Origin of the sequence: Streptomyces violaceus, from assembly GCF_036014075.1 — a bacterium.
Lineage (GTDB): Bacteria > Actinomycetota > Actinomycetes > Streptomycetales > Streptomycetaceae > Streptomyces > Streptomyces violaceus.
In genome coordinates, this window is record NZ_CP107911.1 from 1,307,272 (window position 1) to 1,363,944 (window position 56,673).

At 71.6% G+C, this 56,673-nt stretch carries 51 protein-coding genes and 2 pseudogenes (2 of these 53 cut by a window edge); 30 read left to right on the top strand and 23 right to left on the bottom strand.

Annotation, left to right across the window (positions count from 1 at the left end):
• Positions 1-625, bottom strand: partial view of a zinc-dependent alcohol dehydrogenase gene (locus tag OG542_RS05890; RefSeq protein ID WP_328408825.1) — the 5' portion only. Its footprint begins 566 nt before the window's first position; 625 of the gene's 1,191 nt are visible here — the first part of the coding sequence; its start codon is at positions 623-625; its stop codon lies off the left edge, out of view.
• A gap of 203 nt (positions 626-828) precedes the next feature.
• On the opposite strand from OG542_RS05890, the gene OG542_RS05895 reads away from it, so the two are divergent.
• The gene (locus OG542_RS05895; protein WP_328408827.1) at positions 829-1,809 is read left to right on the top strand and encodes a DUF3048 domain-containing protein; all 981 of its coding nucleotides are present in this window, start codon (positions 829-831) and stop codon (positions 1,807-1,809) included.
• A 23-nt stretch (positions 1,810-1,832) separates the two neighbouring features.
• Here the strand turns inward: OG542_RS05895 and OG542_RS05900 are convergent, their stop codons facing one another.
• A complete protein-coding gene (locus tag OG542_RS05900) occupies positions 1,833-2,297 on the bottom strand; it encodes a MarR family winged helix-turn-helix transcriptional regulator (RefSeq protein ID WP_184588178.1) in 465 nt (154 codons plus the stop codon).
• 207 nt (positions 2,298-2,504) lie between these two features.
• On the opposite strand from OG542_RS05900, the gene OG542_RS05905 reads away from it, so the two are divergent.
• The 8 genes from OG542_RS05905 to OG542_RS05940 all read left to right on the top strand — a co-directional run bounded on the left by OG542_RS05905 (position 2,505) and on the right by OG542_RS05940 (position 9,846).
• Positions 2,505-3,260: a CoA transferase subunit A gene (locus OG542_RS05905; RefSeq protein ID WP_328408831.1), complete on the top strand. Its 756-nt coding sequence runs from the start codon at positions 2,505-2,507 to the stop codon at positions 3,258-3,260.
• Positions 3,260-3,904 (top strand): CoA transferase subunit B, encoded by a 645-nt coding sequence (locus tag OG542_RS05910; RefSeq protein WP_311128774.1) that lies wholly within the window; start codon positions 3,260-3,262, stop codon positions 3,902-3,904. The genes OG542_RS05905 and OG542_RS05910 overlap by 1 nt, the downstream gene beginning before the upstream one ends.
• The gene (locus tag OG542_RS05915) at positions 3,901-5,103 is read left to right on the top strand and encodes a thiolase family protein (protein ID WP_328408833.1); all 1,203 of its coding nucleotides are present in this window, start codon (positions 3,901-3,903) and stop codon (positions 5,101-5,103) included. Before OG542_RS05910 ends, OG542_RS05915 begins: the two co-directional genes overlap by 4 nt.
• An 86-nt stretch (positions 5,104-5,189) precedes the next feature.
• Entirely contained in the window at positions 5,190-5,963 is a 774-nt protein-coding gene (gene pcaH / locus OG542_RS05920; protein ID WP_328408835.1) for a protocatechuate 3,4-dioxygenase subunit beta, read from the top strand.
• A 6-nt stretch (positions 5,964-5,969) separates the two neighbouring features.
• The gene (gene pcaG / locus OG542_RS05925) at positions 5,970-6,575 is read left to right on the top strand and encodes a protocatechuate 3,4-dioxygenase subunit alpha (RefSeq protein WP_328408837.1); all 606 of its coding nucleotides are present in this window, start codon (positions 5,970-5,972) and stop codon (positions 6,573-6,575) included.
• Positions 6,572-7,864 carry a 3-carboxy-cis,cis-muconate cycloisomerase gene (gene pcaB / locus OG542_RS05930; RefSeq protein ID WP_328408839.1) on the top strand — a complete coding sequence of 431 codons (1,293 nt, stop codon included), beginning with the start codon at positions 6,572-6,574 and terminating at the stop codon, positions 7,862-7,864. The genes pcaG and pcaB overlap by 4 nt, the downstream gene beginning before the upstream one ends.
• Positions 7,861-8,976, top strand: coding sequence for a bifunctional 3-oxoadipate enol-lactonase/4-carboxymuconolactone decarboxylase PcaDC (gene pcaDC, locus OG542_RS05935; protein WP_328408841.1), 1,116 nt, complete (start codon positions 7,861-7,863; stop codon positions 8,974-8,976). The genes pcaB and pcaDC overlap by 4 nt, the downstream gene beginning before the upstream one ends.
• Before the next feature lie 78 nt (positions 8,977-9,054).
• Positions 9,055-9,846, top strand: coding sequence for an SDR family NAD(P)-dependent oxidoreductase (locus OG542_RS05940; RefSeq protein WP_328408843.1), 792 nt, complete (start codon positions 9,055-9,057; stop codon positions 9,844-9,846).
• A 1-nt stretch (position 9,847) separates the two neighbouring features.
• Here OG542_RS05940 and OG542_RS05945 read toward each other — a convergent pair whose 3' ends face one another.
• Positions 9,848-12,532: an ATP-binding protein gene (locus OG542_RS05945; protein WP_328408845.1), complete on the bottom strand. Its 2,685-nt coding sequence runs from the start codon at positions 12,530-12,532 to the stop codon at positions 9,848-9,850.
• Positions 12,533-12,712: 180 nt separating this feature from the next.
• Between OG542_RS05945 and OG542_RS05950 the strand changes: the two genes are divergently transcribed.
• From OG542_RS05950 to OG542_RS05965, 4 genes and pseudogenes are all read left to right on the top strand, one after another.
• Complete coding sequence (locus OG542_RS05950) at positions 12,713-14,014, top strand: MFS transporter (RefSeq protein ID WP_328408847.1); 1,302 nt, start codon at positions 12,713-12,715, stop codon at positions 14,012-14,014.
• Positions 14,015-14,018: 4 nt separating this feature from the next.
• Entirely contained in the window at positions 14,019-15,173 is a 1,155-nt protein-coding gene (locus tag OG542_RS05955) for an anhydro-N-acetylmuramic acid kinase (RefSeq protein WP_328408849.1), read from the top strand.
• 58 nt (positions 15,174-15,231) lie between these two features.
• Positions 15,232-15,315: pseudogene (locus OG542_RS40670) on the top strand (DUF2510 domain-containing protein); the annotation flags it as partial.
• Positions 15,316-15,594: 279 nt separating this feature from the next.
• Positions 15,595-16,752 (top strand): hypothetical protein, encoded by a 1,158-nt coding sequence (locus tag OG542_RS05965; protein ID WP_408057853.1) that lies wholly within the window; start codon positions 15,595-15,597, stop codon positions 16,750-16,752.
• A 160-nt stretch (positions 16,753-16,912) separates the two neighbouring features.
• On the opposite strand, the gene OG542_RS05970 is transcribed toward OG542_RS05965, so the two are convergent.
• Complete coding sequence (locus tag OG542_RS05970) at positions 16,913-17,521, bottom strand: TetR/AcrR family transcriptional regulator (RefSeq protein ID WP_193477114.1); 609 nt, start codon at positions 17,519-17,521, stop codon at positions 16,913-16,915.
• 165 nt (positions 17,522-17,686) lie between these two features.
• Here OG542_RS05970 and OG542_RS05975 point away from each other — a divergent pair, with 165 nt between their 5' ends.
• Together OG542_RS05975 and OG542_RS05980 are read left to right on the top strand one after the other, a co-directional pair.
• Positions 17,687-18,556: a phosphatase PAP2 family protein gene (locus OG542_RS05975; RefSeq protein ID WP_328408851.1), complete on the top strand. Its 870-nt coding sequence runs from the start codon at positions 17,687-17,689 to the stop codon at positions 18,554-18,556.
• Positions 18,553-19,506 (top strand): DMT family protein, encoded by a 954-nt coding sequence (locus tag OG542_RS05980; RefSeq protein WP_328408853.1) that lies wholly within the window; start codon positions 18,553-18,555, stop codon positions 19,504-19,506. The genes OG542_RS05975 and OG542_RS05980 overlap by 4 nt, the downstream gene beginning before the upstream one ends.
• On the opposite strand, the gene OG542_RS05985 is transcribed toward OG542_RS05980, so the two are convergent.
• Complete coding sequence (locus tag OG542_RS05985) at positions 19,496-21,547, bottom strand: phosphocholine-specific phospholipase C (protein ID WP_328408855.1); 2,052 nt, start codon at positions 21,545-21,547, stop codon at positions 19,496-19,498. The two genes, OG542_RS05980 and OG542_RS05985, sit on opposite strands and share 11 nt — an antisense overlap.
• A 163-nt stretch (positions 21,548-21,710) precedes the next feature.
• On the opposite strand from OG542_RS05985, the gene OG542_RS05990 reads away from it, so the two are divergent.
• Positions 21,711-23,000: an MFS transporter gene (locus OG542_RS05990; protein ID WP_328408857.1), complete on the top strand. Its 1,290-nt coding sequence runs from the start codon at positions 21,711-21,713 to the stop codon at positions 22,998-23,000.
• 20 nt (positions 23,001-23,020) lie between these two features.
• Here OG542_RS05990 and OG542_RS05995 read toward each other — a convergent pair whose 3' ends face one another.
• The 4 genes from OG542_RS05995 to OG542_RS06015 all read right to left on the bottom strand — a co-directional run bounded on the left by OG542_RS05995 (position 23,021) and on the right by OG542_RS06015 (position 25,835).
• Positions 23,021-24,088, bottom strand: a complete 1,068-nt coding sequence (locus OG542_RS05995; RefSeq protein ID WP_328408859.1) for a hypothetical protein — start codon at positions 24,086-24,088, stop codon at positions 23,021-23,023.
• 137 nt (positions 24,089-24,225) lie between these two features.
• A complete protein-coding gene (locus OG542_RS40675) occupies positions 24,226-24,654 on the bottom strand; it encodes a peptidoglycan-binding protein (protein ID WP_408057723.1) in 429 nt (142 codons plus the stop codon).
• A gap of 205 nt (positions 24,655-24,859) precedes the next feature.
• Complete coding sequence (locus OG542_RS06010) at positions 24,860-25,060, bottom strand: PAS domain-containing protein (protein WP_328408861.1); 201 nt, start codon at positions 25,058-25,060, stop codon at positions 24,860-24,862.
• Positions 25,061-25,628: 568 nt separating this feature from the next.
• On the bottom strand, positions 25,629-25,835 hold the full coding sequence (locus tag OG542_RS06015; RefSeq protein ID WP_328408863.1) for a LysM peptidoglycan-binding domain-containing protein: 207 nt from the start codon (positions 25,833-25,835) through the stop codon (positions 25,629-25,631).
• 177 nt (positions 25,836-26,012) lie between these two features.
• Between OG542_RS06015 and OG542_RS06020 the strand changes: the two genes are divergently transcribed.
• Genes OG542_RS06020 through OG542_RS06030 form a run of 3 tightly spaced genes read left to right on the top strand, consistent with a single transcriptional unit; the run spans position 26,013 to position 28,203 of the window.
• Positions 26,013-27,083, top strand: a complete 1,071-nt coding sequence (locus OG542_RS06020; protein ID WP_328408865.1) for an aromatic ring-hydroxylating dioxygenase subunit alpha — start codon at positions 26,013-26,015, stop codon at positions 27,081-27,083.
• Positions 27,080-27,271: a hypothetical protein gene (locus OG542_RS06025; protein WP_311128754.1), complete on the top strand. Its 192-nt coding sequence runs from the start codon at positions 27,080-27,082 to the stop codon at positions 27,269-27,271. Before OG542_RS06020 ends, OG542_RS06025 begins: the two co-directional genes overlap by 4 nt.
• Complete coding sequence (locus OG542_RS06030) at positions 27,268-28,203, top strand: PDR/VanB family oxidoreductase (RefSeq protein ID WP_328408868.1); 936 nt, start codon at positions 27,268-27,270, stop codon at positions 28,201-28,203. The genes OG542_RS06025 and OG542_RS06030 overlap by 4 nt, the downstream gene beginning before the upstream one ends.
• A gap of 9 nt (positions 28,204-28,212) precedes the next feature.
• Here the strand turns inward: OG542_RS06030 and OG542_RS06035 are convergent, their stop codons facing one another.
• From OG542_RS06035 to OG542_RS06065, 7 genes are all read right to left on the bottom strand, one after another.
• Positions 28,213-28,887, bottom strand: coding sequence for a GntR family transcriptional regulator (locus OG542_RS06035; protein WP_328408870.1), 675 nt, complete (start codon positions 28,885-28,887; stop codon positions 28,213-28,215).
• Between the two features lie 31 nt (positions 28,888-28,918).
• Positions 28,919-29,920, bottom strand: coding sequence for a proline racemase family protein (locus OG542_RS06040; protein ID WP_328408872.1), 1,002 nt, complete (start codon positions 29,918-29,920; stop codon positions 28,919-28,921).
• Between the two features lie 5 nt (positions 29,921-29,925).
• Positions 29,926-30,816 (bottom strand): dihydrodipicolinate synthase family protein, encoded by an 891-nt coding sequence (locus tag OG542_RS06045; protein WP_328408874.1) that lies wholly within the window; start codon positions 30,814-30,816, stop codon positions 29,926-29,928.
• Positions 30,813-32,177 carry an FAD-dependent oxidoreductase gene (locus OG542_RS06050; protein ID WP_328408876.1) on the bottom strand — a complete coding sequence of 455 codons (1,365 nt, stop codon included), beginning with the start codon at positions 32,175-32,177 and terminating at the stop codon, positions 30,813-30,815. Before OG542_RS06050 ends, OG542_RS06045 begins: the two co-directional genes overlap by 4 nt.
• Complete coding sequence (locus OG542_RS06055; protein ID WP_328408878.1) at positions 32,167-32,481, bottom strand: (2Fe-2S)-binding protein; 315 nt, start codon at positions 32,479-32,481, stop codon at positions 32,167-32,169. The genes OG542_RS06050 and OG542_RS06055 overlap by 11 nt, the downstream gene beginning before the upstream one ends.
• Positions 32,478-33,632, bottom strand: a complete 1,155-nt coding sequence (locus OG542_RS06060) for an NAD(P)/FAD-dependent oxidoreductase (protein WP_328408880.1) — start codon at positions 33,630-33,632, stop codon at positions 32,478-32,480. The genes OG542_RS06055 and OG542_RS06060 overlap by 4 nt, the downstream gene beginning before the upstream one ends.
• Positions 33,633-33,702: 70 nt before the next feature.
• Positions 33,703-34,362, bottom strand: coding sequence for an MmyB family transcriptional regulator (locus OG542_RS06065; RefSeq protein WP_328408882.1), 660 nt, complete (start codon positions 34,360-34,362; stop codon positions 33,703-33,705).
• Positions 34,363-34,600: 238 nt separating this feature from the next.
• Here OG542_RS06065 and OG542_RS06070 point away from each other — a divergent pair, with 238 nt between their 5' ends.
• The 3 genes from OG542_RS06070 to OG542_RS06080 all read left to right on the top strand — a co-directional run bounded on the left by OG542_RS06070 (position 34,601) and on the right by OG542_RS06080 (position 36,209).
• The gene (locus tag OG542_RS06070) at positions 34,601-35,260 is read left to right on the top strand and encodes a helix-turn-helix domain-containing protein (RefSeq protein ID WP_189726086.1); all 660 of its coding nucleotides are present in this window, start codon (positions 34,601-34,603) and stop codon (positions 35,258-35,260) included.
• Between the two features lie 32 nt (positions 35,261-35,292).
• Positions 35,293-35,823, top strand: a complete 531-nt coding sequence (locus OG542_RS06075; RefSeq protein WP_184590150.1) for a toxin-antitoxin system, toxin component — start codon at positions 35,293-35,295, stop codon at positions 35,821-35,823.
• A 161-nt stretch (positions 35,824-35,984) separates the two neighbouring features.
• Positions 35,985-36,209, top strand: coding sequence for a hypothetical protein (locus OG542_RS06080; RefSeq protein ID WP_184588240.1), 225 nt, complete (start codon positions 35,985-35,987; stop codon positions 36,207-36,209).
• A 109-nt stretch (positions 36,210-36,318) separates the two neighbouring features.
• Here the strand turns inward: OG542_RS06080 and OG542_RS06085 are convergent, their stop codons facing one another.
• The gene (locus OG542_RS06085) at positions 36,319-36,978 is read right to left on the bottom strand and encodes a 4'-phosphopantetheinyl transferase family protein (protein ID WP_328408884.1); all 660 of its coding nucleotides are present in this window, start codon (positions 36,976-36,978) and stop codon (positions 36,319-36,321) included.
• Positions 36,975-37,835, bottom strand: a complete 861-nt coding sequence (locus OG542_RS06090) for a metallophosphoesterase family protein (RefSeq protein WP_328408886.1) — start codon at positions 37,833-37,835, stop codon at positions 36,975-36,977. Before OG542_RS06090 ends, OG542_RS06085 begins: the two co-directional genes overlap by 4 nt.
• 257 nt (positions 37,836-38,092) lie before the next feature.
• Here OG542_RS06090 and OG542_RS06095 point away from each other — a divergent pair, with 257 nt between their 5' ends.
• Positions 38,093-39,220, top strand: a complete 1,128-nt coding sequence (locus tag OG542_RS06095) for an ATP-grasp domain-containing protein (protein WP_328408888.1) — start codon at positions 38,093-38,095, stop codon at positions 39,218-39,220.
• A gap of 16 nt (positions 39,221-39,236) precedes the next feature.
• Here OG542_RS06095 and OG542_RS06100 read toward each other — a convergent pair whose 3' ends face one another.
• The 5 genes from OG542_RS06100 to OG542_RS06120 form a co-directional block, all read right to left on the bottom strand.
• Positions 39,237-40,106, bottom strand: coding sequence for a sulfotransferase family protein (locus OG542_RS06100; protein WP_311128743.1), 870 nt, complete (start codon positions 40,104-40,106; stop codon positions 39,237-39,239).
• A 140-nt stretch (positions 40,107-40,246) separates the two neighbouring features.
• Positions 40,247-41,497: an alpha-L-fucosidase gene (locus OG542_RS06105; RefSeq protein ID WP_311128742.1), complete on the bottom strand. Its 1,251-nt coding sequence runs from the start codon at positions 41,495-41,497 to the stop codon at positions 40,247-40,249.
• Positions 41,498-41,500: 3 nt separating this feature from the next.
• Positions 41,501-44,542, bottom strand: coding sequence for an alpha-mannosidase (locus OG542_RS06110; protein WP_328408891.1), 3,042 nt, complete (start codon positions 44,540-44,542; stop codon positions 41,501-41,503).
• Between the two features lie 55 nt (positions 44,543-44,597).
• Positions 44,598-45,935 carry a 6-phospho-beta-glucosidase gene (locus tag OG542_RS06115; RefSeq protein WP_328408893.1) on the bottom strand — a complete coding sequence of 446 codons (1,338 nt, stop codon included), beginning with the start codon at positions 45,933-45,935 and terminating at the stop codon, positions 44,598-44,600.
• A gap of 190 nt (positions 45,936-46,125) precedes the next feature.
• On the bottom strand, positions 46,126-46,890 hold the full coding sequence (locus OG542_RS06120) for a DeoR/GlpR family DNA-binding transcription regulator (protein ID WP_328348367.1): 765 nt from the start codon (positions 46,888-46,890) through the stop codon (positions 46,126-46,128).
• 147 nt (positions 46,891-47,037) lie between these two features.
• Here OG542_RS06120 and OG542_RS06125 point away from each other — a divergent pair, with 147 nt between their 5' ends.
• The 7 genes and pseudogenes from OG542_RS06125 to OG542_RS06155 form a co-directional block, all read left to right on the top strand.
• Positions 47,038-48,090 (top strand): carbohydrate kinase family protein, encoded by a 1,053-nt coding sequence (locus tag OG542_RS06125; protein WP_328408895.1) that lies wholly within the window; start codon positions 47,038-47,040, stop codon positions 48,088-48,090.
• Between the two features lie 46 nt (positions 48,091-48,136).
• Positions 48,137-49,414 (top strand): ABC transporter substrate-binding protein, encoded by a 1,278-nt coding sequence (locus OG542_RS06130; RefSeq protein WP_328408897.1) that lies wholly within the window; start codon positions 48,137-48,139, stop codon positions 49,412-49,414.
• A 126-nt stretch (positions 49,415-49,540) separates the two neighbouring features.
• The gene (locus tag OG542_RS06135) at positions 49,541-50,425 is read left to right on the top strand and encodes a carbohydrate ABC transporter permease (RefSeq protein WP_311130451.1); all 885 of its coding nucleotides are present in this window, start codon (positions 49,541-49,543) and stop codon (positions 50,423-50,425) included.
• Positions 50,422-51,270 (top strand): carbohydrate ABC transporter permease, encoded by an 849-nt coding sequence (locus tag OG542_RS06140; protein ID WP_311128737.1) that lies wholly within the window; start codon positions 50,422-50,424, stop codon positions 51,268-51,270. Before OG542_RS06135 ends, OG542_RS06140 begins: the two co-directional genes overlap by 4 nt.
• 195 nt (positions 51,271-51,465) lie before the next feature.
• A pseudogene (locus tag OG542_RS06145) lies at positions 51,466-52,335 on the top strand (alkaline phosphatase family protein); the annotation flags it as partial.
• Between the two features lie 9 nt (positions 52,336-52,344).
• Complete coding sequence (locus tag OG542_RS06150) at positions 52,345-55,281, top strand: glycoside hydrolase family 2 TIM barrel-domain containing protein (RefSeq protein ID WP_328417788.1); 2,937 nt, start codon at positions 52,345-52,347, stop codon at positions 55,279-55,281.
• Positions 55,282-55,315: 34 nt separating this feature from the next.
• Positions 55,316-56,673: the 5' portion of a LamG-like jellyroll fold domain-containing protein gene (locus OG542_RS06155; RefSeq protein WP_328408900.1), read on the top strand. It continues 487 nt past the right edge of the window; 1,358 of the gene's 1,845 nt are visible here — the first part of the coding sequence; its start codon is at positions 55,316-55,318; the stop codon falls past the right edge of the window.

Consider the following 56,673-nt stretch of genomic DNA (forward strand, 5'->3'; position numbering starts at 1 on the left):
CGCCGAACACCCGCCCGGCGCCGCGGAGTTGGGCGACGCGGCAGGCCATGTCGCCGATGGGTCCGAGGCCGAGCACGGCGACGCTGCCGCCCTGCGGGACGTCGGCGTAGGCGACGGCCTGCCAGGCGGTGGGCAGGACGTCGGAGAGGTAGACGAAGCGGTCGTCGGGCGGGCCTTCCGGGACCTTGATCGGGCCGAACTGCGCCTGCGGGACCCGCAGGTACTCGGCCTGGGCACCCGGCACGGCCCCGTACAGGCGGGTGTAGCCGAACAGGGCGGCGCCCATGCCCTCGCCGCTGACCTGGGTGGTCTCGCACTGTGTGGGCAGGCCGGTGAGGCACATCCAGCAGCTGCCGCAGGCGATCTGGAACGGCACCACGACCCGGTCCCCGGCCTGGAGGTCCGGTACGCCGGCGCCGACCTCCTCGACGATGCCCATGGGTTCATGGCCGAGGATGTCCCCCGGTGTCATGAACGGCGTGAGCACTTCGTACAGATGCAGGTCGGACCCGCACAATCCGGTGGAGGTGATGCGGATGACCGCGTCCGTCGGCTCCTGGATCGTCGGATCGGGCACGTCCTCCACCCGCACGTCACGCTTGCCCTGCCACGTCACTGCCCTCATCGCCTCGCGCTCCCTCCGTCAGCGTGCGCGTCGGTCGGTCGGCGAGGCCCGGGTACCCGGGCGCCCCGCACTGAACCTTGAGCCGATCGACGGACGCGACAGGACACCGTCCCGTCCTAAACAACCAGACGTGGCCATCAATGCTCAGATAAGCGCACAATCAGAACAAACACATGACATGAGGCGCGGTGGCGACGGTGGGCATGGGACGAGAGGCGCGCGGGCGGCGAGCCACGACGACGGCGGCGCTGCTGGCCGCGACGGTGACGGCGGCCCTGGCGGCGGGTTGCACGAGCGGGGGCGGGCCGCCCGACGACGGGCGGGGATCGGCCGCCGCGTCGGAGCGCGGCGCGTCACCCGAGGCGACCGACGGCTCCGTACTCGCCGTCAAGATCGACAACGCCGACGCGGCCCGGCCGCCCACGGGTGTCGATGCCGCGGACGTGGTGTACGTGGAGCAGGTCGAGGGCGGACTGAGCCGCCTGATGGCGGTGTACGCGACGAAGCTGCCGGAGGCGGTCGGCCCGGTGCGCAGCGCCCGTGAGTCGGATCTGGAGCTGCTGCGCCAGTTCGACCGGCCCACACTCGCCTTCTCCGGCGCCCAGACGAAGCTCCTGCCGCTGATCGACAAGGCACCGCTGCGGGCGGCGACGCCGGGCAGCGCCTCCGACGCCTTCTTCCGCGACCCCGACAGGTCAGCCCCGCACAACCTCTATGTGCGGCCCGAGCGGATCATGCCGGAAACCCCGGGCCGGGACGCCCTGACCACCGGCTTCCGCTACGGCTCCGCCCCCGCGGGCGGCACCGAGGCGAACTCGCAGACGGTGCGCTATCCGGCGGCCCGTTTCACCTTCACCTGGTCGGACTCCCGGGACCGCTGGCTGGTCGGCATGGACGGCACGCCGGCCACGACGGCGGACGGCAAGCGGATGGCGGCCGCGACGGTCGTCGTGCAGTACGTGAAGGTGCGCGAGTCCGCCTTCCGCGACTTCCTCGGCAACAACACGCCGTACACCGAGATGGTGGGCTCGGGGAAGGCGAAGGTACTGCGCGACGGGCGAACCCACGACGTGAGCTGGGAGCGCGAGGACGCCACGGACGGCACGGCGTTCACCACCCGCGACGGCACACCCGTGAACTTCGCGAAGGGCCAGGTGTGGGTGGTGTACGCCAAGGCGCCCTGACCGGCCCACGCGGGCCGCACCGGTCAGCGGGGCGCCACGAGGGGCTCTCCCGGATTGCGCAGGCCTTCGGCCGCGTCCGACACGCGCCGGATGAGGTCGAAGAACACCGTCTGCTCCTCGGCGGTCAGCGGCGCGAGGAAGATCTGGTTCATCCGGGCGGTGCGCACGGTCAGCTTGCGGTGGGTGCGTACGCCCTCGTCCGTGAGACGCAGCAGGAAGCGGCGGCCGTCCTGCGGGTCACGGACCTTGTCGAGCAGTCCGCGCCGGGTGAGCCGGCTGATCACCTCGGCGATGGTGGACCGGTCGAGCCCCACCCGCTCCCCCACCGTGCGCTGGTCCAGGCCGGGCTCGGCGACGAGCGCGTTGAGGACCGCGTACTGGGGCGAGGTGATCTCCTCGGAGACCATCGTGTTCCACAGCAGGTAGTGCGCCTGCTGAAGCCGCCGGGCCAGGTGCCCGGGGTGGGTGGTGAGGTCGGCCGCCGCCATGTGCACCCCTCGGTCGTTTTCGTTGGTGCACTGAATAATACCGACCCGCTCCCGGGCTGTCTGCCGACCACACAAGGGATCAGGGGCGCATATGCCGAGGCCTTGACGCCCTGCTGCGGCGATGGCAGCGTGAGAGGAGCTTCACGGAAATACTCAGTGCACTGACTAAATAACGTCGGGGCGCTCGGAAGAGATGGGGCTTCTCGGATGGACAAGGTGGTCGCCACAGCCCTGGAGGCGGTGGCCGACGTTCCGGACGGTGCGTCGCTCGCGGTGGGCGGTTTCGGGCTGAGCGGTGTGCCGAACGTGCTGATCCAGGCGCTGTACGAGCGCGGGGTGGCCGGGGTGTCGGTGGTCTCCAACAACTGTGGGGCGATGGAGTCGGGCCTGGCGGTCCTGCTCGCCGCCGGCCGGATCGCCCGGGTGACGGGCTCCTACATCGGTGCGAACAAGGAGTTCGCGCGGCAGTACCTGGCCGGGGAGCTGGAGGTCGAGCTGATCCCGCAGGGGACGCTGGCCGAGCGGCTGCGGGCCGGCGGCGCCGGGATCCCCGCCTTCTACACCCCGGCCGGGGTGGGCACCCAGGTCGCCGACGGTGGCCTGCCGTGGCGCTACGACGGGCAGGGCGGTGTCGCGCTGGCCTCGCCACCGAAGGAGGTCCGGGAGTTCGACGGCACCGAGTTCGTGCTGGAGCGGGGCATCCGTACCGACTTCGCCCTGGTCCGGGCGGCGAAGGGCGACCGGCACGGCAACCTGGTCTTCAACAAGTCCTCCCGCAACTTCAACCCGCTGGCCGCGATGGCCGGGCGGGTGACGATCGCCGAGGTGGAGGAGTTGGTGGAGCCCGGCGAGATCGATCCGGACGCGGTGCATCTGCCCGGCATCTTCGTGCAGCGGGTGCTCGCGCTCACTCCTCAGCAGGCGGCGGACAAGAAGATCGAGCAGCGGACGGTGAGGTCCTGATGGCCTGGACGCGTGAACAGATGGCTGCGCGGGCCGCGCGCGAGCTGAGAGACGGCCAGTACGTCAACCTCGGCATCGGCCTGCCCACCCTCATCCCCAACTACCTGCCCGAGGGCGTCGAGGTCGTCCTCGAATCGGAGAACGGCATCCTGGGCACCGGCCCCTACCCCACCGAGGACACCGTCGACCCGGACCTGATCAATGCCGGCAAGGAGACCGTGACGGTCCTGCCGGGCGCGTCCTTCTTCGACTCGGCGCTGTCCTTCTCGATGATCCGGGGCGGGCACATCGACGTGGCCGTACTCGGCGCCATGCAGGTGTCCGAGCGAGGCGACCTGGCCAACTGGGCGATCCCCGGCAAGCTGATCACCGGCATCGGCGGGGCGATGGACCTGGTGCACGGCGCCCGTACGGTCGTCGTCGTCATGACCCACACCGCCAAGGACGGCTCCCCGAAGATCCTCACCGAGTGCGCCCTGCCGCTGACCGGCAAGGAGTGTGTGAACCGGATCATCACCGACCTCGGCGTCCTCGACGTCACCGAGGACGGGCTCGTCCTGGTCGAGACCGCGCCGGGCGTGACCGCCGGCGAGATCGTCGCCAGGACCGACGCCGAACTGAACGTGCCGGAGGGTGTGAAGTGAAGGACGTCTACATCGTCGACGCGGTCCGCACCCCGATCGGACGCTACAACGGCGGCCTGGCCTCGGTCCGCCCGGACGACCTGGGCGCACACGCGATCCGCGAACTGCTCGCCCGCACCCCGGCCTTGGATCCGGCGCGGATCGAGGACGTGTACTTCGGCAACGCCAACGGCGCCGGTGAGGAGAACCGCAACGTCGGCCGGATGGCCGCTCTGCTGGCGGGCCTGCCCACCTCGGTGCCGGGCGTGACCGTCAACCGGCTGTGCGCCTCCGGTCTGGAGGCCGTGATCCAGGCGGCCCGCGCCATCGCGCTCGGCGACGCCTCGATCGCGCTGGCGGGTGGTGTGGAGTCGATGACCCGGGCGCCCTATGTGCTGCCCAAGTCCGACAAGCCCTTCCCGGCCGGGCACACCGAGCTGTACTCCACGACTCTGGGCTGGCGGATGGTCAACCCGCGTATGGAGCCGCAGTGGACGATCCCGCTGGGCGAGTCGGCCGAACTCATCGCCGACAAGCACAAGATCGGCCGCGAGCAGCAGGACGAGTTCGCGCTCCGCAGCCATGAGAAGGCCACACGGGCACAGGAACAGGGCCTGTTCGACGTCGAGTCGGCGTCTGTGGCGGTCCCGCAGCGCAAGGGCGATCCCGTGGTCTTCGCCGCCGACGAGTGTGTCCGTCCGGATGCCTCCCTGGCGTCGATGGCCAAGCTGAAGCCGTCGTTCCGTAAGGAGGGAGGCACCGTGACGGCGGGCAACGCGTCACCGCTCAACGACGGGGCCGCCGCGTTGCTCCTCGTCGACGAGGAGGGCCTGAAGGCCACGGGCCGTGAACCGCTGGCGCGGGTGTCCGCCACCGGCGTCTCGGCGACCGACCCGCACTACTTCGGGCTGGCACCCGTCGAGGCCGTCAACCGGGCGCTGGCCAAGGCGGGCAAGGAGTTCGACGACCTGTCCGTGCTGGAGTTGAACGAGGCGTTCGCGGCGCAGGTGCTGGGGTGTGTGGCCGAGTGGCCCGAGTTCGATTCCGCGATCCTCAATCCGCAGGGTGGTGCGATCGCCCTCGGGCATCCGCTCGGTGCGTCCGGGGCCCGGCTCGCCGGGACGGTTGCGCATCAGCTTGTCCGGCGCGGGAGTGGCGTCGGTGTCGCCACGCTCTGCATCGGGGTCGGCCAGGGCCTTGCGCTTGTTCTGGAACGTTAGGCGTTCGGCTGCGGGCCGTCCGTGGCTGGTCGCGCAGTTCCCCGCGCCCCTTTGGGGCGAGACCCTCAAGCACCTCAGGGAACCCCATGACTCTCACACAGCACGACATCGATCAGGAGATCGCGGCCGAGCACGCCGCGTACGAGAAGCGGCTCGCCGACGGCGGGCCCGTCGAGCACCAGCCGCGGCGGGACTACGCGCCGTACCGCTCCTCGGTGCTCCGGCACCCCAAGCAGCCGCCGGTCACCATCGACGTCAGCAAGGACCCGGAGCTGGTGGAGCTGTCCTCCCCGGCCTTCGGGGAGCGGGACATCACCGAGATCGACAACGACCTCACCCGGCAGCACGACGGCGAGCCGATCGGCGAGCGCATCACCGTCTCCGGCCGGCTGCTGGATCGCGACGGCCGCCCGGTGCGCGGCCAGCTCGTGGAGATCTGGCAGGCCAACTCGGCGGGCCGCTACGCCCATCAGCGCGAGCAGCACGACGCCGCGCTGGACCCGAACTTCACCGGTGTGGGCCGCACGCTCACCGACGCCGAGGGCCACTACCGCTTCACCACCGTCCAGCCGGGCCCGTACCCGTGGCGCCAGCACGTCAACGCCTGGCGGCCGGCCCATATCCACTTCTCGCTCTTCGGCTCGGCGTTCACGCAGCGGCTCGTGACGCAGATGTACTTCCCGAGCGATCCGCTGTTCCCCTACGACCCGATCATCCAGTCGGTGACGGATGACGCGGCCCGGCAGCGACTGGTCGCCACATACGACCACAGTCTCTCGGTGCCGGAGTTCTCGATGGGCTACCACTGGGACATCGTGCTGGACGGGCCGCAGGCCACCTGGATCGAAGAAGGGCGCTGACCTGCCATGACGAGGATCGACACCAGCAGCCCTGAGAGCGTGCTGCCCACCCCCTCGCACACCGTCGGCCCGTTCTACGGCCACGCCCTGCCGTTCCGCGGCGGCGAGGACATCGCGCCCGTCGGGCATCCGGACACGGTCACCGTGCACGGGTACGTCACCGACGGCGAGGGCAAGCCGCTGCCGGACGCCCTGATCGAACTGTGGGGCCCGGACCCGGAGGGCACCCTGCCGACGGCCGACGGTTCGATGCGTCGCGACCCGGCCTCGGGCGGCTTCCTGGGGCGCAACGGCGTGGAGTTCACGGGCTGGGGACGCATCCAGACCGACGCGAACGGCCACTGGTACGCACGCACGCTGCGGCCCGGCGCACGCGGGCGGAACGCCCCGTACCTCAGCGTGTGCGTCTTCGCGCGCGGACTGCTCCTGCACCTGTACACCCGGATCTACCTGCCGGGTGACGCGGCGGTGCTCGCCGCCGACCCACTGCTGTCCCGGCTGGAGGACGGGCGCCGCGACACGCTGATCGCCGTGGAGGAGGCGCGCGGCACGTACCGTTTCGACATCCGCCTTCAGGGCGAAGGCGAGACGGTCTTCCTGGAGTTCCAGTGACAGCTGCGCACGGTGACACCGGCCTGCTCGCCCCCGGGTGGGCCGACTCGGCGGCCGCGTCCGCGACGAGCGACCACGCGTACCTGCGGGCGCTGCTCGACGCGGAGGCCGCGCTGACCCGGGTCCAGGCCACTTTGGGGCTCGCCCCCGTTGAGGCGGCGACGGCGGTGACCGAGGCGGCCTCCGGCGCCTTCGACGTACGCTCCCTCGCCGAGCGGGCCCGCGCGGGCGGCAACCCCGTCATCCCTCTGGTCGCGGAGCTGACGAAGGCCGTCGGCGACGAGTACGGCCCTTACGTCCACCGGGGCGCGACCAGCCAGGACATCATGGACACGGCGACGATGCTGGTCGCCGCGCGGACCCTGGACCTGGTCCTCGCCGACCTCGGCCGCACCGAGCAGGCCCTCGCCCGGCTGGCCGCCGAGCACCGTGACACGGCGATGCCGGGGCGGACGCTCACCCAGCACGCCGTACCGACGACCTTCGGGCTGAAGGCGGCCGGATGGCGGGCGCTGGTCCTCGACGCGCGGGACCGGACGACGGCCGTACGGGACGCGCTGCCCGCACAACTCGGCGGCGCGGCGGGCACGTTGGCGGCTTTCGGTGCGTACGGCTCGAGCGATCCGACCGGCCTGCCGAGGGCGTACGCCCGTGAACTCGGCCTCAGGGCACCCGATCTGCCCTGGCATACCCTGCGGACGCCCGTCGCCGATCTCGCCGGGTGCCTCGCCTTCACGGCGGGCGCGCTCGGCAAACTCGCCGTGGACGTCCTCACCCTGTCGCGCACCGAGATCGCCGAGGTCGCGGAGGGCAGCGGCGGGGGCTCGTCCGCCATGCCGCACAAGTCCAACCCCGTACGGTCCACCCTCATCGCCTCCGCGGCGCGACGGGCCCCGCAGCTCGCGGCCACGCTGTACGGCTCGCTGGCGGCTGAGGACGAGCGGCCGGCCGGGTCGTGGCACGCCGAGTGGGAGCCGCTGCGGGACCTGCTGCGGCTGGTCGGCGGGGCCGCCCGGGACGCCGTGGAGCTGGCGGAGGGACTGCGGGTCAGTCCCGGCGCCATGCGCGAACACCTGGACCTCACCCACGGGTTGATCGTCTCCGAGCGGCTGTCCGCCGAACTGGCCCCGGTGCTGGGGCGCGCCCGCGCCAAGGAACTCCTCACCCGGCTGGCCGCCGAGGGACGCCCGCTCGCCGAGGCACCGGAGCTGGCGGACGTCGACCTCGATCCCGCCCACTACACCGGCTCCGCCGGAGCCCTCACCGACCACGCTCTGGAGCGACGTTGACACTCCTGAACCACCGCACCGAAGGGCCCGCTTCCGCTTCCCCGCTGTTGCTCGGCTCCTCCCTCGGCACGTCGTACGCCCTGTGGGACAAGGTGGCGCCCGAGCTGTCGGTCACCCACCGGGTGGTCCGCTGGGATCTGCCGGGACACGGCGGTTCGGCGGCGGATCTCATCGGGGCGGGTGCGACGGTCGGTGACCTCGCCGGTCTGGTGCTGGCGCTCGCCGACTCCCTCGGCATCGAACGGTTCGCGTACGCGGGTGTGTCGCTGGGCGGGGCGGTGGGCCTGCATCTCGCGGTGCACCATCCGCAGCGGCTTTCGTCGCTGGCCGTGATCTGCTCGTCGGCGCACTTCAACGGAGCGCGGCCATGGCAGGAGCGGGCCGCTCTGGTGCGGCGGGAGGGGCTGGCCGGGCTCGCGGAGGGGGCGGACGCGCGCTGGTTCACGTCCGGGTTCACCGTTCCGGAGCTGGTGCGGGACCACCGGGACGCCGACCCGGACGCGTACGCCGCCTGCTGTGACGCGCTCGCCGCGTTCGATCTGCGGGAGCGGCTGCCCGAGATCGCCGTACCGACGCTGCTGGTCGCCGGTCGCGAGGATCCGGCGACGCCGCCCGCGCATCTGCGGGAGATCGCCGACGCGGTGCCGGGCTCGGCGCTCGTCGAGCTCCCGGGCGCCTCGCACCTGGCGCCCGCGCAGTGCCCGGAAGCGGTACTGACGGCGCTGCGGGCCCACTTCGGCGGGCCCGCCGGACGCGGGATGGAGGTGCGGCGCGAGGTGCTCGGCGACCCGCACGTCGACCGGGCGCAGGCCCGGCAGACGCCCTTCACCGCACGCTTCCAGGACTTCATCTCGCGCTACGCCTGGGGCGAGATCTGGACCGACCCGACGCTCTCGCGCCGCGAGCGCAGCATGATCACCCTCACCGCGCTGGTCGCGCACGGCCACTACGACGAGCTGGCCATGCACGTCCGGGCGGCCCGCCGCAACGGGCTCACGCCCGAGGAGATCGGCGCGGTGCTGCTGCAGACGGCCGTGTACTGCGGGGTGCCGGCGGCGAACGCGGCGTTCGCGACGGCCCAGCGGGTGCTCGCGGAGGAGGGCTCTTCGTAGGCGCCGGAGGGTGATCCAGCTGGTCGTAGCCTCGGCGGTAGCTCGCTCGGGCCCGCACCGCATGCCTACGGTGGAGTCATGTCCACCATCCTGATCACCGGTGCCACCTCGGGCCTCGGCCGGTACGTCGCCTTCGAACTGGCCCGTTCCGGACATGTCGTCCTCGTCCACGGCCGTGACGCGGGCCGGACCGAACGGCTGGCCGAGGAGTTGCGCACGGAGGGGGACGCGGAGGCGTTCGTCGCGGACCTGGCCTCGCTGTCCCAGGTACGGGAGCTGGCCGGGCATGTCACCGACGCGCATCCCGAGCTCGACGTGCTGGTCAACAACGCGGGCGTGGGCTTCGGGGCGCCCGACGCGGACCGTGAGCTGAGCGCCGACGGGCATGAGCTACGGCTCGCGGTGAACTATCTGGCCCCCGTGGTGCTGACCCGGGCTCTGCTGCCCGTGCTGCGGGCGAACGCGCCGGCCCGGATCGTCAACGTCGGGTCGGCCGGTCAGGAACCCCTCTCCTTCGACGATCCCGAGTTCACCCGCCGCTACAGCGGCGTCTCGGCGTACTGCCGCAGCAAGTTCGCGCTCGCCGCGCACACGTTCGCCCTCGCCGAGGAGCTGAACGGCACCGGCGTCTCGGTGAACGTGCTGCACCCGGCTACCTACATGGACACGGGGATGGTCCGCGAAGCGGATATCACACCCTGGAACACGGTCGCCGACGGCGCGGCGGGCGTGCTGGCCCTGGCCACACGGGAGTCGGGCAGCGGCCGGTACTTCGACGGGACGAGTCCGGCACGGGCCCATGAGGCGGCGTACGACCCGGGAGTGCGGGCGCGGCTCGCGGCGGTGACCGACCAGCTGCTCCGCGTCTGAGCTACGCCGGTCCGGCGCCGGCCTCGAGCACGGCCCGCGCCCGCTCCGCCAGTCCGTCCGCTCCGCACGAGACCGCCAGGTCCAGGCCGCGTCCGAGGTCGCTCACCGAGCGGGCCGCGATGCCGTACTCGATGCGGGCCGCCGCGTGCTCGTACTGGCAGGGCGACGCCTCCAGGTAGGTGACGGCCTGGGCGGCGAGCCGGACCGCGCGCTGCCCGGTCTCCAGGGCGGCGGCGCAGCGCAGGGCCTCGCCGATGGCGGTGTCCGTGCCGAAGCGCTCGGCCTGCCGGCGGACGTCGACGGCGAGCCGGGCGGCACGGGCCGGGTCCTCGGTGCTGAGGGCCCGGGCGAGGTCTGCCGCCCAGGGGACGAGCACGGGGTTGTGGTGCCCGCGTGCTGCCGCCGCCTTCTCCGCGGCCTCCAGTTCGTTGACGCCGTCCTTGGTACGGCCGACGGCCAGCAGCAGCCGGCCGCGCACCGAGCGCGGGTCCGGCAGGACGATGGTGGAGGGGTAGGGCGGGGCGAAGCCGTACCGTTCGGCGACCTCCCAGGCCTCCTGGACATGGCCGCGGGCGAGCAGCGTGTCGACGAGGTTGCAGGTCGCGGACCAGTACAGCGGCAGACCGCGGCCGACGCGCTCGGCCAGGCGCAGCGACTCGCGCAGGGACGACTCCGCCTCCTTCAGCCGGCCCCGCCTGCGATGGCCGAGCCCGACGTAGGCGTGGGCCAGAGCGAGGTGGCCGCCGCTCCAGCCGGCCGTCTCGTAGGCGCGCAGGGCCTCGTTGTAGAGGGTCTCGGCCCGGTCGAGGCGGTCGGTGAAGGCGTACGCGTTGGCCAGCATCAGCAGCAGTTCGATGCCCCACTCGGTGTCGGTCCAGCCGAGCCCGGGGGCCAGGCGGCCGTTGACGAGGGCGCGGTCGCACAGTTCGGCGACCTCCTCCGCGTTCTCGCCGTGCATGAGGGCGTCGAAGCCGCGAAGCATGAGCAGCGCGCGTTCGGAGTTGTCCCGGCCGGTGCAGGTGGCGGCGAGGTCGGCGAGCCGCCGGGAGCGGTCGGGCGAGGTGGCCTCGCCGGCGTGTATGCCCTCCCACATGAAGTGCACGGCCTGGAGCCGCATCCGGGCGGGCCCGGGCCGGAGCCGGGCGGCCTCCGCCTCGACCGTGCGGACCGCCTCCTCCAACTGGTCGTTGTGGAGCAATGCCTGGGAGAGCCGGAAGACGGCGTCCACCCGCTTGTCCCCGCCGAGGCCGGGCATGCCGAGCGCGGTCCGCAGATGGCCGATGGTGCGGGCCGGCGCGGTCAGGAAGGTGGCCTCGGCCAGTTCGTAGAGCACGTGCGGGTGGGACTCGGGCCGGGGCGGTTCCTCCAGGGCGCGCTCCAGGCAGCGGCGGGCGGCGTCGGGGGCGCCGACGGCGAGGTGCTCGCGGGCGGCCTCGCGCAGCTGCCCGACGAGTTCCTCGTCGTCGTCCGGGTGGACTTCGAGGAGATGACGGGCGGCTGCCGCGGCGCCGCGCCCCTCGTCGGTGACGATCCGGGCGGCTATGCCGTGCATGGCGGTGCACAGGGCGTCGGGTATGGAGTTGTAGACGGCGGTGGCGATCAGCGGGTGGACGAACTCCAGGTCGCCCTCGGCGCTGCGGCCGGTCGCGGGGTCGGGTGTGGTGAGGATGCGGGCGGTGCGCAGCAGTTCGGCGCAGCGGCGGGCCTCGTCGGGCCCCAGGGTGGCGAGCTTGGCGACCAGGCCGGTGGAGATGCCGGTGCCGAGGATGGCGGCGGCCCAGGCGAACCGGGTCGCGTCGATACCGAGTTCCTCCAGGCGGGCGACGAGGCCGCCGCCGCGGGCCGAGCGGTTCAGTTCTCTCAGCTCCGCGGCCCGGGCCTCGACCGGTTCGAGTTCGCTGTCCTGGACCTTGGCGAGGAGTTCGACGGTCTCGTAGGGGTTGCCCGCGGTGACGGCCCAGACCTCGCGGCAGAACGCGGCGTCGGCGTGCGGGCCGAGGGTGGCGCGGGTGAGTCCGGCCGTCGCGTCCGGGGTGAGGGCGCTCAGCGTCGTGACGGGTCCGTCCGCGGCGGCGGCGACGGTGTCGAGGTGACGGGCGCTGGTGCCGGAGACCTCGCCGGGGCGGCGGGTGATCACGACCAGCACGGACATCTCGTCCAGGCGCTCGGCGAGCCCGGCGAGCCAGCGCAGGGTCTCCTGGTCGGCCCAGTGGGCGTCGTCGATCAGCAGCACCAGCGGCCAGTCCCGGCGGGCGAGCCGGCGCACGGCGACGACCAGTCCGTCGCACACGCCCTGCGGGTCGGCCTGCCGGTCGCCGGGATCCGCTATGCCGAGGGCGGGCCCGGCGATGTCGTACCAGTCGCCGAGATATTCGCGTGCCTCCTCCGGGAGCATCGACACCAGTGCCGGCTGCAGCAACTGCCGTACCACGTTGAAGGGGACCGATCTGAGGGTCTCGCCGCCGCGTGCCGACCAGACCGTGCAGCCGCGGGCCTCGGCGATACGGCGGGTTTCGGCCAGCAGCGTGGTCTTGCCGAGTCCGGCCTCGCCCCGGAAGACCAGCAGTCCGCCGGACGAGGAGCGGTCCGCGCACAGGCCATCGACCGCCCGCGCGACGGCGGCGACTTCCTCGTCGCGCTCCCAAAGGGAAGCCGAGGCGCCGGCCGTGGGCCGTACCTCCGTCATCCCGCTACCTCCCCAAGTCGCCCGAACGACGTACAGACGTCGAGCGTAGCCGTCCGATTGCCTGAGTGGAGGGCGGTCCGGGCACCTGTTGCCATGACGGGTGACACCGACATCGATCGGACGGCGCATCCGGCCCGCCACCAGCCGCATTCGGGTCAACAAGCCACAACGGTACGGGAGGTGACGTTCATTCACCAGGGACGGGACACACGGCACGGCCGGCAGGCGCTGGTCGCGGGGTCGGTGGGCAATCTCATCGAGTGGTACGAGTTCGGCGTCTACGGCTACTTCGCGACGATCATCGCTGCGCGCTTCTTCACACCGGAGGGCGGCAGCGAGATCGAGGCTCTGGTGAAGACGTACGCGTCGTTCGCGCTCGCGTTCTTCTTCCGACCGGTCGGGGCGGCGCTTTTCGGCCGTCTCGGGGACCGGGTCGGCCGTCGGCCGGTGCTGGTCCTGGTGATCACGCTGATGACGGTGGCGACGACGCTGATCGGCGTGCTGCCGACCTACGCGCAGGCGGGTGCGCCGGCGCCCTGGCTGCTCACTTTCCTGCGGGTGCTCCAAGGGCTTTCGGCCGGCGGGGAGTTCGGCGGGGCGGTGTCGGTGATGACGGAGTTCGCTCCGCCGGGCCGGCGGGGGCTGTACGGATCCTGGCAGTCGTTCACGGTGGCACTGGGGCTGCTGGGTGGTGCGGGCGCGGCGGCACTGCTTGCCACCGTGCTGTCCGAGGAGCAGCTCGGCGCGTGGGGCTGGCGGCTGCCGTTCCTGCTGACGCTGCCGCTGGGGCTCGGGGCGTTGTGGCTGAGGCTGCGGCTGGACGAGACACCGGAGTTCGAGGCGGAGCGGTCGCGGGAGACGCCTCCCCCGCGCGAGGTCGCGAGGGCGATCGCGCTGGGCGCGGGGCGGATCATGGGCTGGGCCGCGGCCGGTTACACGTTCCTCGTCGTGCTGCCGTCGTATCTGCAGAGCTCGCTGGGTGCCACCTTTCAGCAGGCGCTGGTCGCCACCGTGCTGGCCAATCTGGGCTTCGCGGTGACGATCGTGCCGGCGGGGCTGCTCAGTGACCTGCTCGGCAGGCGGATGGTGATGCTGACGGGCGCGGTGCTGGTCGTGGCCCTCTCGGTGCCGCTGCTCGACCTTCTGCAGGAGCCCGGTGTGTCGAACACCGTGAAGGGTGTGGCGGTGTGCGGCGCCGGTGCCGTGGTGGGGCTGATGGCGGGGCCGGGTCCGGCGATGCTGTCGGAGATGTTCCCGACGCGGGTGCGCTACACGGGCCTGGGACTCGCCTACGCGCTGTCCAACGCGGTGTTCTCGGGGTGCGCCGGGCTCATCATCACGGAGACGATCGAGCGGACGGGGAGCGTGGACATCCCCGCGTACTACGCGGCGGCGGCGTGCGCGGTGAGCGTACCGGCCCTGCTCACGCTGCCCTCGCGGCGGGTGCGTGGGGCGAAAGCGGTGGAGGAGAGGACTGGTTGAGGCGATGCGGGTGATCGGTCTCATGTCCGGAACGTCGTACGACGCGATCGACGCGGCGGCGGCCGAGCTGGACCTCGTCGGCGACAGCCTGGTGCTGAAGCCGCTCGGCATGGTGAGCGAGGCGTACGACGGCGCACTGCGCGAGACCCTGTCGGCCGCCCTGCCGCCGGGGACCACCACGCTGGGCGAGGTGTGCCGGCTGGACACCCGGATCGGGCAGGCCTTCGCGGCGGCCGCGCTCCGGGCCGTCCGCGAACTGTGCGAGGGGCGGGCCGAGTTGGTGGCCTCGCACGGGCAGACCGTGTACCACTGGGTCGCCGAGGGGAAGGTCCACGGCACACTCCAGCTGGGGCAGCCGGCCTGGATCGCCGAGGCGACCGGGCTGCCGGTCGTCGCCGACTTCCGGCCGCGTGACATCGCCGCCGGCGGGCAGGGCGCCCCGCTGGTCGGCCTGGTCGACCTGCTGTGGCTGCGCGGCCGGCCGGGCCGGCCCGTCGCACTCAACGTCGGCGGTATCGCCAACCTCACCGCACCCGACGGGACCGCCTTCGACACCGGGCCGGGCTGCGCGCTGATCGACGCGGCGGCCCAGGGGTTCAGCGGCGGAGCGCTGTCCTGCGACACGGACGGGGCTCTGGCCGCCCGCGGCCGGGTGCACGGGCCGCTGCTGGACCGGCTGCTTGAGGAGCCGTACTACGCGCTGCCCGCGCCCAAGACGACGGGCAAGGAGCTGTTCCATCTCGGTCATCTGCGGGACGCGCTGGCCGGGTTCGGGACGCTGCCCGCCGAGGACGTCGTCGCCACCCTGACGATGCTCACGGCCCGGACCGTGGCGGACGCCGTGCGGGCGGTGGGCGCGACGGAGGTGATCGCCTCGGGCGGCGGGACGCGCAACCCGGCGCTGATGGGGATGCTCGGGGAGCTGCTGCCCGGGGTGGCGGTGCGCGCCTCGGACGAACTGGGGCTGCCGTCCGGGGCGAAGGAGGCCTACGCCTTCGCCGTCCTGGGGTTCCTGACCGTGCACGGCCTGCCCGGCACCTCACCCGCAAGCACCGGTGCCCGGCATCCGAGCGTGCTGGGGTCTGTGACGCCGGGCCGAGACGGGTTGCGGCTGCCACCGGCCGCCCGCCTTCCGCCGACCCGCTTGCTCCTGGAATGACCGATCCTGTTCGACTCCTCTCATGCCTCTTTCACCGATGCCTCATACGGTGGGGGGCATGACGCAGGAGACTCCTTCCGGGTGGTACCCGGACCCCGGACAGAAAAGTGACGGGCCCGCCACCGAGCGCTGGTGGGACGGCAAGGCCTGGACGGCCCGCATCCGTCCGGCACAGCCCCCCGCCGCATGGGGTCCCCCGGACCAGCCGCCGCCCCATCCGGCGACTGCGGAGAGTCCGGCCTCTGCGGGGGACTCGGGCGCGGCGGGGGGCTCGGGCGCGGCGGAGGGCGCGGGCACCGCAGCGGACTCGGGCACCGCGAACAGCCCGGCTCCTGCCACAGGCTCCACCGCCGGGGATCCGGCCACTGCTGAGGGCTCGGGCGCTGCGCCAAATCCGGCCTCTGCCGGAGACTCGGCGGCTGTGACAGATTCGGGCGCCGCCGGCGACCCTGCCCCTGCCCCTGCCCCTCCGGGGGATCCGACCGCTGCCGGGCACGGCAACGCCGCCAGGCATCCGGGCCCTCCCGGATACCCAAGCACCACCGGACAGCCGAACACCCCCGGGCACCCGGGCACCGCGGAACATCCGGGCACCGCCGTACACCCGAGCACCCCCGGATACCCAGGCACCCCCGGCCACCCGGGCGCCACCGCATACCCAGGCGCTCCCGGCCACGCAGGCACCCCCGGGCAATACCCAGGGCCGGCCCATTACCCAAATGCCCCCGGGTACACGGGCGCCGACGCGTATCCCGGCTACCCCGCCACGCCCCCGACCGCCCGCGGAAGCCGGCTTCGGATCGGGATTGCCGTCGCGGCGGCCGTCGTTGTTCTCGCGAGCATAGGTGTCGGCGTGTACGCGCTGACCGGCGACGGCGGCTCGGGCGGCGGTTCGGCCACCTCGCAGGGGCCGGGCGGCCCGGGTGGAACCGGTGGCCAGGGCGGGCCGTTCGGCGGGCCGGGCGGCTCGGGGGGATCCGGAGGCAATGGCGGTTCCGGCGGCTCCGGTGGCCAGAGCCCGTCTCCCGAGCGGTCCGAGCCGCCGAAGATCAGGAGCGGGTCGGTGACCGACGCCGTCAGCGGGATCAGCATGCCGATCCCCAAGGGCTGGTACGGCCAGGAGATCACGGTCGGCGCGCAGGTCACGTCCGACGACTCCTACAAGTGCCCCGGTGACACCTCCTCGACCTGCACGAAGGGCGGAGCCTACTCCGCACCGGCCCTGGCCCTCGGCACCAAGGGCAGCACCGCCGAGGAGATCGCCAAGGCGGACATCTCGGCCAACGCCGAGGAGTCCTACGGCGGCAAGTCCTACGGCGGGATCACCTCGCACGACGTGCTGGCGGCCAAGGCGGTGACCGTGGCCGGGCAGAAGGGCTACCTGGTCCGCTGGAAGGCCGTCACCACCAAGGGCGCCGACGGCATCGTGGAGTCGCTCGCGTTCCCCTCCCCCGCGAACGCGAAGCAGATGGTCGTCGTCCGGTTCGGCGTGGACGCCGACCAGAAGGAGTCGGTCCTGGACGACATCGCCAAGGGCATCAAGGTGTCGACGGGCAGCGGCAACGGTCAGGACGTCTGACAGGGAACAACCGCCCCGCCCGTAAACGGTCGGCCGGGTGGGGCGCCCCTGCCGCTCACAGGGGAACCCCACCCGGCCGGGTGGTGCGCGCCGCCCCCGTCCCCACGGGTCGGCGCGGTCGGGGCACCGTCCTGTCATCCGAGGGACGGCGGCCCGGGTCTCATCTCAGGCCCAGGGCCGGCAGCACGGCGGCCTCCACGAACCGGACCAGGTAGTCCGGGTCCGCGTACTCACCCTCCAGGACGGGCCGGATGCGCAGGACGCCGAACATCTGCGCCGGGATGTACTCCAGCGCCGGGTGATCGGCGGGCACCTCTCCCCTCTCGACCCCGCGCCGGATGATCTCCTTCAGCGCGGCGATCTCCGGTTCGACCAGCGCCTCGCGCAACGCGCGCTGCAGCTCCGCATCCTGGGGGGCCGCGTGGGCGAGCGCCTGGAGGAGCTTGGTGTCCCGGCCCGACAGCTCTCCCGCCGCCCGGGCGGCCTGGCGCAGGTCGTCCGCGAGCGAGCCGGTGTCGATGCAGCGCGTCCGCCGGTGGGAGCGCAGCGCCGCCGCCACGAACTGGGGCTTGGTCTTCCACTGCCGGTAGAGCGTGGACTTGCTGCAGCGGGTGCTGGCGGCGATCCCCTCCATGGTGACGGAGTCGTAGCCGCACTCGCGGAGCTGTTCCAGCACGGCCTCGAAGAACTCCTGCTCACGCTCGGGCGTGATCTTGGAGCGGCGCGTGGCACCGACCGGCTCGGGTCGGTCCCCAGCCTGCGACGTCATGGGCTCTGCTCCTGGCTTTCGTCGGCGGCCGAAAAATTCCGGCTGGCAGTGTGTTCTACGTCTATCGATACGCCAGTGTACCGGAACGCAACCGTATCGGTACACTGGCGTATCGGTACGCACTCGTACCGATAACAGCACCACCGTCACCGAAGGGGCCGGGGGATGAATGCCCGCACCGAGCCTGCGCCGGCGGGGTCCGACGCGACAGCGCGACCGCCGCACGTCATAGCCCGACCGCCGCTCGTCCGGGAGCTCCTGCTCGTCGCTGGGCTCTTCCTCGTCTACAAGTTCGGCCGGCAGCTGGCCACGGGCCACACCGGCGAGGCCTTCCACAATGCCCAGCGCGTGTGGGACTTCGAGCGAGCGGTCCGGCTGCCCGGCGAGGGGGCGGTGCAGTCCCTGCTGCTGCACGGCGACGGTCTGACGCATGTCGCGAACACCTACTACGCGGCCGTCCACTTCCCGGCCACCGTCGCCTTCCTGGTCTGGCTCTATCTGCGCCGCCCGGCCCACTACGTGTGGGCCCGCCGGGTCCTGGCCGCCGTCACCGCCGCCGCGCTGGTGCTGCACCTGCTGTTCCCGCTCGCGCCGCCCCGGATGCTGGCCGCGACCGGTCTGGTGGACACGGCGCGCGTGTACGGGCCGTCGGTGTACGGCGATCCCGCGACCGACTCCCTGTCGAACCAGTTCGCTGCGATGCCGTCGCTGCACTTCGGCTGGGCCCTGATGGTGGCGATCGGCCTGATCGTCGCGACCCGGTCGCGGTGGCGCCGGCTCTGGCTGCTGCATCCGCTGGTGACGCTGCTGGTGATCGTCGGCACCGCGAACCACTACTGGCTGGACGCGATCGTGGCGACGGCCCTGCTCGGTCTCGCGCTCGCGCTGATCCTCCCCCGGACTTCGTCCGGGGAGATCCCCGTGTCGCTCCGCTCGCCGCATCGCACGGCGACCACGGCGGGCCGCGCGCGGGCCACGCTCGTACCGGCCCAGGGCCGATCCGAGGAGCAGGCGCTCGCGGGAGCCGGCCGATGAACGCCGTCGTCGTCGCCGTCGCCCTGTCCCTCGTCTCCGCCGTCGCCTACGCGGCTGCGGCGGTCGCCCAGGAGCGTCTCGCCTCCCGCTCCCCCGGCTCGGGCGTGCTGCGGCTGCTCGGCAGCGGCGCCTGGTGGTGGTCGGTCGGGCTGAACGCGTCGGCCGCACTGCTGCACGTCGTGGCCCTGAGGTACGGGCCGCTGACCGTGGTCCAGCCGCTCGGCGCGCTCACCCTGGTCGCGGCGGTGCCCATGGGGGCGCGGCTCGCGGGACGGCGGGTGAGCACGGTCGAGTGGAAGGGCACCGCGCTGACGCTGCTCGGCCTGGGCGCGATCCTGGTCACGGCATCCGGCCCGGCGCCCGACGATGTGCTGAGCGTTCCCGAGGCGCTGGTGGTGGCGGGTGCCACCGCTGCCCTCATCGGGGTGCTGTCCCGGCCGGGCACCCGCCCCGGGCTGCGGCACGCGACCGCCTCCGGCATCACGTCGGGCGTCGCCTCGGCCCTCACCCAGACCGTGACGGTGGCCGCGACGGACCGGTCGGGTCCGCTGCTGAGCGTCCAGGTGGTCGGGGTGGCGCTGCTGGTTGCGGCCTTCGCGGCCGGCGGGCTGCTGCTGTCGCAAGTGGCGTACCGGGGCGGTCTGGGCGCCCCGCTCGCGATGGTGACGCTGGCCAACCCGCTGGCCGCCGCGGTGATCGGGCTGTCGCTGCTGGGCGAACGCCTCCAGGGCGGCCCGGCCGGTGTGCTGCTCGCGCTCGCCGGGGCCGGCCTGGCGTCCTGGGGCGTGGCGCTGCTCAGCAGGGCGGCGCCCGTGGACCCCGGCCGCCCGGTGGACGACGACCATCCGGTGGCCGCCGTCCTGGCCCTGGAACCCGGCTCGGCCACGGCCGAACCGGCGTTGGTGCCCCGGCCGCACGATCCGGGGCACCTCACCACGGCTACCCGGTGATGATCGCCGGGTCGCTCACACCCGGCCTGCCGTTCTCGACGTGCCCCGCGAACCGCCGCAGGAACGCCGTGTCGCCCTCGGCGGTGACGGTCAGGTCGTACCAGCGGCGGCTGCGGTCGAGGTCGACGGTCCGCCGCACCGTCGCGCCCGGGCGGACGGTGACGGTCGAGGGCCGCCCGCCGTAGCGGTCGGAGAGCTTCAGCCGTGCCGTGCCGGAGCCCCTGTTGGTGAAGGTCAGTTCGACGTCGTCACCGGTGTGGCGTGCGGTGACCTCGCAGCCGGCCGTCTTGTTCGATCCCTTGAAGACCCGCACGAAGCCGTTCGGGCCGTGCACGGTCAGGTCGTACGAGCCCGCCGAGTAGGCCGAGTTCCAGGTGTCGGAGAGGGACTTGCCGGCCTCGGTGGTGTACATCCAGGGGCCGTCGGCGCGGTTGCCGGACGTGATGTGGAAGGCGGCGCCCGCCTTCGACCCGGAGGCGAAGGCGAGGGTGAGCTTCCCGGCGACGGCGTCGACCGAGGCGTCCACGTGCGGGGCGTACTTCAGCGGCCGGGTGCGGCGCGGGCCGCGTTCCTGGCGGGGCATGCGCGGGTCGGCGGGCGGGGCCGGCTTGTAGTCGGGGTGACGTTCGCGGTCCTGCGGCTCGTACGCGTCGGTACCGGGCAGCGGGACCGGCCGCGCGTCCTTGCGGGAGAAGTCGAACGCGGACGTCAGATCACCGCAGATCGCCCGGCGCCACGGCGAGATGTTGGGCTCGCGCACGCCGAAGCGGCGCTCCATGAACCGCAGGATCGAGGTGTGGTCGAGGGTCTCCGAGCAGACGTAGCCGCCCTTGCTCCACGGCGAGACGACCAGCATCGGCACCCGGGGGCCGAGGCCGTAGGGGCCTGCCGTGTTCTTGCTGTCGCCCGGGAAGAGGTCGAGGGAGACGTCGACGGTGGACAGGCCGCGGGAGGCGTCCTTCGGCGGCAGCGGCGGCACCACGTGATCGAAGAAGCCGTCGTTCTCGTCGTAGGTGATGAACAGGGCGGTCTTCGACCAGACCTCCGGGTTGGAGGTGAGGGCGTCCAGGACCTGGGCGATGTACCAGGCGCCGTAGTTCGACGGCCAGTTGGAGTGCTCGCTGAAGGCCTCGGGGGCGGCGATCCAGGAGATCTGCGGCAGCTTTCCCGCCTTGACGTCCGCCTTCAATCGGTCGAAGTAGCCCTCGCCCGCCTTGGCGTTCGTGCCGGTGCGGGCCTTGTCGTACCAGGGGTCCCCGGGCTGGGCGTCGCGGTACTTGTTGAAGTACAGCAGGGAGTTGTCGCCGTAGTTGCCGCGGTAGGCGTCCTCGATCCAGCCCCAGGAGCCCTTGGCGTCGAGGCCGTCGCCGATGTCCTGGTAGACCTTCCAGGAGATGCCGGCGTGCTCCAGGCGCTCGGGGTAGGTCGTCCAGCCGTAGCCGAGTTCGTCGTTGCCGAGGACCGGGCCGCCGCCGGTGCCGTCGTTGCCCGTGTACCCCGACCACATGTAGTAGCGGTTCGGGTCGGTGGAGCCGATGAACGAGCAGTGGTAGGCGTCGCAGACGGTGAATGAGTCGGCGAGGGCGTAGTGGAAGGGGATGTCCTCGCGAGTCAGGTATGCCATGGTCGTGGTGCCCTTGGCGGGCACCCACCGGTCGTACTTGCCGCCGCGGTAGGCCTGGTGGCCGTCGGGCCAGGAGTGCGGCAGGCCCTCCAGGAACTGCATGCCGAGGTCGTCGGCGTCCGGATGGAACGGCAGGATCTCCTTGCCGTCCTTCTCCTGGTGCCAGACCGGTTTGCCGTTGTCGAGCGTGACCGGGCGCGGGTCGCCGAAGCCGCGGACGCCTCTCAGGGTCCCGAAGTAGTGGTCGAAGGAACGGTTCTCCTGCATCAGGACGACGATGTGCTCGACGTCCTCGATCGACCCGGTGCGGTGGTTCGCCGGAAGCGCGGCGGCGCGCTGGATGCTGGCGGACAGCGCACTGAAGGCCGTGGTGGCACCCGCGAGTTGAAGAAAGCGGCGCCGGTTTACTTCGGACATGAAGGACAGACCTCTCATCCTGAGGTGCTGGATGGCCGGAACGTGACGGAATCTGCGCGGAAGGAGTGTTTCAGGGACACCAAACGCCAAGGAAGGGGCTGGTGACACTCATGTGAAAGTCGCCGGTACGACAGGTGTGCCGGGGCGTTGCCCGGGGAGGGTGATGAGCGTGACAGAGACGCAGACGGTTTCCCCGCCGACGAAACGGCCCGTCCGCCAGCTCCTCGCCGCCTCCGTGGGCAACGCCGTGGAGTGGTACGACTGGTACGCCTACACGTTCCTGGCGACCTATATCGCCGCCCAGGTCTTCCCCGCGAGCGCGGACAACTCTCTGGTGCCGCTGCTGTCGACGTTCGCGGTCTTCGCGGTGGGCTTCTTCATGCGGCCGGTCGGCGGGCTGCTGATGGGCGCGGTCGCGGACCGGCACGGGCGGCGGGCCGCGCTCACGGTCACCATCCTGCTGATGGGCGGCAGCAGCCTGCTGGTCGGGCTCACCCCGACCTACGCCTCGGTGGGCGTACTGGCGCCGGTGGTCCTCGTCTTCGCCCGGCTGCTGCAGGGCCTGTCCGTGGGCGGCGAGTTCGCCGCCTCCACGACCTTCCTGGTGGAGTCGGCGGGCCCCGGCCGGCGCGGGCTGTTCTCCAGCTTCCAGTATGTGTCGACGACCATCGGGCAGCTCGTCGCCTCCGGCGTCGCCACCTTGCTGGTGGACACGCTGAGCGACGGGCAGATGAACGGCTGGGGCTGGCGGGTCCCGTTCGTGCTCGGGGCCGTGCTGAGCCTGGTCGGCTTCTGGATCCGGCAGGGTGCGCAGGAGACCCGCAGCGCCGAGCAGCGGGAGGCCCCGCGCCCGGGCCTGTTCGAGGCGCTGCGCCGGCACCCGCGCGAGTCGCTCCTCATCGGCGGCATCACGGCGGGCGGTACCATCGCCTACTACACGTGGACGTCGTACCTGCCGACGTACGCGGAACTCAACGCGGGTGTCGAGAAGTCGGACGCGCTGCTCGCGGGCACGATCTCACTGGCCTTCTTCGCCCTGCTGCAGCCGCTCGGCGGACTGCTCTCGGACCGCTTCGGCCGCCGTCCCCTGCTGCTCTTCTTCGGCCTGGGCTTCGCCCTGCTCGCGGTGCCGCTGCTGCACGCCCTGCGCGACTCGTTCGCCGTGCTCCTGCTCGTGCAGTGCGCGGGCATGGTGCTGCTGACCGGGTTCACCTCGATCAGCGCGGCCGTGAACGCGGAGATCTTCCCGCCCCGGGTCCGCGCGGCCGGTATCGGCTTCCCGTACTCGCTGACGGTGGCCCTCTTCGGCGGCACGGCGCCGTACGTCGGCACCCTGTTCAAGGAGATGGGGCATGCGGGGCTGTTCCCCTGGTACGTCGCGGTGCTGTGTCTGGTGTCGTCGGTGGTGTACCTGCGGCTGCCGGAGACGGCTCACACACCTCTGAGGCGCTGAGCGAGCGGCCGGGCGGCCGGTCAGGGCCCGCCTCGCGGTCGAGCCGCCTCCGCCCCCTCGTCCACGGGCTCTCTCGCGCGCGTCCCCTGCTGCGCCCCCTCGTGCGGTCCCGCGCCGTCCCCGAACGCGGTCGGCGGTCCGGGCGCCCCGGTCTCTCCCAGCACGTCACTCTCCTTGACCGCGGCTCTCTCGGGGTCGATCATGGCTTCGGTCGTCCTGCCCACCTCCGCCAGCGTCATCTGCGCGCGGTCGTCGACCAGTCGGGTCACAAGGTGCTGGGCGGCGCCGAAGGCCGCGGCCCAGCCGAGGACCTGCGCCCTGCTGTCGAGGTCGCTGAGCCCGGGGACGAAGGCGCCCCGGATCAGCAGCAGTCCGAGGAAGGCGGACAGGGCGCCAGTGGGGAACTTCAGCACCGCCGATGCCAGGGGCAGCATGTAGGGAGCGTCGGTGCCCCGGATGTGGCGCAGTGAGGCGATGACGGTGAGTGCCGCGCCGGCGAGCCCGGCGATCTCGACGGTGAGGATGTCCCTCGGCTGAGCCAGGCTGCCGGCGGGGGTGCCCACCTCCTCGTCGGGATGCTCCGCCGTGGGGCACACGACATCGATCCCGCTCGTGTCCCCAGGGTTGACCTTGGGCGTGAAGCACATGCTCAGCGACTGGGGGAAGAACCAGCCGTAGACAGCGAGGCCGGCCACGCCGAGCAGGACGAGGAACGTCGCGGTCCACAGGATGTTGCGCAGGCTGCGCACCCGGGCCAGCTCGTCGTCCAGCGCGTTGTACGCGGCATCGAGCGCCCGGACCATGAGGTCACGGTCGCTCGGTGAGATCTCACCGGAGATGATGGAACGGAGCCGCCGGGCCAGGCGGACGCGTCGTGGGTCGTCCGTTTCCAGATGGTCCTTGACCAGCGCCATGACCTCGCTCGCACGACCGGCGACTTCCTCGTCGGAGACCAGTTGCAGGAGCATCACCTCCGCGCTGCGTATGTTCGACCAGACGCCCTCACGCGCGGCCGATCCGGACCAGGCACGCCGCCATCCGAAATCCTCGTCGGCAGCCGCTCCGGCCTTTTTCAGATGGCCCCGCATTCCCTCGACGAGCGCCTTGTGGTCTTCGGAGCACGGCTTGACACGTTCGCGTTCCAGCTGGACTTCGAGATAGGCGATCCGGGTTTTCGCCCGTGCGCGCCAAGCGGTCCGCGATGGCCGTCCCGGAGCGGTTCCGGTCACTCGTAGACGGCCGGTACGTGCAGCCTATTCCACGACTTCCGGCCCGGTATGCCGTCAGCGTCCCGGCCCCTAAATCCGAGTTTCCACTGCCAATTCGCGTACGACTTCCGGTCCGCTTCGCTCCAGCGCGAGTCGGGCCCGTCGGCGTACACCCCACAGTCCTCATCGATGAGGCGGTAGCCCATGGCCTCGATGACCGGGCTGCTCACGGAGGGCTGGAAGAAGTCGGCCCCCGGGAAGGGTTCGAACTCACCCTCCACTTCTGGGGGAGCCACGCGGATCCGCTGTGCGGGGTAAATGATATCCGGATCCGCGATCCAGGGATTCCACTCCAGAATCTGCTCCAGCGTCACGCGATGCATCACCGCGATCTTACCGAGCGTGTCGCCACGTTTCACTGTGTAGAACTCTACTGTTCTTTCCATGCACCCACAGTAAACGCATTCCCTGCCACGGGAAAGTCGAGAATTCCGTTTCGATTTCACTTTTTGATATGGAAACGGCTTCCGTGGAAACCTGCTCAGAGGCGGACGACGACCAGGGCCATGTCGTCGTCCTGACCACCTCCGGGGACGCCCATCTCGGCCAGCAGTCCGTCGGCGAGTTCCTCCACCGGGCGAGGCGCCGAAGTCACGCGCCGCCTCCAGGCGCGCCGGTGGTGTCCGGAAACGCCTCCAGGATGTACCGCCCGAGCAGTTCTTCGCGGCTCCTGCCGGTGACCCGGAGGTAGGCCCGGTTGGCATGGCAGACCACCAGGTCGGCGTCCAGCACCAGGTACGGATTCGGTGCGGCGTCGAACAGCTCCTCGAAATCCATCTCCGCTGACGTCACGCGTGACCTGCCGATCTTTACAGGCGCGACCGCTGCAACTCCAACCTACGAGCAGCCCGGCGGGCACGCCCGCCGGACGACGCGTCGCGCACTGCAGTCCGACCTCCGTCGTGGCGCTCGACTCCTCGCACCCGCTGTCAGGAACGCGCACCGCCGAGACCGCCAGACTGCCGGGTTCCGGCAATGACCACAGTTCGGGGCAGAGGGGGGGAAGGCCGACGGCTGATGGCGGCCGGGAGGCCGAAGACCATGGCGAGACGCCACCGGGGGTCCTCGCCGGTGAGGGTGTCGCGGACATTCGACCAGACGCCCTCGCGGGCGGTCGAGCCCGACCGCGGACTGGGCCAGCCGAATTTCTCGTCGGCGGTGGGGGCCCTTTCGAGATGCCCCCGCATTCTTTCGATAGCGTAGGGCGCTCTTCCGGGCGGGGACTGACGCTTTCGTACTCGAGTTGCGCTTCGAGATAGGCAACCCGCGTTTTCGCACGCGCGCCATGCCGACCGCGACGGCCCGTTACGCAGGCCTGTCATTCGGCTGCGCGTACGGGCCGACCGGCTTTCGGTTCTGGTCATTCACTCTGATACGCACCGCCCTCTCCGCCCGCTCCCCGGGGCGGGGCCACGCGAATCCGGTCGCCGGGGTGGATGAGGTCCGGATCCTCGATCTGCGGGTTCCACTCCAGAATCTCATCCAGACTCACGTGGTGCATCCGCGCGATCTTGGTGAGATTGTCACCGCGTTTCACTACGTAGAACTGCGCTCTTGTCTTTGCCATGCATCCAGCCTAAGACAATTCTCCGCGAGAATAAAGTGCAGAATTCTGTTTCGATTTCACTTTTTGATTCGGAAACCGCTTCTGCCGAAGACCCTTCCGCCTGGCGGAAGGGCCGTTGCGGTGCCCGGAGGGCCGCCCCGACGATGACGGCACGACCAGAGACGGGAGCCAGTGCCCATGCCTCACATGACCGCCTTCGCCAGGAACCAGTGGTACGTCGCCGCCTACAGTCAGGAAGTCGGGCGGGAGTTGCTCGGCCGGACGATCCTCGGTGAGACGCTCGTGCTGTACCGGACCGAGGAGGACGGCACGCCGGTCGTCCTGCACGACCGGTGTGTGCACCGCCGGTACCCGCTGTCCGAGGCCCCGACCCGCCTCGACGGCGACCGGATCGTGTGCGGGTACCACGGGTTCACGTACGACACGACCGGTGCTTGCGTGTACGTGCCGGGGCAGAAACGGGTGCCGCGCACCGCCCGGGTCGCCTCCTACCCCGTCGTCGAGCAGGACTCGCTGATCTGGGTGTGGATCGGCGACCCGGCGCTCGCCGATCCGCAGACCATCCCCCGGGCCAGGCACCTGGACTCCCCCGGCTGGACCACGGTGCGCGGCATGGAGCCCATCGACTGCGACTACGGTCTGCTCGTCGACAACCTCCTCGACCTCTCCCACGAGACGTATCTGCACGGCGGGTACATCGGCACCCCCGAGGTCGCCGAGACGCCGATCACCACGGAGGTCGACGAGGGCGCCGGGATCGTCCGGGTGAGCCGGCACATGGACGACGCCGAGTGCCCGCCCTTCTACGCCAAGTCCACCGGTATAGAAGGCCGGATCACCCGCTGGCAGGACATCGAGTACCACGCGCCCTGCCTGTATCTGCTGCACAGCCGCATCGCCCCGGTCGGGGTGCTGCCCGAGCCGGACGGCAGCGACCCGAACGGCTTCCACACGGAGATCACCTACGCGATCACTCCGTCGGGCGACGGCAAGGTGTACGACTTCTGGGCCGTCTCGCGCGACTGGGCGACCGACGACGCCGAGGTCACCGAGTTCCTGCGGGGCAACAACCACACGGTCGTGATGCAGGACGTCACCGCGCTCAACCTGCTGCAGAAGACGCTCGGAAGCGAGCGCACCGGCTACCAGGAACTCAGCATCAACATCGACACAGGTGGTCTGGCCGCCCGCCGTATCCTCGCCCGGCTGGTCGAGGAGGGCGACAAGCCCCTGGAGCAGGTCCAGTGACATCGCCCTCTGCCTCCGGGACCGGCGAGATCTACCGCATCGACTGGCTGCCCGGCACCGACGTCCTGCACGGCACCTGCCACTGCGGCCGTGAGCACACCGCGCAGGACCCGGTCGAGATGTGGGAGTGGATGCTCGCCCACCCGCAGGGGCACTCCGCCCACGAGCCGCGAGGGAACAGCTCATGAGCGTGTACGAAGCCGAACTCGTCGTCGAGCGGCGGGAGTCCGCCGCCGACGGCGTGCTCGCTCTCACTCTGCGCCACCCGCTGGGCGAGCCCCTCCCGGACTGGGAACCGGGCGCCCACATCGATGTCGTGCTCGGCCCCGGGCTGGAACGGCAGTACTCGCTGTGCGGCGATCCGGCGGACCGGTCGGCCTGGCGGATCGCGGTGCTGCGCGAGCCGGACGGGCGGGGCGGATCGGCCCATGTGCACGAGCAGGTGGGGCCGGGCGACAAGGTCCGGGTGCGCGGGCCCCGTAACAACTTCGGCCTCGAGCCCGCCCCGCGCTACCGATTCGTCGCGGGCGGTATCGGCATCACCCCGATCCTGCCGATGCTGGCGGCAGCCGAGGCGTCGGGAGCCGAGTGGACGCTGCTCTACGGCGGTCGCACCCGCCGGTCCATGGCGTTCGGCGAGGAACTCGCCCGGTACGGCGGCCGGGTGACGATCGCGCCCGAGGACGAGACAGGGCTGCTGGACCTGCCCTCGGTGCTGGACGACGTACCCGAGGGCACGCTCGTCTACTGCTGCGGGCCCGGCCCGCTGCTGGACGCGGTGGAGGCCCGGAGCCCGTCCGGAGTGCTGCGCGTCGAGCGGTTCCGGCCGAAGGAGCGGGAGACCGGCGGCGACACCGAGTTCGAGGTGGAGCTGGCACGGAGCGGCAGGACGCTCACCGTCGCACCGGACGTGTCGGTGCTCGACACCGTGCGCGCCGCCGGGATCGAGGTGCTGTACTCCTGCGCCGAGGGCACCTGCGGCACGTGTGAGACCGACGTCCTGGAGGGCGAACCGGACCACCGCGACTCGGTCCTCACCGACGACGAACGCGCGGCGGGCGAGACCATGCTCATCTGTGTGTCCCGCTGCCGTGGGAAGCGGCTCGTGCTGGACCTGTGATCCGGACGGTCAGGGCGCTGCCCACAGGCCCCGGACATGCCCCAGGTGCCGGGTCATCACCGTCCGTACGGCCTCCTCGTCGCGGGCGAGCAGTGCGTCCAGGATCTCCAGGTGCTCCTCCGCCGACGCCTCCAGCCGCCCCTGCCCGGCGAGCGCGGTCAGCCCGTACAGCCGGGAGCGGCGTCTGAGGTCCCGTACGACGTCGACGAGGTGGTCGTTGCCGGCGAGGGCCAGCAGGCCGAGGTGGAAGCGCAGGTCGGCCCCGACGTAGGCGATGAGGTCGCCGGCCGCCGCGGAGGTGACGATCTCCTGGGCGACCGGGCGCAGCGCCTCCAGCGCCACCGGCTCGGCCGTGAGCGCCAGGCCCGCCGTCGTGGGGATCTCGATCAGCCCCCGGATGTGGGTGTACTCGTCGAGTTGCCGCTCGGAGACGGCGGTGACGCGGAAGCCCTTGTTGGGCACGGTGTCGACCAGGCCCTCCTTGGCGAGGTCGAGCATCGCCTCGCGCACGGGCGTGGCGGATACGCCGAAGCGGGCGGCGAGGCCGGGGGCCGAGTAGACCTCGCCGGGGCGCAGTTCACCGGCGATCAGGGCGGCCCGCAGCGCGTCCGCCACCCGCTCCCGGTGACTGGGCTTCCTGCTGCCCAGCAGGGGCAGGGCGGGGGTGTGCTGCGGAGCAGCCATGACGGTCGCGGTTTCCTCTCGTGGCCGGGGCTTACAGGACGAATCCGGCCGGGAACGGGTCCTCGGGGTCCAACAGGTACTGGGCGGTCCCGGTGATCCAGGCGCGTCCGGTGAAGCTGGGCCGTACGGCCGGGCGGCCGGCCACCTCGGTCGTGCCGAGCAGTCTGCCGGTGAACCGCGTGCCGATGAAGGACTCGTTCACGAACTCGGTGTGCAGCGGGAGTTCACCGCGCGCGTGCAGTTGTGCCATGCGGGCGCTGGTGCCCGTGCCGCAGGGCGAGCGGTCGAACCAGCCGGGGTGGATGGCCATGGCGTGCCGGGAGTGGCGGGCGGTGGAGCCGGGGGCGGCCAGGTAGACGTGGTGGAGGCCGTGGATGGACGGGTCCTCCGGGTGGACGGGCGGGTCCTCGGCGTTGACGGCGGCCATGAGGGACAGGCCCGCCCGGAGGATGTCGTCCTTGCGGGACCGGTCGAAGGGCAGGCCGAACTGCTCCAGCGGCAGGATGGCGTAGAAGTTGCCGCCGAAGGCGAGGTCGTACGTCACCGTCCGCCCGTCGGCGAGGGTGGCCTTGCGGTCGAGGCCGACGGCGAAGGAGGGCACGTTCTGGAGGGTGACCGCCTTCGCGACGCCGTCCTCGACCGCCACCTCGGCGACGACCGGGCCCGCCGGGGTGTCGAGCCGGATGGTGGTGACCGGCTCGACGACCTCGACCATGCCGGTCTCGACGAGCACGGTCGCCACGCCGATCGTGCCGTGCCCGCACATCGGCAGATAGCCGGAGACCTCGATGTAGGCGACGCCCCAGTCGCAGTCCGGGCGGGTCGGCGGCTGGAGGATCGCACCGCTCATGGCGGAGTGGCCGCGCGGCTCGTTCATCAGCAACTGCTTGATGTCGTCGCGGTGTTCGCGGAAGTACAGCCGCCGCTCGTTCATGGTGGCGCCGGGGATGATGCCGATGCCGCCGGTGATCACACGGGTGGGCATGCCCTCGGTGTGCGAGTCGACGGCGTGCAGGACGAGTCTGCTGCGCATGGTCCCTATGCCAATCCGGCCGCTACGGCCTTCTCCGTGGCCGCGCGGACCGCCGCCTCCTGCTGGGGCAGCAGCGGCACACGGGGTGGTCGGCAGGGGCCTCCGTGGCGGCCGACGAGGTCCATGGACAGCTTGATGGCCTGGACGAACTCAACCCGCGAGTCCCACCGCAGCAGCGGATGCAGCTGCCGGTACAGACCCCGCGCGGTGTCGAGGTCGCCGGCGACGGCCGCGTGGTACAGCTCGGCCGAGGCCCGGGGCAGCGCGTTCGGGTAGCCCGCGACCCAGCCTTTGGCGCCCGCGACGGCCAGTTCCAGCAGGACGTCGTCCGCGCCGATCAACAGGTCCAGTTCGGGAGCGAGTTCGGCGATCCGGTAGGCCCGGCGGACATCGCCGGAGAACTCCTTCACGCCCCGGATGTGCCCCTCGCCGTGCAGCCGGGCGAGCAGCTCCGGCACCAGGTCGACCTTGGTGTCGATCGGGTTGTTGTACGCCACGACCGGCAGGCCGGCCTTCGCGACCTCGGCGTAGTGGGCGACGACGGACCGCTCGTCGGCGCGGTAGGCGTTCGGCGGCAGCAGCATCACCGCCTCGCACCCCGCCTCGCCCGCCTGTTCGGCCCAGCGCCGGGACTCGGCGGACCCGTACGCGGCGACGCCGGGCATGACGCGCCGCCCGCCGATCGCGGCGACGGCCGTCTCGACGACCCGGGCGCGCTCCTCGGGGGTGAGCACCTGGTACTCGCCGAGGGAGCCGTTCGGCACGACGCCGTCGCAGCCGTTCCCGACGAGCCAGGCGCAGTGCTCGGCGTACCGGTCGTAGTTCACGGAGAGGTCGTCGTTCAGCGGGAGCGCGGTGGCGACGAGGACGCCGCGCCAGGGGCGGTGGTCGGTCATGACTGTCCCTCCTGGGAGTGTTGCCGTGCGAGGACGCCGAGCGGCACGGGATGGGCGAACGGCCTTCTGGCCGGGGTCGGTGGGCATCCGGCGAGACCTGCGACCGCGGACTGGCACATCCGGCCCTGGCACCAGCCCATCCCGGCCCGGGTGAGCAGCTTCACGGTGCGCACGTCACCCGCCCCGAGGTCCAGGGCGTCGCGCACGGCACCGGCGGTGACCTCCTCGCAACGGCAGACCACGGTGTCGTCGGTGACCTGCTCGGGCCAGTGCGCGGGCGGCACGTAGGCGGCGTCGAGGGCGGCGGCGGATCTCCCGAGCCGCGTACGGGCCTTGAGAGCGGCGGGGGCCGGGTCGGGGTCGGTGCCGTGCAGGGACGCGGCGGCGGAGCACCCGGCGATGTGCCCCTCGGCGAGGGCGAGGGCCGCGCCGCCGACGCCGGTGGCCTCGCCTGCCGCCCACACGCCGGGCACGTCCGTGCGCTGCTCGGCGTCGACGGCCACGGCGACCCCGTCGAGGCCGCAGCCGAGGCCCTCCGCCAGGTCGGTGTGCGGGAGCATGCCGTGCCCGACGGCCAGGGTGTCGCAGGTCAGGTGCCGCTCGGTTCCGGTCCTGACGCGTCCGCCGCTGTCGAGGGCGGCGACCGTGACACCGGTCAGCCGCTCGTCGCCGTGGGCGCGGACGACGGTGTGCCGGGCGAGGAACGGCACGCGGTGGCGCAGCAGCCGGGCGGCGTATCCGGCGCCCTCGGGGAGCTTGCCGGCCAGGGCCGGGCCATGGCGGGCGAGGCGCGCCGGGCCGGCGGACTCGACGAGCGCGGCGACCTCCACACCGGCTGCCGCGAGCCCGGTCGCCACGGGCAGCAGCAGCGGCCCGGTCCCGGCCACGACGGCTCGGCGCCCCGGCACCACCAGTCCGCCCTTGAGCATGGCCTGGGCGCCCCCGGCGGTGACGACGCCCGGGAGGGTCCAGCCGGGGAAGGGCAGCACCTGCTCGTAGCCGCCGGTGGCCAGGAGCACGGCACGGGCGTGCACCTCGGCCGGCTCCTCCTGCTCCGGTCCGAGCAGCGCGTGCACGACGAAGCCGCCGGGCCCGCGCTCCACACACCACACATGATGATCGGTCAGCACCCGTACCGCGCCGGCGGCGAGTCCGTCGCGCAGCCGCTCCCAGGTCCGCCACCGGTGGTGCAGCGCTTCGGGCCGCCCGGCCCCGAGCCCGGCGGCGGGCTGCCGGTAGAACTGCCCGCCCGCCTCCGTGGCCCCGTCGACGAGCGCGACCCGCGTGCCCCGCGCGGCCGCCGCGAGGGACGCGGCGAGACCGGCCGGTCCGGCCCCGATCACGACCAGGTCAGTCCGCATGGCGCACCCCCTCATGGCCCGTCCCCTCCTGTGTGCCGATGACGTCCCCCGGCCGTACCGGCACCAGACAGGCGCGTTGGTTGGGGCGGCCGTTGACGGTCACCAGGCAGTCGAAGCAGACGCCGATCCCGCAGAACACCCCGCGCGGACGGCCCTCGCCCCGGGTGGCGTGCCAGGAGGTGATGCCCGCCGCCCACAGCACGGCGGCGACCGTCTGCCCGGGCAGCGCCTCGACGGGCCGCCCGTCGAACGTGACCGTGAAGGCGGGGCCGGGCCTGGCTCCCGCCAGCTCCAGCGGATTCACTCGGCCTCCTCGGTGAAGCGGTCGGGCCGGAACGCGCCGAGGTCCAGGTCCGGCACCTGCCCGGTCAACGCCTGGGAGATCAAACGGCCCGTGCCGGTGGCGAGACCGATGCCCGCGCCCTCGTGCCCGCAGGCGTGCAGAAGTCCGGGCGCCCGGGGATCCGGCCCGATCGCGGGCAGATGGTCCGGGAGATACGGCCGGAAGCCCACGTACGTGCGCAGGGCCCGGACCTCGGCGAGGAAGGGGAAGAGGTCTGTCGCGCCCGCCGCCAGCGCGCGCAGTGCCGGGAGCGACAACGACCGGTCGAAGCCGACCCGTTCGCGGCTGGCGCCGATCAGGACCGGCCCGGCGGGCGTGCCCTCCACCACCGGGGAGGTCTGCAGCGCCGCCGAGTCGCTCGCGACATCGCCCACGTAGTCGGCGGCGTACACCTTGTGCCGGATGCGGGGCGGCAGCGGCTCGGTGACCAGGACGAAGCCACGCCGGGGCAGCACGGGCAGGGACACGCCCGCGCGGGCCGCTGTCTCGCCGCCCCAGGTGCCGGCCGCGTTGACTACGGCCGGGGCGTGGATGTCGCCCCGGTCGGTCCGCACCCCGCGCACCGCACCGCCGGGCCCACGCGGCACCGCGGTCACCTCCCGGCCGGTGACCAGCCGGGCGTTCGAGGCGCGCAGCAGGTGCGCCGCCGCGAGGGCGGGCATCACCTGGGCGTCCTGCGGGTAGTGCATGCCGCCCGCGAGACCGGGAGCCAGGTACGGCTCCAGGTCGGGCAGCCGGTCGGGCGGCACGGGGACGGCCTCGACCCCGGCCGCGCGCTGCCCGGCGGCGAGTTCCTCTAGACCGGCCAGTGCCCCGTCGGTGCCGGCGACGACGACACCGCCCTTGGCCTCGTACTCGACGGCCTCGCCCAGCCCCTCCCGGGCCAGTTCGGCCCACAGCCGGGCGGACAGCAGGGCGAGTTCGAGCTCGGGTCCGGGCTCCTTGTCGGAGACGAGGAGGTTCCCCTCCCCCGCGCCGGTCGTACCGCCGGCCACCGCGCCCCGGTCCACCACGACGACATCGAGGCCGGCACGGGCCGCGTACAAGGCACAGGCGGCGCCGACCACTCCGGCTCCGACCACCACGACATCGCAGGTCAGCGACTCGCTCACGCCAGTACTATGTCACACACCACATCGTCTGGGAATGGGGCGAGCGCCGGTTGAGCGAGGCCGGGAGCGCTCAGTCGGCCGCCGGCACGACCCTCAGGTGGGAGGCGGTACGACGCGTCCCGCGCTGCCTGGACGGGGCACGGCGGGCCTCGCGCAGCACGAACGTGAACCGGGTGCAGCCCAGCTCCTCGAGCGTCCTGGACGTCTCGACGACGACCCGGCACTCGGTGGCACCCCGGCGCGGGTCCGGGTGCAGCAGCGGCCGTACGGCACCGTCGTGCTCGACGGCACCCTCGCCGACCGAGCGGATCCAGTGCGGCAGGCCCTGCCGGTACGCGGCCTCCATGATCGGGTCCTGGGCGATGTCACGGCGGATGGCCTGGAGCCCGTGGTCGGGGCCGTGGCTCTCCACGGTGCGCGCGAAGTGCGCGAGCATCGGCAGACACCAGCTCGACTCGTGCTCGCCGAGCACGGTGGGGGCGTCGGGGTGGAACAGCACGAACCTGAGGAAGTTGTCGCCCGGCATGGCCGTCGCGTGCGGACCCACGCCACCGAAAAGTGACCGGAACGCGCTATTGGTCAGCGCCACGTCCCAGCAGTGGTCGACGACGAATGAGGGGGAGGAGACGGCCTCAAGAAGCCCGGCGTAGTCCTCCAGATAGGCCTGGGCCCCTGGAGTCTCGGCGACGGGCCGCGGTGCCGGCCGCTGCCCTCCTGCCTGATATGCCATCGGGAGGTCACCCCTCTTGCCTGTGCGGCCTTGACGCGGCGCCCCGATCCTGCTGCCCGAAGCTGAGGCGTGTCAACTATCGTGGCATTTCGTGCCTGTTGACGGCTGAAATTGGCCACAGTTGTGGCGAGACCTGGATGTGAGTTCGAAGCACCGGCTACGCTCCGGGAAGTTCACGCCGGGGAAAGTCACGGCATCCACTTGTGAGAAGCCTGTGAGAGACGTAGGAGATCTGTCGGTGACGGGTGGCTTCGTCGAAAGTCCGGGCGCCACGCCGACGGCCGTGCTACCGGCCGTCGTCTCCCGTGTCACCGCGCTTGCCGACCGACTCGGCGTGCCGCACGCCGAGGTCTTCGGCATCGGCCGGCTGTCCGTCGCCTCCGGGGTTCCGGAACCGGTGGTGAAGGCCCTGCTCTGCGGCAGGCCCGCGGGCGAGCCCGATGTGCAGGCCCGGTTCCTGCAGCGCCTGGACCTGCTGCGCCGGACCCGGCTCAAGCCCACCGGCCGCAAATACACCCAGCAGGAGATCGCCGACGGTGCGGGCATGTCCCGGCAGCAGGCCGGCGCCCTGATCAACGGCGACCGGCGGCCGACCATGGAGCACTGTGACGCCCTCCAGCGGTTCTTCCGGGTGCACGCCGGTTTCCTCACCGCGGAGGACCCCGAGGCGCTCGTGAGCGCCCTCCAGCACATCGAGCAGGAGCTGTTGCAGAAGCTCGCCGACCGCGAGCGGGAGGCGGCCGCGGCGGCCGACGACCCGCTGGAGCGGCTGTTGCAGGACCACGGCGTGCGCGGCATCGCCTGGCGGGCCGCGCAGCTGCCCACCGACCAGCACCGCGACAAGGTCGCGGAGTGGCTGGACATGCTCCTGGAGAGCGTCAAGCGGCCCGATTCGTGACCGTGGGGAGAACTGTGGGCATCGGTAAGGAAATGCGCCGCCTGTGCGGCGAGCTGGTCGCGGAGCTGACCCTCCCCGCGCCGGCGCGGCCCGACGAGCTGTACGCCGCGCTGTGCGACGCCATGAGCAGACGCCGTGGCCGGCCCGTCCACTTCCGTACCGCCGCCTTCCCGATCGGAACCGCCAGCGGGCTGTGGCTCGACATGGCCGAGCAGGACCTCGTCGTGATCGAGGAACGCACCGCGCCGGACCACCAGTTGGTGATCCTGGGCCACGAGCTGTGGCACATGAACGCCGGGCACTGCTCCCACCACGTAGAGGGCGCGGCGGTCGCGGCCCGGCTGCTCGACGACAACGCCGATCTCCAGGCGACGGTCCTGAAGGTCGCGGCGCGCACCCGCTTCGACCAGGACGACGAGAAGGAGGCCGAGAGCTTCGGTCTGCTGCTGGCCAGCAAGTGCCGTGCGTGGCTGGCCGGTTCGTCGTCGCGGGGGCCGGTGCAGCGCGACCATCTGGCGGGGCGGATCGAGGCGTCGCTGGGGTATCGGGGGCCGCAGGGCTGACCGGCCGTCCTGGTTCCTCCGCCGAGCGGGCGAACCGAGGGGCGGCGGGGCCGGATTGTCAGTGGTGGACGGCAAGCTGGAGGTGCGCCCTTCCTGTGGGGGGGGGCGTGCGTGCCGCACCGGCGCGGGACCGATGACGCCGACACGGGGAGAGCCGACCGATGCAGACCGCCGTACTGACCGACCGTGAGCGCACCGCCGTCCAGGCCTATCTGCGACTGCTGCACACCGTCCGGGCCGCGTTCGATCTGGAGACCGGCAGCCGCCCCGCGATCGTGCCGCCCGCCGTTCTCGCCGAGGCGGAGGTGGCTCTCGAACGGGCCGGGCTGACCGGTAATGAGGAGGAGTTCTTCGGGTTGCTGCGGAGCTGGTGTCCTGAGTCGTAGCGCCTGTCCGGGGGCGGAGAGTCGAGCTCGGGAGTGCGGGTGGTCTTCCGGGTGCGGGCTGTTCGGGGCTGGTCGCGCGGTTCCCCGCGCCCCTGAGGGGCGCGGCGCCTCAGTCGTGTGAGACAGCGACGGCCGTTGCGACCAGACCGCGGGATGTTGTCCAGCGGCCCTCGAAACGGTCTAGGCGGTGGCCGCCCACCAGCGGGCCGGGGACGAGGAGCGTCGCGCGGAAGCCCCCGTCGACGGAGATCTCGATGTCCGCCTCCATGAAGTCCAGCCACTTCCCGGTGAGGGGGAACCACGCCTTGTAGACGGACTCCTTCGCGCTGAACAGCAGCCGGTCCCAGTGGACGTCGGGACGCTGCGCCGCCAGCCGGCGCAGCCGCTCCGCTTCGGACGGCAGGGACACCGAGGGCAGGACCCCCTCGGGCAGCGGCCCGTGGACCTCGGCGTCGACACCGAGGGAGGCCAGGTCGGCGGCGCGGACCAGGGCGGCGGCACAGTAGCCGTCGCAGTGCGTCATGCTGCCCGCCAGCCCGGCCGGCCAGCCAGGGGCGCCGCGCTCCCCGGGCAGGATCGGCTGCGGCGGCACACCGAGCTTCTCCATGGCGCGGCGGGCGCAGGAGCGTACGACAGCGAACTCCCGCCTGCGCTTGGCGACCGCCCGCGACATGAGCGCCGCCTCCTCGGGGTACAGCGGGGTGTCCGCGCCGTCCTGGCCGTAGGCCTCCACGGTGACCACGCTCGCGGGCAGCAGTTCCTCGATCACCTCTCCTCGCCCTCCCTCGGCAGGATGCGCCGCAGCCGCCCCGGCGGCTCGGACCGCTTGCGCCACTCGCGGGGATAGCCGACCGACACCTCTTCGAAGCGCACGCCCTCGTGCCAGGTGGTGCGGGGGATGTGCAGGTGGCCGTAGACCATCGTGTGGACGCGGAACCTGCGGTGCCAGTCGGCGGTCAGGCCGGTGCCGCACCACATGGCGAACTCGGGGTGCCACAGGACGTCCATCGGATGCCGGTCCAGCGGGTAGTGGTTGACGGGGATCACGGGCAGGTCGCCGGGCAGCTCGGCGAGTCTGCGTTCGGTCTCGGCGACCCGGGCCCGGCACCAGGCCTCCCGGCTCGGGTACGGGTCGGGGTGCAGCAGATACTCGTCGGAGCACACGATCCCCGTGCCGTGGGCGTACTCCAGGCCCTGCTCCTTGGTCGTGCACCCGGCCGGCAGGAACGAGTAGTCGTACAGCAGGAACAGCGGGGCGACGGCCACCGGGCCGCCGGGGCCGTCCCAGACGGGGTAGGGGTCCTCGGGTGTCGTCACGCCGAGTTCCCGGCACAGCTCGACCAGGTACTCGTATCGGGCGACGCCGCGCAGGGTGACGGAGTCGCTCGGATGGGTCCACAGCTCATGGTTCCCGGGCACCCAGACGACCTTGCGGAAGCGGCCCGCGAGCGTCTCGAGGGTCCAGCGGATGTCGGCGACGGTCTCCGCGACATCACCGGCCACGAGCAGCCAGTCGTCGTCCGTCACGGGCGCCATGCGCTCGACCAGGGCGCGGTTCGCCGGGTAGCCGATGTGCAGATCGCTGATGGCCAGCAGTTGTCCGGCCCCACCGGCCGTCGATGTCACCCTTCGTCCCCCTCCGCACACACGAACGCCACCAAGAGATCACATCTCGGCGCCCGGGGACAAGACCGGCCGGATGACCGCGACGGGAGGAATCCTTCACACGCGCGTTGCACGAGAGAGCCCGCCGAAGCCGTATGATCGGCCCCAACACCACCGCTGAAAACTTCCCTTCGCAGGGGCGGTTTGGTGTACCCACATTCATCCTGCCCGGGCACGGGCCGCTGAGCCCTGCCCGCGAACCGTGAAAGGCGGCCTGCATGGTCTCTCGCGTACGCGTCTGGCTCAACCGCACGTACGCGGAGAACGTGTTCTTCATGGATCAGCTGCGGAGAAATCCCAGCGACCGGGCCGTCGAGATCCATGCCACCCACGGCGACCCCGACTCCCCCGTGCTGGCCGCCGCCGACACCGCCGAGCTGGAGCCCGAGGGCCTGTCCCCGGCCGGGTACGTCGAGTACGCGCTGGTGCAGTGCGCGCGGCGCGGCATCGATGTGTTCGTGCCCCGGCTGCACCAGTCGGCGATCGTGGCGCACCGCGCGGAGTTCGAGGCGGCCGGTACGGCGGTGCTGGCGCCCCCGCCCGAGGCGGTGGCCGTCTTCCACGACAAGGTGATCGCCTACGAGGCGGTCCAGGCGATCGGCGTGCCGGTGCCGCCGTGGTATCGGGTCCGCTCGGAGGGCGAACTGGTAGCCGCTGTCGAGGAGTTGGAGGCCGGCGGGCACACGGCGTGCTTCAAGCCGGCGTCCGGAGCGGGCGGGGTGGGCTTCCGCGTGATCACGCGCTCGCCCTTCTCGCTGTCGCAGCTGAACGGGTTCCCCAGCCCGTACGTGCCGCTCGATCTGGTGCTTGAGGCGCTGCGGCAGGCCGAGGAACCGGTGGACTGGCTGGTGATGCCGCGCCTGGAGCAGCCCGAGGTGTCGGTGGACTGCCTGACCGGTCCGGACAACCGGCTCCGGATGGCCGTGGGCCGCACCAAGAACGGCCGCCGCCGGGGCTTCACGCTGCACGAGCAGTGGCTGGACCCGGCCCGGCGGATCGCGGAGGGCTTCGGTCTGCACTACCTGTCCAACATCCAGTTCCGGATGTTCGGCGACCGGCCGGTCCTCATGGACGTCAACACCCGCCCGGCCGGCGGCCTGCACCAGCTGTCCCTGTGCGGCGTCAACGCCCCCTGGGCGGCCGTGCGGCTGGCGCTCGGCGAGGACCCGGGCGAGGTGGCTCCGCCGTTCCTGGGCCAGGACTACACAGTGGTGTCGGGGCCGCGCCCGCTGCGTCCGGTGTCGCTGCCCCAGCAGCGGGCGGAGGCGGCCGAGCCGCTGCCGCCGATGCCGGTCGACTCCGTCGGGGCGGCCCCGCAGACCGCGGTCGGGGCCCTGCCCCTCTAGGGCCCTCCAGCTCCCTCTAAGCGCTGTACCCCCACGCCTGGGCCAGTTCCTTCAGGCGTGGGGGCAGTTCGACGTCCGGGTCCGCGGAGCGGGCCGTCTGGATGCGGCCGGACTTGATGGTGCTGGACCAGTCGCCGAGCTGGGGGCGGAAGGTGCCGTGGTCCTTGCTGCCGTAGTCGAGCATGCCGGGCTCCCAGGGCACGCCGAGGTGGTCGCAGATGCCCCGGGTGACCTTCTCCGGTTCGGCGGTCAGCTCCTCGTACGTGATCACGTGCGGGTCGAGGTTCCGGCGGGCCTCCTCCAGCTTCTCGCTGTACTCGAGGACCTCGGCGCGGACGGCCTCGTGATCGGGGTCGGTGCGGCGGCTGGTGAGGGAGGCGACGACCGCGCCGGGGTGGCGGAGCAGCAGGATGTAGCGGGCGTTCGGCCAACATCGGCGCAGGCGGGGCCAGATGAGGGTGTTCGGCGGCGTCTTGTCGACGATGACGTCCTTGCCGCTGCGGGTGAGTTCGAGGTGCAGCACCCGGTCCCACAGCACGTGTTCCAGCTCGTCCTTGTCGAGGTGGAGCGCCTGCATGGCGTCCGCGGTGAAGTCGCGGGACAGGCTGACGTGCACGGTGCGCAGGTGCATCTCGTGCGGGGCGCGGACACGGCTGTGGCTGTTGAGCAGGACGCGCAGCAGGGTCGAACCGGAGCGCACCGACGACAGCACGAAGACGGGCGAGTCCACCAGCCGGGGAGCGGTCGGGGCGGTGTAGGTGTCGGCGGCCGGGCGGGGGGCGGGGATCGCCTCGAGGTTCCGGCGCGGGGGACTGACCGCCTCTATCACCAGCCTTCCGCGACGCTTCAGTCCCTTGCCGATGGCGGACATACGCGGGTCTCGCACGGTGACACCTTTCTTTCGCTGTGCGTTCCGATCCCAGGGGGGCCGGGCGAACCGCAGGTGTCGCACAGGCGAACCGGCCTGCTCACGGGCGTCCACATACCGCCCGTGAGCAGGCCTTTTGCCACTTTCTTAAACTTTCGTCAGAACCGGCCCGCGCCGCGGTACAGCTCCAGTTCCCCTTCCAGTTCGACGGCCAGCACCGTGGCATACGGGTCGAGGTCCGCCGCCGCCGGCGGTTCGATCCAGAGGATGCCCGGTGTCTCGTGCAGGCCGCCGGTGACGCGGTGGGGCAGTTCCGTGCCGCTGCCCAGGACCGACACCCCGCGCACCTTGCTGAGCAGGCCTCGGACGTTGATCTCGGCGCGTGGGGCGTCGAACAGGGTCAGGTAGAGGGTGCGGCGGTCCTTGGACAGGGTACTCGGGCCGTAGTGGTGGCCCGGCGGGAGCCCCCGGACGGTGCCGTACACCGCTTCCGCGTGCTTGGCGATCCAGGTGCCGAGTCCTTCCAGCCGCTCCGCCTGCTCGGCCGGGATGGTGCCGTCCTCGCGCGGGCCGACGCTGAGGAGCAGATTGCCTCCGCCGCCGATGGTCTCGGTGAAGTAGCGGATCAGCTGGTCGACCGACTTGTGGTTGTGGTCGTGGTGCTGGTGGCCCCAGGAGTCGTTGATCGTGAGGCAGAGCTCCCAGGGGCCCTCCGGTGGGATGACCGGCGCGCCCTGTTCCGGGGTGGCGTAGTCGCCCTCGCTGAGCATGCGGGCGTTGAAGACGACGTCCGGGGCCTCGGAGCGGATGAGGGCGGCGAGTTCGGGGATGCGCCACTGCTCCTCGCTGCGGTCCCACTCGCCGTCGAACCACAGCAGGTCGGGCTTGTAGCGTGACACCAGTTCCCGTATCTGGCCGTCCCGGTAGGCCAGGAAGCGTTCCCAGGCGGCCAGGTCCTCGAACTCGGCGGCGACCTCGGAGTAACGGTTGTCCTCCAGCTCCGGCGGGCGGCCGGGCTTGCGGGTGGAGGCGTAGTCGGGGTGGCTCCAGTCCGAGTGCGAGTAGTAGAGGCCGACCTTGAGGCCCTGCTCGCGCAGGGCGTCGGCGTAGCCCCCGATCAGGTCGCGGCCCACGTTCAGTTCGCCGTGGGCGCTGTCCCACAGGGCGACGCCGTCGTGGTGGCGGCTGGTCAGCACGGCGTACCGGGCGCCGGCCCGCGCGAAGAGCTTCGCCCAGTCGCGCGGGTCGTAGCGGGAGGCCGTGAAGCGGTCGAACTGGGACATGTACTGGTCGTAGGGGACGATGTCGTCGTAGAACGACCAGGACTCCTGCACGCCGTCGACGGCGTAGATGCCCCAGTGGATGAAGATCCCCAGCTTGGCGTCGGTGAACCAGGGTTGCATGGCCATGGGTCAGCCCCTGCGCAGACGGAGTGTCAGGATCTGGAACGGCCGCAGGGTGACGGAGACACCGCCGTCGGCGAGGTCCGCGTCCTCGAGCGGTCGCTCCAGCAGGTCGGTGATCTGGGCGCCTGCGAGCGGGAAGCCGGTGCGCAGAAGGCCCTGGGCGCGGCCGCCGCGGGACTCGTACAGCCGTACGACGAGGTCGCCCGACGCGTCGTCGGCGAGCTTCACGGCCTCCACCGTCACGCCCTCGCCCTCGACCGAGACGACCGGTTCCGGGGCGCCTGCCGCTTCGGCCACCCGGAGCGGGAGATTGAGGGCGTAGCCCTCGGCGACGGCGTCCTCGACGGTCGCGCCGGGCAGCAGCGCGTAGGTGAAGCGGTGGCGGCCCTGGTCGGCCTCGGGGTCCGGGATGCGCGGGGCGCGGACCAGGCTGAGGCGGACGGTGGTCGTGGTGCCCCCGTCCTCGCGGACCGTGCGGGACACGTCGTGGCCGTACGTCGAGTCGTTGATGACCGCGACGCCGTAGCCGGGTTCGCCGAGGTGCACCCAGCGATGGCCGGAGACCTCGAAGCGGGCCGCCTCCCAGCTGGTGTTGGTGTGGGTGGGCCGCTGGATGTGGCCGAACTGGATCTCGGCGGAGGAGTGCGGGGCGCGGATGTCGACCGGGAAGGCCGCCTTGAGGATCTTCTCGGTCTCGTGCCAGTCGATGTCCGTCTCGATGTCGATCCGGGGGCTTCCGGCGCGGACGGTGATCGTCTGGGTGATCGTGGAGCCCTTGCCGAAGGACCGCTCGACGCGGACCGCGCCGACCAGCGGGTCCTGCTCGACGACCGTGACGGACGTGGCGTCCAGCAGGTCCGTGTAGCGGTTCTGGTAGTGCTTGTCGATGTCCCAGGCGTCCCAGTAGTTGGGCAGGTCCGTGTGCAGGCGCAGCAGGTTGCCCTGGTCGGCCAGGACCTCGCGGTTCGCGCGCAGGTCGCGCACGGAGGACAGGGTGCCGTCCTCGGCGATCTCCACGCGGACCAGCCCGTTGTCGAGCACCCGGCCGCTCACCGTCACGGGCTGCGGGGGCTGGGCGTCGGCGAGGGGCGCGGAGCCGCTCGCGGGCACCTCCACGTACACCGGCGTGCCGTCGGCGGTGCGGACCACCTCGGCGCGGTCGTAGGGGCTCGTGTTGAAGGCACGGGGTCCGCCGGCGCCGAGGGCGGCGAGGGCCCCGGCCGTGAGCTCCTTGAGTTCACCTGCCACGCGGGCGTACTCGGCCTCGGCCTCACGGTGCACCCAGGCGATGGAGGAGCCGGGCAGGATGTCGTGGAACTGGTGCAGCAGCACCGTCTTCCAGAGCCGGTCCAGCTTCTCGTGGGGGTACGCGTACCCGGGTGCGTGCAGCGCGGCCGTCGTCGCCCACAGCTCGGCCTCGCGCAGGAGGTGCTCGGAGCGGCGGTTGCCCTGCTTGGTGCGGGCCTGGGAGGTGTAGGTGGCGCGGTGCAGCTCCAGGTAGAGCTCGCCGACCCAGACGGGCGCGTCCGGGTACTCCTCGCGGGCCTTGGCGAAGAACTCGTCGGGATGTTCGACGACGACCTTCGCCGAGCCCTCCAGGTCCGCCAGCCGGCGGGCGCGTTCCATGATCTCGCGGGTGGGGCCGCCACCGCCGTCGCCCCAGCCGAAGGGTGCCAGGGAGCGGCTGGCGCCGCCCTTCTCCTGGTAGTTGCGGACCGCGCGGGACATCTCCTCGCCGCTGAAGCGGGCGTTGTAGGTGTCGACCGGCGGGAAATGGGTGAAGATGCGGGTGCCGTCGATGCCCTCCCACCAGAAGGTGTGGTGGGGGAACCTGTTGGTCTGGTTCCAGGAGATCTTCTGGGTGAGGAACCACTCGTTGCCGGCGAGCTTTGCGATCTGCGGGTAGGCCGCGTTGTAGCCGAAGGAGTCCGGCAGCCAGACGCCCTTGGTCTCGATGCCGAAGTGCTCGATGAAGAACCGCTTGCCGTGGATGAACTGGCGGGCTACGGCCTCGCCGCCGGGCAGGTTGCCGTCGGACTCGACCCACATGCCGCCGACCGGCGCCCACTGGCCCTTCTTGACCGACTCCTGGATGCGGGCCCAGACCTTGGGGTAGTTGTCGCGCACCCACTCGTACTGCTGGGCCTGGGAGCAGGCGAAGATGAAGTCGTCGTACTCGTCGGCCAGGGACGTGACGTTCGAGAAGGTGCGGGACGTCTTGCGCTTGGTCTCGCGGATGGGCCAGAGCCAGGCGGAGTCGATGTGGGCGTGGCCGACGCCGGAGACGGTGTGCGCGCTGGCGTGCGCGGGGCGGGACAGGACCGGCTTCAGCGCCTCGCGGACGGCGGGTGCGGAGCCGGAGACGTCGTCCAGGTCGAGCAGGTCCATCGCCCGGTCGAGCGCGTGCGCGATCTCGTGCCGGCGCGGGTCGTGCTCGCCCAGCTCCAGCATCAGCTCGCGCAGCACCTGGACGTCGAGGTCGAGGTGCCAGACGTCCTCGTCGAGGATCGCGATGTCGGCGCTGCGGAAGGTGTAGATCGGCTGGTCGCCCGCGGTCAGTTTGTCGCCGAGCGGGGTGATCTTCGAGAAGTTGTCCGCCAGGATGTCCGGGTTGGAGGCGGCCTCGACCAGGTAGTCGACCGTCTCCCCGCCCGTCGCCGGGTTGGCGATCGCCACGTACTGGTTGAGCGGGTTGACGGCCTTCAGCGGGGTGCCGTCCGTGAGGTGCACGAGGGCTTCGGCCTGGTTGCCTGGCCAGTCGCCCACGAACCCGAGGTCGATGACGGCCTCGACACGCTTGCCGGCCCACTCGGCGGGCACCTGGCCACGCATGCGGAACCAGGTGGTGCCCCAGGGCGGGCCCCAGGGGGTGCCCATCGCGAACGGCTCGTACGAGGCGGCGGCGGCCTCCTCGAACGGGACCGGCTCCCCCGGCGCCTGCCAGGCCTCCACCTCGAAGGGGACGGTGGCCGCGTAGATCGCGGTCTTGATGCGCTGGTCGTGAAGGCGCTGCACGCGCTCCTCGATGCGGCGGCGTTCGTCGTGCATGAAGTGTCTCCAGATACGGGAAGAGCGGGAGGGGAAAGCGCTTACCGATCGGCGCTCACCTAAGGTACGCCAGCCCGGGATGGACCTCGGTGTAGCCCTCGACCAGCCGGCGGGCCACATTGACGGAGTCGACGAGCGGGTGCAGCGCGAAGGCCTTCACTGCCGTCGCCTGCGAGCCGGAGTCGGCGGCGGACAGCACCTCGCGCTCGACGGCCTTGACCGCGCAGACCAGTCCGGTGGCGTGGTCGGGCAGCGGCTCGACGGTGACGGGGTGGGCGCCGTTGGCGTCGACGTGGCAGGGGACCTCGATGACGGCGTCGGTGTCCAGGACCGACAGGGTGCGCCGGTTGCGGACGTTGAGGATCAGGGTCGTGCGCTCGTCCCGGGCGATGGCCCGCATCAGGGCCAGGGCCACCTTCTCGTAGCCGCCGGACAGATCGTCCTCGTCGCGTTCGCCGGCGCCCGCCGTCTCACGGTTCTCGGCCATGTAGGTGGCCTCGCGTTCGGCGCGGGTGTCGTCCCAGACCTTCAGGGCGGGGGCGTCCGGGTTTGTCATCTCGGCGTAGAAGCGGGCCTGCTGGTCGTGCAGGAAGGCACCGCGGGTCTTCTCGGCCTGCTGGTACGCCCGTACGGCCTCACGGTTGAAGTAGTAGTAGTGCAGGTATTCGTTGGGGATCGCGCCGAGGGACCGGAGCCAGTCGACGCCGAAGAGCTTGCCCTCCTCGAAGGAGCCGAGCAGATCGGGGTCGCCGAGCAGACGCGGCAGTTCGTCCCGGCCGGCGACGTGCAGACCGCGCACCCAGCCGAGGTGGTTGAGACCGACGTAGTCGATCCACGCCTCCTTCGGGTTCGCGCCGAGCACGCGGGCGATGCGGCGGCCGAGGCCGACCGGGGAGTCGCAGATGCCGATGACGCGGTCGCCGAGGTGGCGGGACATGGCCTCGGTGACCAGGCCGGCCGGGTTGGTGAAGTTGATGACCCAGGCCTCGGGCGCGAGCCGGGCCACCCGCCGCGCGATGTCGACGGCGACCGGGACCGTGCGCAGGCCGTAGGCGATGCCGCCCGCGCCGACCGTCTCCTGGCCGAGAACGCCCTCGGCCAGGGCCACCCGTTCGTCGTTCGCGCGGCCCTCGAGGCCGCCGACGCGGATCGCGGAGAACACGAAGTCGGCGCCGCGCAGGGCCTCGTCGAGGTCGGTGGTGGCGCTCACCTCGGGCGCGTCGGGGACGCCGGCCGCCTGCTCGGCGAGGACACGGGTGACCGCCGACAGCCGCCCGGTGTCCAGATCGTGCAGGACGACGTGCGTCACCCGGCCCTCGGCGTGGTCCTGGAGGAGCGCCCCGTACACCAGCGGCACGCGGAATCCTCCGCCGCCCAGAATCGTCAGCTTCACCGGATTCCTCCGATTCGGTAGGCTGCGTGCAGCACGTTGCGAGAACCAAGCACGCGCCACCTCCTTGAACTTGCTTCAAGACCCCGGGCTGGTTCCAACCCGGCTGGTGCTGAGGGTGTAAGACCTTGCCGTTCGCTGAACGGTGGGGCGGCCCGAGCCAGGAATCCCCCCGCCTCGGCTGGGGGAGGGTTCAAGTCTGCACCCTTCCCGTCACGATGATTTCGACGCGGGCCTCCTGCAAGGAGGCCCGCGTCGCCGTGTCGACCGGCGCGTTCGTCACCACCACGTCCAGGTCCTCGGGGCCGCAGACCTTCGCCATCCCGTGTCCGGGGAACTTCGCCGTGTCGGCGAGCAGGGCGACCTTCTCACTGGCGTTGATCATGGCCCGTTTGACCGGCACCTCCACGACCGTCGTGTCCATGACCTGCCCGCCGGGCCGCACACCGCTGGTGCCGAGGAAGAGCCAGTCGGCATGCAGCTGGCGCAGGTTGTCCTCGGTGAGGAAGCCGACCAGGGAGCGGTACTCGCGGCGGACCATGCCGCCGAGCAGGACCAGCTCGATGCCCTCGTCGTCGGCCAGTTCCTCGTAGACCACCAGGTTGCTGGTGATCACGGTGAGCCGGCGGCCGTGCAGCTGCCGGGCCAGGCGATAGGCGGTCGTCCCGATGTCCAGCAGGACCGACTGGCCGTCCTCGATCATCGCCGCCGCGCGCTCCGCTATGGCGTCCTTCTCGGAGACGCGCACCTCGGCGACCTCGGCGAAGGGCTGGTCGCCCTCCTCGACCACGGCGCCGCCGTGGACGCGAGTGAGAAGCCCGTCTTCTTCCAGTTTGACCAGGTCACGCCTGATAGTGGCAGGGCTCACACCCAGCCGCTCGGAGAGGTCGGTCACAGCCGCGGGGCCTCCGGAGCGAAGGGCCCGCAGGATGAGTTGGTGTCGTCGTTCTGCCAGCACGGCCGGAACACTACTCGTCATCTTCAATCATTTCCATGCTCAGTTCTGCTCGGGTATTGACCAATCTCTCCGAGCGGCGCACGATTCCGGTCACGGAAATGAAGAGTTTTGACGATCTCCGTCAAACTCGAGCGAGAGGACACCTCCGTGGACGATGACCGGCCCGATGTGCTGCTGACCGGGCTGCTCTTCTACGACCTCGTCCTCACGGGGCTCGGCAAGGCGCCGACGCCCGGCGAGGAGATCTGGACCGAGGGCATGGGCTGCGGCCCGGGCGGCATCGCGAACCTCGCGGTGGCGGCCTCCCGCTTCGGCCTCAGGACCTCCCTGGCCACCGTGTTCGGCGACGACTTCTACGGAGAGCACTGCCGGGACGTCCTGTGCGACCAGGAGGGCATCGACCTCTCGCTCTCCCGGACGGCGGACGGCTGGCCGACCCCGGTCACCGTCTCCGTCGCCTTCGGCCACGACCGCGCCCTGCTCACCCATGGCCAGGAGCCGCCGTACTCACAGGACGTGCTGATGGGCGACCCGCCCGAGGCGCGTACCGCCCTGGTGCACCTCGAGGCCGAGCCGCGCGAGTGGCTCGCCAAGGCCGCCGCGAACGGCACGCAGGTCTACGCCGACGTCGGCTGGGACCCCACGCAGGAGTGGCCGCCGGCTCTCCTGGAGCAGCTGGCCCTGTGCCACGCCTTCCTCCCGAACGAGACGGAGGCCATGGCCTACACCCGCACCGACAGCGCGGTGGCCGCGCTCGGCACGCTGTCCGAGCTGGTGCCGGTCGCCGTGGTCACCCGGGGCGGGGACGGCGCACTGGCCGTCGACCAGATCACCGGCGAGTACGCGGACGTGCCCGCCCTCGACGTCGACGTGCTCGACGCGACGGGTGCCGGGGACGTCTTCGGCGCCGCCTTCGTCACCGCCTCGCTCGGCGGCTGGCCGCTGGCGGAGCGGCTGCGGTTCGCGGTGCTCGCGGCCGGGCTGTCCGTCGGACACCACGGCGGGGCGCTGGCCGCCCCCGGCTGGTACGGCGTGCACCGCTGGTGGCACTCCCTGACCGATCCCGAACTGAAGCGGTCGTACGGCTTCCTGGCCGACCGGCTCCCGGTGGATCCCGGGCCGTCGGTCGCGTACGCCCCCCTCACCCCGCCGGCCCCTCACACGTCCGTCGGCCCACGCGCCTCCGAACGGCGGCACTGATCCCCGCACCCCTCTCCACGTCGAACAGCAACAACAGGAGTGACCCGTGGACCTTTCCCGCAGACGCTTCCTCCAGGCCGCCGCGTTCACCGCGGCCGCCTCCGGTCTGACCGTGGCATGCGGCAACGGCTCGGATTCGGCCGGCGGCAAGAACGGCAAGAACCTCACCTTGTGGTACTGGGGAGGCGCGCTCAGCGACAAGGTGGTCGCCGAGGCGAAGACGCACTTCAGCAAGGAGGTGAAGCTGACCGTCGCCTCCATCGGCGGCGACTTCAAGTCGAAGCTCACCACCACACTCTCGGCGGGTACCTCCGTGCCCGACATCACCGGCATCAAGGGGGAGGACATGGCGTCCTTCCTGCCCAACGCGAACCGCTTCCTCGACCTGAACGACCTGGGCTTCAAGGACATCTCGTCCCAGTACCTGGACTGGAAGACCAAGCTCGCCCGGACCGAGGACGGCAAGCAGCTCGGTTTCCCGATCGACATCGGCCCCACCGCGCTCTTCTACCGAATGGACCTGTTCGACAAGGCCGGGCTGCCCACCGCCCCCGACAAGGTCGCGGCCCAGGCGGGGACCTGGGAGGACTACTTCGCGCTCGGCACCGAGCTGAAGAAGAAGGTGCCCGGCACCTACCTGGTCAACAACATCGGCTCGGTGTTCAACATGGTGGTCGGGCAGGGCACCGAGCGGTTCATCGACAAGGACAACCGCTTCATCGGCGACCAGGACCACATCCGCACCGCGTGGACCACCGCGGTCCGCCCCTACACCCTCGGCCTCGACGCCAAGATCAACGACAACACCTGGAACGCCGCCGTCGGCAAGAGCCTGAGCACCGAACTCGGTGCGGCCTGGCACGCGCTGGACATCGAGCAGGCGGCCCCGAAGACGAAGGGCAAGTGGCGGGTCTGCGCGATGCCCGGCGGCCCGGCCAACCAGGGCGGCTCCTACCTGGCCCTGCCCAAGCAGTGCCGGAACCCCGAAGAGGCATTCAAGATCATCAGCTGGATCCTCAGCCCGGCGAACGACGCCCGCGGCTTCGCCGACGCCGCGATCTTCCCCGCCGCACCGGCGGCGTACGCCATGCCGGCCATGACGGGCGGCGACCCCTTCTTCGGCGGGCAGAAGGTCATCGAGGTGTTCGGCCCGGCCGCCAAGGCCATACCGGCCAGTTACGAGGCACCCGCGGACGCCGCCGTCATGGCTCCCTTCATGACCGAGCTGAGCAGCATCGAGGCCAAGGGCAAGAAGCCCGACGCCGCATGGCGGGACGCGGTCAGCCAGGCCAAGCAGATCGCCCGTCGCCAGGGGGTGAGCTGAGCGATGGCCTCCCCTCCGGTCACCGGACCCGCCGCGGTGCCCCGGCGCCACGGCGGGCCGGGCCCGGCCCGCTTCCGTCCCCGGCGCACGCCGCCGGCGGGCGCCGTACGGCCGAGACGTCGCCGGGTGCTGTCCCACTGGCGGCAGTACCTGGCGATCTCGCCCTTCTTCCTGATCTTCGGCGCCTTCTCGTTCTTCCCGGTCTTCTATTCGCTGTACCTGGCCTTCCAGCGCTGGGACGGCTTGGGCACCATCCAGTTCGTGGGCCTGCAGCAGTTCCGGTTCCTGTGGGACGACCCGGTCTTCTGGATGTCGATCCGCAACACCCTGGTGATCTGGGTCCTGTCCACCGTTCCCACGCTGTTCGGCGCTCTGGTGCTGGCGACGCTGCTGCATTCGGTGCGGCGCTTCAAGGGCTTCTACCGCATCGCCCTCTACATCCCGAACGTCACCTCGATCGTCGCCGTGTCGATCTTCTTCGGCGCGGTGTTCAGCAACAACTTCGGCCTGGTCAACGCGATCCTGGGCACCGTCGGAATCTCACCCGTGCCGTGGCTGAGCAATCCGTGGCTGATCAAACTGGTCATCGCCCTGCTGATGACCTGGATGTGGACCGGCTACAACATGATCATCTACCTGGCCGGCCTCCAGGCCATCCCCACGCAGATCTACGAGGCGGCCAGGCTGGACGGCGCGGGTCCCATCCGCACGTTCTTCCAGATCACCATGCCGATCATGCGGCCCATCATCCTGTTCACGGTCGTCATCTCGACCATCAACGGCCTGCAGAGCTTCAGCGAGCCCCAGGTGCTGTTCGGCAGCAACGCCGCCAACCCGAACCTCGGCGGCCCGGGCCAGGCGGGCCTGACCACGCTGCTCTACTTCTACCAGTCGGCCTTCGTCAACAACGACTACGGCTACGGCGCGGCCATCGTCTGGGCCTTCTTCGTACTGATCATGCTGCTGGTCCTCGTCAACTGGCGCGTCGTCCAGCGCGGGAGGAAGTCATGACCGCAGTCGTCAAGAGGCGGTCACGGCGCCCCAAGGGGCTGACCGCGCACATATTCCTCGGTCTGGCCGTGCTGATCTCGGTCTTCCCGTTCATATGGACGATCGTCATGGCGACGAACACCACCGAGGACATCTACAAGAGCCCGCCGAAGCTGACCTTCGGATCCCACCTGCTGGAGAACGTCCGGCACGTGCTCGACACCATCGACTTCTTCGGGTCGATGCTGAACACCCTCGTCGTCGCGACCGTCACCACCGTCCTGGTGCTGTTCGTCGACTCCCTGGCGGCCTTCGCCTTCGCCAAGTTCGACTTCCCCGGCCGCAAGGTGCTGTTCGCCATGCTGGTGGGGTTCATGATGCTGCCGCTCCAGCTGGCCGTCCTGCCGCAGTTCATCCTGATGTCCGACATCGGCTGGGTCGGCACGCTCAAGGCGCTGGTCCTGCCCGCCCTCGCCAACGCCTTCGGCATCTTCTGGCTGCGCCAGTACATCGAGAACGGCGTGCCGGACGAACTCCTCGACGCCGCGCGCATCGACGGCGCGGGGTTCTTCCGCCAGTACTGGAACATCGTGCTGCCGATGATCAAGCCCGCGTTGTCGTTCCTCGCCATCTACGCCTTCGTCGGCGCCTGGAACGACTACATCTGGCCGCTCATCGTGCTCACCGACCCCGGCCACCTCACGCTCCAGGTGACGCTCGCCCAGCTCCACGTCGGTCACACCACCGACTACAGCATGGTCATGGCCGGTGTGCTCATGGCGTCGGTTCCGCTGGTCGTGGTGTTCACCATCTTCGCCCGCGGGTTCATCGCGGGCGCCACCGAGGGAGCGGTTCAGGGGAGCTGACCGGGACAGCCGCGCCCCGACAGGGGCGCGGGGCTGTGTTGATATGCGGCTCCGCCGCGTGGGCGCGACCAGCCACAGGGGACGCGCAGCCGAAGCAGCCGGTCCCGTCCCGAGCTCTCAGCAGCCACACAAGAGAGGCACCCAGTGACGGACGTCAACTCAGAGGCCCCACGCGCCAAGGTGCTCGTCGTCGGCATGGACGGGCTGCGCTTCGACCGGCTGGCCCTCTCCGCGTCCGCGGCACCCGTGCTGCACGGCCTGATGGCCGCGGGCGCCCACGGCACGAGCCTGCTGCCCTACGGGGAGGCCGACGGCCAGGCCGGGAACGGGCCGTCGACCAGCATGGCCTACACCGACTCCGGGCCGGGCTGGTCGAGCGTGCTGACCGGTGTGTGGCCCGACCGTCACGGGGTGACCGGCAACGACTTCACCGGCGCCGACTACACCCGCCACCCCGACTTCCTGAGCCGCGCCGTGGCAGCCCGGCCGGGTCTGCGCACCGCGGCCGCGGTGTCCTGGCCGGAGCTGGTCCGCCGCGGTGCCCTCGGCCCCGCGATCGGCCGACGGGTCTACTACGACGGCGAATCCGACGGCTACGCGAGCGCGGACCGCCGCGTCGCCGACACCGCGGCACGCTGGCTCACCGAGTACGACCCGGACGTGGTGTTCGTGTACTTCGGCGCCACCGACGAGGCGGGCCACGCCACGGGCCCCCTCTCCCCCGCCTACGATCGCGCCCTCCTCGCCCAGGACGCGCACCTCGGTCGGCTGCTGGGGACGATCGACGCCCGGCGCTCGGACCCGGCGCACGCCGAGGAACGCTGGACCGTGCTGGTGACCACGGACCACGGTCACCTCGACTCCGGCGGCCACGGCGGTGACACGCGTGCCGAGCGGGAGGTCTTCGTCGTCCTCGCCGAGCCGGGCGGGCCCGCGGGCACCCGGCTCGACTCGCCCCGCCTCATCGACATCGCCCCCACCGTCCTGGACCGTCTCGGCATCCCCGTCGACCCCGCCTGGGGCCTGCGGGGCCGTGTCCTGCCCCGGCCCACCGCACCGACTTCGAGAATGGTCATGAACGACGCACCCCTCGATCCCCTGATCGCCCTGCGCCCCTGGGAGGCACCCGAGGTGACCTCCTGGGGGCGTCTGCCCATGAACGCCGTCGACCGGCGGGCCGGCGCCCATTCCCTGGACGGCGACTGGCGCTTCCAGTTGCTGCCCGCGCCGGACGCCCCGCTCGGGGAGGTCTGGTCGTCGTCGTACGTACCCGGCGTGTGGACCATGCAGGGCACGGAAGATCTCCCGCGGTACCTGAACATCCGCATGCCGTTCGCCGAGTTCCCGCCTCGGGTGCCCGCCGCCAACCCGACGGGGGTGTACGAGCGGGCAGTGGACGTGCCGGCCGAGTGGGCCGGGCAGCGGATCGTGCTCCAGGTCGGGGCCGCCGAGAGCGTGCTGCTGGTGCACGTGGACGGGCGGCCGGTCGGGATCTCCAAGGACTCCCATCTGGCCGCCGAGTTCGACCTGACGGGACACGTGCGCCCCGGGGAGCGGGCCACCCTGCGCCTGACCGTCGTGAAGTGGTCGGACGCCTCGCACATCGAGGACCAGGACCACTGGTGGCACGGCGGGATCACCCGCTCGGTGCTGCTGTACGCGAGGGACCCGCTGCATCTCGCGGACGTGGCCGTGCGGGCCCGGCGGGACGGCGACCTGCGGGTGGACTGCCGGGTGCGGGACACGGACGGGGCGCTGCCCGAGGGCTGGTACGTCAGCGGGGAGCTGGACGGGCACCTGCTCACCCAGGACGCGGAGTTCGACCGCGCCAACACCGATGACGAGCGCGTCTCCGACTTCCTCGGCGAGGCCCGGCTGCGGACCGCCGTGCCGGACGTGCGGGCCTGGACCGCCGAGACGCCCGAGCTGTACGGCCTGACCGTACGGCTGCACCGCGCCGACGGCACGATCGCCGACACCTCGCACCACCGGATCGGTTTCCGTGACGTCGAGATCTCCGGCCGGGACCTGCTGGTCAACGGCGAGCGCATGTTCATCAGGGGCGTCAACCGGCACGACTTCCATCCGCTGACCGGCCGGACGGTGTCGTACGACGACATGCGCGCGGACCTCGTCCTGCTGAAACGGTTCGGCTTCAACGCGATCCGCACCGCGCACTACCCGAACGACCCGTCCCTGTACGACCTGGCCGACGAGCTCGGTTTCTACGTCGTCGACGAGGCCGACCTCGAGTCCCACGACCACGCGCACGAGATCGCCGACGACCCGCGCTATCTGGGCGCCTTCGTCGACCGGGTCGCGCGGATGGTGCTGCGGGACAAGAACCACCCGTCCGTCATCATCTGGTCGCTGGGCAACGAGTCCGACTACGGCGCCAACCACGACGCGGCGGCAGGCTGGGTACGCCGGCACGACCCCGCCCGGCGGCCGGTGCAGTACGAGGGCGCCGCCAAGCTCGGCTGGGCCGATCCGGACCTGGCCTCCGACATCGCCTGCCCGATGTACGCGCCGCTCCAGGAGTGCCTGGCGCACGCCATGTCCGGGACCCAGACCAAGCCGCTCATCCAGTGCGAGTACTCGCACGCCATGGGCAACAGCAACGGCACGCTCGCCGACCATTGGGAGGCCATCGAGGCCACCCCGGGTCTTCAGGGCGGGTTCATCTGGGAGTTCTGGGACCACGGCATCCTCCAGCGTGTGAACGACGGCAGACCGGCCGGGCGTGGCGGCGCCGGGCTCTATGACAACGGTGTCGCCGCGCCCGGGCATCGCTGGGCGTACGGCGGCGACTTCGGGGAGACGGACCACGACGGGGCCTTCATCGCCGACGGGGTCGTCTTCCCCGACCGCACCCCCAAGCCCGTGATGTTCGAGCACCGGGAGATCGCGGCGCCGGTACGGATCGAGAGCTTCCGGCACGAGGGCGTCGTCCTGGGCAACCACCAGCACTTCCGCGGCCTGGACTGGCTGTCGGGCGCGTGGGAGCTCTCCCTCGCCGACGGCGGCACGCTGACCGCTCCCGCCGAACTGCCCGATCTGCGGCCGGGCGAGACGGCCGCCGTGCCGCTGCCGTTCGAGCTGCCGAAGGACGGCGGCGAGGCCTGGCTGACGCTGCGCGTCACGACGGCCGGGGACGAGGCCTGGGCGCCGCGCGGCACGGTCGTGTGCCTGCCGCAGGTGCGGCTGCGGGCGGCGGAACCGGTGCGGCACACCCCGGTCACGAACCGCCCGGTGGAGGTCGACGAGGACGGGCTGCTGGTCCATCCGCTGCTGGCGGCCGCGCCCACGCTGTCGCTGTGGCGGGCGCCCACCGACAACGACGAACTGGGCGGCATGGCGGGCCGCTGGCGTGACTGGGGGCTCGACGCGCTCACCCGGAAGGTCGTCGCCGTACGGCGTGACCCGGGACGGGTGGCCGTCGTCGCCGACCATCTCTGCCCGGGCGGGACCGTCCGTCACGAGCAGGTGTTCACGGCCGTCGAGGGCGGGCTCCTGGTGGAGGAGAGCGCCGAGCTGCCCGAGGCGCTGGACGACGTGGCCCGGGTCGGTTCGGTCTTCGAGACGGTCGCCGGGCTGAACCTGCTGGAGTGGTTCGGGCAGGGCCCCTGGGAGTCGTATCCGGACCGGGGCGCGGGCGCGCCCGTCGGCCACCACGGTCTGCCGGTGGACGAGCTATTCACGCCGTATCTGCGGCCGCAGGAGAGCGGCGGGCGGCACGGCGTGCGGCGGTTCACGCTGTCCGCGCCGGACGCCACCGGGCTGGCTGTGCGGCTGGACCGGCCCTGCCAGGTGTCCGTGACCCGCCATCGCGCGGCCGACCTCGCCTCGGCGGCCCATCACGACGAACTGGTGCCGCGTGCCGGGTGCGTGGTGCACATCGACGCGGCGCACCGCGGGCTGGGCACGGCGTCCTGCGGGCCCGACACCTTCGCTTCCTACCTCGTCGCGGCCGGCGTCCATCGCTGGAGCTGGACGCTGCGCGTTCTCTGAGTTCCTCCCCTCTCAGTCACCTCATGGAGCACCTGTGTGCACTTCGCATGACCACGACCTGGGCGAGGCGCCCCAGGCCGGTGCCGGAAGACGCAGTTTCCTTCGTGCCACGGCGCTGCTCGGCGCGACCGCCGGGGCGGTGGCCGCGCTGCCGGCCGTCACCGCCGTGGCGGCGCCGTCGACTTGGCGTCCCGATCCGCACAGCCGCCGCTTCACGCTGGCCGTGATGCCGGACACCCAGTACCTCTTCGACGGGCCGAGCATCGACAAGGCACCGGTGGAGGCGTCACTGCGCTATCTGCTGGAGCACGGCAAGGAGGAGAACCTCGTCTTCCTGTCGCATCTCGGGGACCTCACGCAGAACGGCGCGAAGGAGGAGTTCGCGGCGATCGGCGAGGCGTTCCGGCTGCTGGACCGGCGCGGCGTCGGCTACAGCGTCCTGGCCGGCAACCACGACGTGAAGTCGTCGACGACCGACCAGCGCGGTGCGACACCGTACCTGGACGCCTTCGGTCCGCGGCGGTTCAAGGGGCAGCGGACGTTCGGCGGTGCCTCACCGGACGGCTACAACACCTTCCACCTGTTCACCGCGGGCGGCCGGGAATGGATGGTGCTGGCGCTGGACTGGCGGCTGTCGCCGCAGGGCTACGCGTGGGCGAAGGAGGTTCTGGCGAAGCACCCGAAGACGCCGGTGATCCTCACGACGCACGAACTGGTCGTCGAGGACGGCTCCCTGTCGGAGTACGGGCAGCAGCTGTGGGACCAGCTGGTCGAGGACCACGACCAGATCTTCCTCACCCTCAACGGGCACTACTGGCCCGCCGCCCGGGCGACGCGCAAGAACGCGGCCGGGCACGACGTCCAGCTGCATCTGACGAACTACCAGAACCGCTACTTCGGCGGCGCGGCGATGATCCGCCTCTACCGGTTCGACCTGGACCGGAACGTCATCGACGTGGAGACGGTCTCCCCGTGGATCCTGGGCCGTGCGAAGAAGGGGCTCAACGAGCTGGAGCGGCAGGAGATGGAGCTGAGCGGCGACGCCGACCGGTTCTCCGTCGAGATCGACTTCCAGCAGCGCTTCTCCGGCTTCGCCCCGGTTCCCGCGCGGCCGGCCAGGCCCGCCGCGAAGCTGCTGGTCCCGGGCACGATGGCGTACTGGCGCTTCGAGAAGCCCGTCGACGGCACGGACAGCACGGCCGGCACCGTCCGCGACCTGTCCGGGCGGGGCAACGACCTCTCCCTGATCACGGTGGGCGGCGGCGCCCTGGGCTGGTCGGCGGACCACCACCCCGACCAGCCGGGCCACGGCAGCCTGGAGTTCCAGGGCTTCAAGTCGCCGCTGAAGGGCGCCTATCTGCGCACGGTCGACGGCGCCCCGCTCAACTCGGC

Excerpts from the sequence above, each read along its gene's own strand:
- OG542_RS05985 (WP_328408855.1), bottom strand. The coding sequence starts at position 21,547 with ATGTCCGAAGTAAACCGGCGCCGCTTTCTTCAACTCGCGGGTGCCACC.
- OG542_RS40675 (WP_408057723.1), bottom strand. The coding sequence starts at position 24,654 with ATGGAAAGAACAGTAGAGTTCTACACAGTGAAACGTGGCGACACGCTC.
- OG542_RS05980 (WP_328408853.1), top strand. The coding sequence starts at position 18,553 with ATGAACGCCGTCGTCGTCGCCGTCGCCCTGTCCCTCGTCTCCGCCGTC.
- OG542_RS06110 (WP_328408891.1), bottom strand. The coding sequence starts at position 44,542 with ATGCACGACGAACGCCGCCGCATCGAGGAGCGCGTGCAGCGCCTTCAC.
- OG542_RS05940 (WP_328408843.1), top strand. The coding sequence starts at position 9,055 with ATGTCCACCATCCTGATCACCGGTGCCACCTCGGGCCTCGGCCGGTAC.
- OG542_RS05970 (WP_193477114.1), bottom strand. The coding sequence starts at position 17,521 with ATGACGTCGCAGGCTGGGGACCGACCCGAGCCGGTCGGTGCCACGCGC.
- OG542_RS05955 (WP_328408849.1), top strand. The coding sequence starts at position 14,019 with ATGCGGGTGATCGGTCTCATGTCCGGAACGTCGTACGACGCGATCGAC.
- OG542_RS06050 (WP_328408876.1), bottom strand. The coding sequence starts at position 32,177 with ATGCGGACTGACCTGGTCGTGATCGGGGCCGGACCGGCCGGTCTCGCC.
- OG542_RS06140 (WP_311128737.1), top strand. The coding sequence starts at position 50,422 with ATGACCGCAGTCGTCAAGAGGCGGTCACGGCGCCCCAAGGGGCTGACC.
- OG542_RS06015 (WP_328408863.1), bottom strand. The coding sequence starts at position 25,835 with ATGGCAAAGACAAGAGCGCAGTTCTACGTAGTGAAACGCGGTGACAAT.
- OG542_RS05900 (WP_184588178.1), bottom strand. The coding sequence starts at position 2,297 with ATGGCGGCGGCCGACCTCACCACCCACCCCGGGCACCTGGCCCGGCGG.
- OG542_RS06045 (WP_328408874.1), bottom strand. The coding sequence starts at position 30,816 with ATGACCGACCACCGCCCCTGGCGCGGCGTCCTCGTCGCCACCGCGCTC.
- OG542_RS06030 (WP_328408868.1), top strand. The coding sequence starts at position 27,268 with ATGAGCGTGTACGAAGCCGAACTCGTCGTCGAGCGGCGGGAGTCCGCC.
- OG542_RS06020 (WP_328408865.1), top strand. The coding sequence starts at position 26,013 with ATGCCTCACATGACCGCCTTCGCCAGGAACCAGTGGTACGTCGCCGCC.
- OG542_RS06035 (WP_328408870.1), bottom strand. The coding sequence starts at position 28,887 with ATGGCTGCTCCGCAGCACACCCCCGCCCTGCCCCTGCTGGGCAGCAGG.
- OG542_RS06065 (WP_328408882.1), bottom strand. The coding sequence starts at position 34,362 with ATGGCATATCAGGCAGGAGGGCAGCGGCCGGCACCGCGGCCCGTCGCC.
- OG542_RS05990 (WP_328408857.1), top strand. The coding sequence starts at position 21,711 with ATGAGCGTGACAGAGACGCAGACGGTTTCCCCGCCGACGAAACGGCCC.
- pcaH (WP_328408835.1), top strand. The coding sequence starts at position 5,190 with ATGACTCTCACACAGCACGACATCGATCAGGAGATCGCGGCCGAGCAC.
- OG542_RS05995 (WP_328408859.1), bottom strand. The coding sequence starts at position 24,088 with ATGCGGGGCCATCTGAAAAAGGCCGGAGCGGCTGCCGACGAGGATTTC.
- OG542_RS06075 (WP_184590150.1), top strand. The coding sequence starts at position 35,293 with ATGCGCCGCCTGTGCGGCGAGCTGGTCGCGGAGCTGACCCTCCCCGCG.
- OG542_RS05975 (WP_328408851.1), top strand. The coding sequence starts at position 17,687 with ATGAATGCCCGCACCGAGCCTGCGCCGGCGGGGTCCGACGCGACAGCG.
- OG542_RS06150 (WP_328417788.1), top strand. The coding sequence starts at position 52,345 with ATGAACGACGCACCCCTCGATCCCCTGATCGCCCTGCGCCCCTGGGAG.
- OG542_RS05895 (WP_328408827.1), top strand. The coding sequence starts at position 829 with ATGGGACGAGAGGCGCGCGGGCGGCGAGCCACGACGACGGCGGCGCTG.
- OG542_RS05945 (WP_328408845.1), bottom strand. The coding sequence starts at position 12,532 with ATGACGGAGGTACGGCCCACGGCCGGCGCCTCGGCTTCCCTTTGGGAG.
- OG542_RS05905 (WP_328408831.1), top strand. The coding sequence starts at position 2,505 with ATGGACAAGGTGGTCGCCACAGCCCTGGAGGCGGTGGCCGACGTTCCG.
- OG542_RS06105 (WP_311128742.1), bottom strand. The coding sequence starts at position 41,497 with ATGGCCATGCAACCCTGGTTCACCGACGCCAAGCTGGGGATCTTCATC.
- OG542_RS06040 (WP_328408872.1), bottom strand. The coding sequence starts at position 29,920 with ATGCGCAGCAGACTCGTCCTGCACGCCGTCGACTCGCACACCGAGGGC.
- OG542_RS06080 (WP_184588240.1), top strand. The coding sequence starts at position 35,985 with ATGCAGACCGCCGTACTGACCGACCGTGAGCGCACCGCCGTCCAGGCC.
- OG542_RS05910 (WP_311128774.1), top strand. The coding sequence starts at position 3,260 with ATGGCCTGGACGCGTGAACAGATGGCTGCGCGGGCCGCGCGCGAGCTG.
- OG542_RS06095 (WP_328408888.1), top strand. The coding sequence starts at position 38,093 with ATGGTCTCTCGCGTACGCGTCTGGCTCAACCGCACGTACGCGGAGAAC.
- pcaG (WP_328408837.1), top strand. The coding sequence starts at position 5,970 with ATGACGAGGATCGACACCAGCAGCCCTGAGAGCGTGCTGCCCACCCCC.